The 48,379-nt window shown below is 50.8% G+C and carries 44 protein-coding genes and 2 tRNA genes; 12 read left to right on the top strand and 34 right to left on the bottom strand.

Going from position 1 to position 48,379, the window contains the following annotated elements; translation table 11 throughout:
* Nucleotides 1-495: 495 nt before the first annotated feature.
* The 9 genes from GX135_07030 to GX135_06990 form a co-directional block, all read right to left on the bottom strand.
* On the bottom strand, nucleotides 496-897 hold the full coding sequence (locus GX135_07030) for a DUF2752 domain-containing protein (protein NLN85836.1): 402 nt from the start codon (nucleotides 895-897) through the stop codon (nucleotides 496-498).
* Between the two features lie 12 nt (nucleotides 898-909).
* The gene (locus GX135_07025; GenBank protein ID NLN85835.1) at nucleotides 910-1,263 is read right to left on the bottom strand and encodes a DUF4190 domain-containing protein; all 354 of its coding nucleotides are present in this window, start codon (nucleotides 1,261-1,263) and stop codon (nucleotides 910-912) included.
* A gap of 72 nt (nucleotides 1,264-1,335) precedes the next feature.
* Nucleotides 1,336-1,839, bottom strand: a complete 504-nt coding sequence (locus GX135_07020; protein ID NLN85834.1) for a V-type ATP synthase subunit K — start codon at nucleotides 1,837-1,839, stop codon at nucleotides 1,336-1,338.
* Between the two features lie 12 nt (nucleotides 1,840-1,851).
* Nucleotides 1,852-3,642, bottom strand: a complete 1,791-nt coding sequence (locus GX135_07015) for a hypothetical protein (GenBank protein NLN85833.1) — start codon at nucleotides 3,640-3,642, stop codon at nucleotides 1,852-1,854.
* The gene (locus tag GX135_07010; protein NLN85832.1) at nucleotides 3,639-4,238 is read right to left on the bottom strand and encodes a V-type ATP synthase subunit D; all 600 of its coding nucleotides are present in this window, start codon (nucleotides 4,236-4,238) and stop codon (nucleotides 3,639-3,641) included. Before GX135_07010 ends, GX135_07015 begins: the two co-directional genes overlap by 4 nt.
* On the bottom strand, nucleotides 4,235-5,557 hold the full coding sequence (locus GX135_07005) for a V-type ATP synthase subunit B (protein NLN85831.1): 1,323 nt from the start codon (nucleotides 5,555-5,557) through the stop codon (nucleotides 4,235-4,237). Before GX135_07005 ends, GX135_07010 begins: the two co-directional genes overlap by 4 nt.
* Entirely contained in the window at nucleotides 5,557-7,311 is a 1,755-nt protein-coding gene (locus GX135_07000) for a V-type ATP synthase subunit A (GenBank protein NLN85830.1), read from the bottom strand. Before GX135_07000 ends, GX135_07005 begins: the two co-directional genes overlap by 1 nt.
* Before the next feature lie 3 nt (nucleotides 7,312-7,314).
* The gene (locus GX135_06995) at nucleotides 7,315-8,220 is read right to left on the bottom strand and encodes a DUF2764 family protein (GenBank protein ID NLN85829.1); all 906 of its coding nucleotides are present in this window, start codon (nucleotides 8,218-8,220) and stop codon (nucleotides 7,315-7,317) included.
* 6 nt (nucleotides 8,221-8,226) lie between these two features.
* The gene (locus GX135_06990) at nucleotides 8,227-8,826 is read right to left on the bottom strand and encodes a hypothetical protein (protein NLN85828.1); all 600 of its coding nucleotides are present in this window, start codon (nucleotides 8,824-8,826) and stop codon (nucleotides 8,227-8,229) included.
* Nucleotides 8,827-9,104: 278 nt separating this feature from the next.
* On the opposite strand from GX135_06990, the gene GX135_06985 reads away from it, so the two are divergent.
* On the top strand, nucleotides 9,105-10,103 hold the full coding sequence (locus GX135_06985; protein ID NLN85827.1) for a hypothetical protein: 999 nt from the start codon (nucleotides 9,105-9,107) through the stop codon (nucleotides 10,101-10,103).
* Between the two features lie 9 nt (nucleotides 10,104-10,112).
* Here the strand turns inward: GX135_06985 and alr are convergent, their stop codons facing one another.
* The 8 genes from alr to maf form a co-directional block, all read right to left on the bottom strand.
* Entirely contained in the window at nucleotides 10,113-12,008 is a 1,896-nt protein-coding gene (gene alr, locus GX135_06980) for an alanine racemase (GenBank protein ID NLN85826.1), read from the bottom strand.
* A gap of 12 nt (nucleotides 12,009-12,020) precedes the next feature.
* Nucleotides 12,021-13,361, bottom strand: coding sequence for a PhoH family protein (locus tag GX135_06975; GenBank protein ID NLN85825.1), 1,341 nt, complete (start codon nucleotides 13,359-13,361; stop codon nucleotides 12,021-12,023).
* A gap of 203 nt (nucleotides 13,362-13,564) precedes the next feature.
* Nucleotides 13,565-13,652, bottom strand: a tRNA-Leu gene (locus tag GX135_06970).
* Between the two features lie 247 nt (nucleotides 13,653-13,899).
* Nucleotides 13,900-14,859 carry an Omp28-related outer membrane protein gene (locus tag GX135_06965; protein ID NLN85824.1) on the bottom strand — a complete coding sequence of 320 codons (960 nt, stop codon included), beginning with the start codon at nucleotides 14,857-14,859 and terminating at the stop codon, nucleotides 13,900-13,902.
* Complete coding sequence (locus GX135_06960; protein ID NLN85823.1) at nucleotides 14,859-16,292, bottom strand: glutamate--tRNA ligase; 1,434 nt, start codon at nucleotides 16,290-16,292, stop codon at nucleotides 14,859-14,861. Before GX135_06960 ends, GX135_06965 begins: the two co-directional genes overlap by 1 nt.
* Before the next feature lie 9 nt (nucleotides 16,293-16,301).
* Nucleotides 16,302-16,913 carry a hypothetical protein gene (locus GX135_06955; GenBank protein NLN85822.1) on the bottom strand — a complete coding sequence of 204 codons (612 nt, stop codon included), beginning with the start codon at nucleotides 16,911-16,913 and terminating at the stop codon, nucleotides 16,302-16,304.
* The gene (locus GX135_06950) at nucleotides 16,903-18,369 is read right to left on the bottom strand and encodes an amidohydrolase family protein (protein NLN85821.1); all 1,467 of its coding nucleotides are present in this window, start codon (nucleotides 18,367-18,369) and stop codon (nucleotides 16,903-16,905) included. Before GX135_06950 ends, GX135_06955 begins: the two co-directional genes overlap by 11 nt.
* A 15-nt stretch (nucleotides 18,370-18,384) precedes the next feature.
* A complete protein-coding gene (gene maf / locus GX135_06945) occupies nucleotides 18,385-18,984 on the bottom strand; it encodes a septum formation protein Maf (protein NLN85820.1) in 600 nt (199 codons plus the stop codon).
* 141 nt (nucleotides 18,985-19,125) lie between these two features.
* On the opposite strand from maf, the gene serC reads away from it, so the two are divergent.
* The 7 genes from serC to GX135_06910 all read left to right on the top strand — a co-directional run bounded on the left by serC (nucleotide 19,126) and on the right by GX135_06910 (nucleotide 24,228).
* Nucleotides 19,126-20,211, top strand: coding sequence for a 3-phosphoserine/phosphohydroxythreonine transaminase (gene serC / locus GX135_06940; GenBank protein NLN85819.1), 1,086 nt, complete (start codon nucleotides 19,126-19,128; stop codon nucleotides 20,209-20,211).
* Nucleotides 20,212-20,335: 124 nt separating this feature from the next.
* A complete protein-coding gene (locus tag GX135_06935; GenBank protein NLN85818.1) occupies nucleotides 20,336-20,926 on the top strand; it encodes a MotA/TolQ/ExbB proton channel family protein in 591 nt (196 codons plus the stop codon).
* Nucleotides 20,923-21,324, top strand: a complete 402-nt coding sequence (locus GX135_06930) for a biopolymer transporter ExbD (GenBank protein NLN85817.1) — start codon at nucleotides 20,923-20,925, stop codon at nucleotides 21,322-21,324. The genes GX135_06935 and GX135_06930 overlap by 4 nt, the downstream gene beginning before the upstream one ends.
* Entirely contained in the window at nucleotides 21,321-22,028 is a 708-nt protein-coding gene (locus tag GX135_06925; protein ID NLN85816.1) for a hypothetical protein, read from the top strand. Before GX135_06930 ends, GX135_06925 begins: the two co-directional genes overlap by 4 nt.
* Nucleotides 22,025-22,861: a dihydropteroate synthase gene (folP, locus tag GX135_06920; protein ID NLN85815.1), complete on the top strand. Its 837-nt coding sequence runs from the start codon at nucleotides 22,025-22,027 to the stop codon at nucleotides 22,859-22,861. The genes GX135_06925 and folP overlap by 4 nt, the downstream gene beginning before the upstream one ends.
* Nucleotides 22,861-23,607, top strand: coding sequence for a TIGR00159 family protein (locus tag GX135_06915; protein NLN85814.1), 747 nt, complete (start codon nucleotides 22,861-22,863; stop codon nucleotides 23,605-23,607). Before folP ends, GX135_06915 begins: the two co-directional genes overlap by 1 nt.
* 6 nt (nucleotides 23,608-23,613) lie before the next feature.
* Entirely contained in the window at nucleotides 23,614-24,228 is a 615-nt protein-coding gene (locus GX135_06910) for a dephospho-CoA kinase (GenBank protein NLN85813.1), read from the top strand.
* Nucleotides 24,229-24,349: 121 nt separating this feature from the next.
* Here the strand turns inward: GX135_06910 and GX135_06905 are convergent, their stop codons facing one another.
* The 5 genes from GX135_06905 to hrcA form a co-directional block, all read right to left on the bottom strand.
* Nucleotides 24,350-25,069 (bottom strand): RsmE family RNA methyltransferase, encoded by a 720-nt coding sequence (locus GX135_06905; GenBank protein NLN85812.1) that lies wholly within the window; start codon nucleotides 25,067-25,069, stop codon nucleotides 24,350-24,352.
* Nucleotides 25,070-25,072: 3 nt separating this feature from the next.
* On the bottom strand, nucleotides 25,073-26,230 hold the full coding sequence (dnaJ, locus tag GX135_06900; GenBank protein NLN85811.1) for a molecular chaperone DnaJ: 1,158 nt from the start codon (nucleotides 26,228-26,230) through the stop codon (nucleotides 25,073-25,075).
* Between the two features lie 72 nt (nucleotides 26,231-26,302).
* The gene (dnaK, locus tag GX135_06895; protein ID NLN85810.1) at nucleotides 26,303-28,228 is read right to left on the bottom strand and encodes a molecular chaperone DnaK; all 1,926 of its coding nucleotides are present in this window, start codon (nucleotides 28,226-28,228) and stop codon (nucleotides 26,303-26,305) included.
* 18 nt (nucleotides 28,229-28,246) lie between these two features.
* On the bottom strand, nucleotides 28,247-28,849 hold the full coding sequence (locus GX135_06890) for a nucleotide exchange factor GrpE (GenBank protein ID NLN85809.1): 603 nt from the start codon (nucleotides 28,847-28,849) through the stop codon (nucleotides 28,247-28,249).
* On the bottom strand, nucleotides 28,849-29,907 hold the full coding sequence (gene hrcA / locus GX135_06885; GenBank protein NLN85808.1) for a heat-inducible transcription repressor HrcA: 1,059 nt from the start codon (nucleotides 29,905-29,907) through the stop codon (nucleotides 28,849-28,851). Before hrcA ends, GX135_06890 begins: the two co-directional genes overlap by 1 nt.
* A gap of 1,123 nt (nucleotides 29,908-31,030) precedes the next feature.
* Here hrcA and GX135_06880 point away from each other — a divergent pair.
* A complete protein-coding gene (locus GX135_06880) occupies nucleotides 31,031-32,485 on the top strand; it encodes a catalase (GenBank protein ID NLN85807.1) in 1,455 nt (484 codons plus the stop codon).
* Nucleotides 32,486-32,551: 66 nt separating this feature from the next.
* On the opposite strand, the gene GX135_06875 is transcribed toward GX135_06880, so the two are convergent.
* The 4 genes from GX135_06875 to GX135_06860 form a co-directional block, all read right to left on the bottom strand.
* On the bottom strand, nucleotides 32,552-33,346 hold the full coding sequence (locus GX135_06875; GenBank protein NLN85806.1) for a TSUP family transporter: 795 nt from the start codon (nucleotides 33,344-33,346) through the stop codon (nucleotides 32,552-32,554).
* On the bottom strand, nucleotides 33,328-36,576 hold the full coding sequence (locus tag GX135_06870; GenBank protein NLN85805.1) for a hypothetical protein: 3,249 nt from the start codon (nucleotides 36,574-36,576) through the stop codon (nucleotides 33,328-33,330). The genes GX135_06875 and GX135_06870 overlap by 19 nt, the downstream gene beginning before the upstream one ends.
* Before the next feature lie 4 nt (nucleotides 36,577-36,580).
* On the bottom strand, nucleotides 36,581-37,033 hold the full coding sequence (gene umuD / locus GX135_06865) for a translesion error-prone DNA polymerase V autoproteolytic subunit (protein NLN85804.1): 453 nt from the start codon (nucleotides 37,031-37,033) through the stop codon (nucleotides 36,581-36,583).
* Between the two features lie 67 nt (nucleotides 37,034-37,100).
* Nucleotides 37,101-38,282 (bottom strand): tetratricopeptide repeat protein, encoded by a 1,182-nt coding sequence (locus GX135_06860; protein NLN85803.1) that lies wholly within the window; start codon nucleotides 38,280-38,282, stop codon nucleotides 37,101-37,103.
* Between the two features lie 297 nt (nucleotides 38,283-38,579).
* On the opposite strand from GX135_06860, the gene GX135_06855 reads away from it, so the two are divergent.
* Nucleotides 38,580-38,873 carry an HU family DNA-binding protein gene (locus GX135_06855; protein NLN85802.1) on the top strand — a complete coding sequence of 98 codons (294 nt, stop codon included), beginning with the start codon at nucleotides 38,580-38,582 and terminating at the stop codon, nucleotides 38,871-38,873.
* Between the two features lie 367 nt (nucleotides 38,874-39,240).
* Here GX135_06855 and GX135_06850 read toward each other — a convergent pair whose 3' ends face one another.
* Nucleotides 39,241-39,714, bottom strand: a complete 474-nt coding sequence (locus GX135_06850; GenBank protein NLN85801.1) for a hypothetical protein — start codon at nucleotides 39,712-39,714, stop codon at nucleotides 39,241-39,243.
* A 411-nt stretch (nucleotides 39,715-40,125) separates the two neighbouring features.
* Here GX135_06850 and GX135_06845 point away from each other — a divergent pair, with 411 nt between their 5' ends.
* Nucleotides 40,126-41,019: a hypothetical protein gene (locus tag GX135_06845; protein ID NLN85800.1), complete on the top strand. Its 894-nt coding sequence runs from the start codon at nucleotides 40,126-40,128 to the stop codon at nucleotides 41,017-41,019.
* Nucleotides 41,020-41,238: 219 nt separating this feature from the next.
* Nucleotides 41,239-41,673, top strand: coding sequence for a hypothetical protein (locus GX135_06840; GenBank protein ID NLN85799.1), 435 nt, complete (start codon nucleotides 41,239-41,241; stop codon nucleotides 41,671-41,673).
* A gap of 49 nt (nucleotides 41,674-41,722) precedes the next feature.
* Here the strand turns inward: GX135_06840 and GX135_06835 are convergent.
* From GX135_06835 to GX135_06805, 7 genes are all read right to left on the bottom strand, one after another.
* Nucleotides 41,723-41,798: transfer RNA gene (locus GX135_06835), tRNA-Phe, on the bottom strand.
* A 115-nt stretch (nucleotides 41,799-41,913) separates the two neighbouring features.
* Nucleotides 41,914-43,200: a tRNA (N(6)-L-threonylcarbamoyladenosine(37)-C(2))-methylthiotransferase MtaB gene (gene mtaB / locus GX135_06830; protein NLN85798.1), complete on the bottom strand. Its 1,287-nt coding sequence runs from the start codon at nucleotides 43,198-43,200 to the stop codon at nucleotides 41,914-41,916.
* A complete protein-coding gene (locus tag GX135_06825; protein NLN85797.1) occupies nucleotides 43,197-43,805 on the bottom strand; it encodes a phosphoribosylglycinamide formyltransferase in 609 nt (202 codons plus the stop codon). The genes mtaB and GX135_06825 overlap by 4 nt, the downstream gene beginning before the upstream one ends.
* Nucleotides 43,772-45,553, bottom strand: coding sequence for an aspartate--tRNA ligase (aspS, locus tag GX135_06820; protein NLN85796.1), 1,782 nt, complete (start codon nucleotides 45,551-45,553; stop codon nucleotides 43,772-43,774). The genes GX135_06825 and aspS overlap by 34 nt, the downstream gene beginning before the upstream one ends.
* A 22-nt stretch (nucleotides 45,554-45,575) precedes the next feature.
* Nucleotides 45,576-46,811, bottom strand: coding sequence for an MFS transporter (locus tag GX135_06815; protein NLN85795.1), 1,236 nt, complete (start codon nucleotides 46,809-46,811; stop codon nucleotides 45,576-45,578).
* A complete protein-coding gene (gene recF, locus GX135_06810) occupies nucleotides 46,808-47,884 on the bottom strand; it encodes a DNA replication and repair protein RecF (GenBank protein ID NLN85794.1) in 1,077 nt (358 codons plus the stop codon). The genes GX135_06815 and recF overlap by 4 nt, the downstream gene beginning before the upstream one ends.
* Nucleotides 47,885-47,887: 3 nt before the next feature.
* Nucleotides 47,888-48,379, bottom strand: a 492-nt coding sequence (locus GX135_06805; protein NLN85793.1) for a DNA polymerase III subunit beta, incomplete at its 5' end; no start/stop codon positions are given.

Raw genomic sequence — 48,379 nt, 5'->3', positions numbered from 1 at the left:
GCCTGTGGGAACACCGGTTTCAACCGGTCGGACCGCCGGATTTATCCGGTGGAAAAAGGTGGCGTGTTTTCCTCTTTGTGCCGAATGAATTCGGCACCTACGACCGGATGAATCCGGTGCTCCGGCACGGGCTGGATTCCTCGTTTCACTCGGAATGACGCGTCTGGCCTGGGTTTGGGTGGTCGTGGGCGGAGTTTGGGTGGTTGAAAGAACATTGTGCCAGATGAATCTGGCACCTACGACCGGATGAATCCGGTGTTCCTCCAAGCTCGGGGTTTGGGTGGTGGTGGGCGGAGTTGGGTGGTCGAAAGGACATTGTGCCGAATGAATTCGGCACCTACGACCGGATGAATCCGGTGTTCCAACTCGCTATTCCGCAGTTAGTTAGCAAGCTATTTGAACTCTAAAACGTTAAAACGATAAAACGATAAAACGCCACATCCTTTTCATCATCATTTTCCTGTGTATTCCCAAGCTATTCAAATGAAATCCGCATCAGGGAAGAAAAATGAGTAAGTAGAGCCAGTTGAGCAAAAAGAGAATGCCGAGGATGAGATAAAGTGTATGGCGTTGTATGCGTGTGGCATGCAGTGTAAGGCGTCTTTTGAAAAGAGCCTGCAGGAAAAACTGGAACAAAACGCCGAGGCTAAAAAGCAGCATGAAGGGGTTGTATTTTAGAGCTTGGAGGGGACGGCCGGAAAAGAGGGTGAAAAAAGCGCGGGAAATGCCGCAACTGGGGCAGTTATAACCGGTGAGAGCCTTGAAGCAGCATAGCTGCAGAGAGCCTTCCAAAAGCAGATGGAGATAGAGATAGCCAGCCAAAAAGGCAGCGTAGAGCAAAATTGGCAGGCTTCCACCCGGAAAACGGGCGGAGCTTTTTTCAACGCGCAGGCGCATCAGGAGAAGGATTTAGAAATCGTAAATATCCGGGACCTGGCCTCCGAAAGTCATTCCCAAAACGAAAACAAAATAGATGATGGAAGGCAGGACAACCAAAACATTCATGATTACGCCAACAATGCCCAAGATTCTGCCAGCCTTGGTGTTTTCGCGTCCGGCTGGGTCCATGAGGCCTTCATCCATTTTTTTGAGGTCTTGGTTTCCGAAAACCCAAGCCAGAATGGAAAAGACGGCACAACTGAAAAGCCCGACGATGCCAAAGATGAGAATCATCATGCCGCGGTGTGGCTCCGGGACCCACTGGGGCGGACCTTGAGAATATGAAAAACCGGAACCTTGCTGATTGTGGGGTTGATTTGTCATATTAAACTCTCTTTGAAAAAGTGGGGGACAGGGAGACGCGCTCCCCGTCCCGTTGGTTAATTCATAGATTTTTTACAGCATGCCACTAATCAGGAAGCAAGCGGCAAAGGCAATAATGGCATAGAGTTCAGGATACACGCCCAGGATGAGGGTGTTTGTGAAGACATTGTTGCCATTACCCATACTTTCGATTCCGTTTGCCACGATACGAGCTTGGAAATAGGCTGAAATCAGGTTTGTGACGCCTGAAATGAGCCCGGCACCGAAGATGGCTGCGGCCGTGAGCATGGTTATCTCGGGTGTGATGTGGTCTTTGAGGATGAAAAAGGCGCCGAATCCATACAAGCCCTGCGTTCCAGGCAGAGCGGACAGAATCATGCTGTTGGCAAAGATATCGTCGCGTTTTTTCATTGCCGCAACCGTGGCGCTGCCACCAATCACGGTTCCCCAGGCGCTTCCCACGCCGGAAAGGGCCACCATCAGGAAAATCCCGAGCCAGGCCAGGATGTAAGCCGGGCTGCCTCCGCCCAAGGCCTTGACAGCGTCAGTTCCGGCTTGTAAGAGAATGTACGGCATATAACCTCCAGGTTATGTCTTTATTTTTGTGTTTCCAAAAGGTTTGTAGGCAACGCCGGGTCCGTTGAAGCCGGCATTTTGGAAAAATTCCACGAAAGTGAGACGCAAGGGATGCACAACACCGCTGAGGGCGCCCAGGGCGAGATTCAGGGAGTGTCCAAACACCATAAAAATGAAGAAGATAAGGGGTCCGAAGATTTTTATCCCCAGGAATTGCTGGCCGATGGAATTGATTACAAAGCCCAGAATGGAACTGGAAACTCCCAGGGCAAAGAGGCGGATGTAGGACAAAATGTCGCCAAAGAATCCAGTGATGACGTTGTAGAGCAGCCAAAGCCCGCTCAACACATTTTTGATGGGGTTTTTGCCGGGAGAATTGAAGAGCATCAGCAATGCCAGGCCAGACCAAAGGAGATATTTGGTGTAGGGCGCCAGGGCGGAAATGTCTGTGCCCAGCAAGCCGGCTCCCAAAATGGTAAGCCCCAGCAGGAATAAAAATGTGCCAAAAGGCGCCACGAAGTGCATAAAACCGCTTTGGCAAGCCTGTTTGACTCCGTTGACGATGGTGCCAAAAAGAATCTGGATGGCGCCTATAAGGAGGGCGATATTGAAAATCTGGTCGTTGTTTTTAATCAGGATATATTTTGACAAGGGGGTTTCCGTGAGGTCGAAGCTCAGCACCGAGCCCATAACCCAACCCATGATAATTGAGGAAATCCCAAACAGCATCACCAGGAACATCATGCTCTTTACGGCGGGGTTTTTGCTTTTTGCGCGCAGGAACAGCGCCAGCAGGACAAAGATGATGCCATAGGCGATGTCCGCGTTGCAAAAACCGAAGAACAGCATGAAGAAGGGCGCGAAGAAGGGGGTGAGGTCGAACTCATTGTAAAATGGTAACATATACATTTTGGTGATGGGCTCGAACTGGCGGGCGAACCAGTTGTTTCTCAGGCTCACGGGCGGGTCGTCCTCAACCTTGGCATCGGTGGCAAAGTAAATCACACCATGGGAATCCAGGAAGCTTTTGAGGTCTGGTTCCAGCCTGAGGGGGATGTAGCCACCCAAAACGCGGATGTTGTCTTCGGCTTCGCTGATTCCCTGCAGAGTGGCGTCCTCATATTCGCATTGGCGGCTGAGGCGCAAAATCTCTTCCTCAAATATCTGGGAGGCATCAGAAGCCACGCCGGAAAAATAGGCATCGATGTCTTCAATCTTTTTGCGGGTGTTCTTGAGTTCGGTTTCCAATTCCCGGATATCGTGGTCTGGGAAATTGAAGGTATCGGCATCCAAAACCGGCTTTTCACCCGTGTGGAAAACCACAAAATAGATGATGCCATTGGTTTCTGCCAACACCTGCAGGGCGAATTCTTCTTTCCATTCGGGTTTGAAATGATTTTTGAGGCAGGTGTGGAAATCAACCTGGATGCCGCCGCGTCTGACCTTTTCGACCATTTCGCGGTCGAAATGACCCCAGGGTTCCAAATCCCGGATTTGTTTGAGCAAGGTATCTTCCTGCCGGGTGAGCAGTTCCTTTTCGTCACGGGCGGAATTTATCTTGTTAAGCAGGTTTGCGGGACTGAGACCGGGGGCAATCTTTTCCTCAGCGGGTTCCAGCTTTCCGATGAAACGCAGAGCCTGGGCATAATCATCAATCAAGTCCAGCTTTTCCGCCAGGGCGGGGGTTTTGTCTTCCGTGTTGCGGGTGAGGTGGAGCACGCCCAGTTTTTGCAGTTCTTTCAGGAAGGCTTCATAATCGGCGTGGTGAAGCACGAAGGTGTATTTACGCATCTTTTCAATCATGCCAAAGCCTCCTCTTCCACGCGGCCTTTCAGAATTTTCTGCGCCGCTTTGGACAGGTTTTCCTCGTCTTCCAAAAAACGTTTGATTTTCAGGATTGCCTCTTCGTAGGCGGGAATTTGCACCTTTTCATAGAGGTTCACTTTTTGGGTGGTTTTTTTGCGAACCTGCTCCAGGATATTCATTTTGCGCAGGAAGAAATCCCGTTCGATTTTGAGCGTGGCGAGGGCTTTAACCAGTTCCATGCCATCCAAAAACCATGTTGGCGCCTGGAAAAGGTCATATTCCTGCAGTTCAAAATCAATCTCGCCCAAAACGGGGACTTGCACTCCCGCGATTTTTTGGGTGTGGATGGTCACGTCGCGGATGGAGAGAAGGCTGGGGTCGAATTCAGCCCAAAGCTTCATAAACTCATCCAGTTGGCGGCTTTCCTCATCCAAACGGGTTTCCAGCTCGCGAGCTTTGTCCCGGGCGCGTTTCACTTCCATGCGCAGCGCCGATTCCTTGTTCTTCAGCGTGGGCAGGGCTTTTTCCCTGATTTGCAGTTGTTTTTCCATCTGCAATTGGGAAATCTTGTTGTATTGGAATTTAAAGCTCATGCCTCTTTCCAGTAAAGTTGCATAAGTTCATCCCTGATGGCAACTTCTTCGGGGGTGAAATATTTATGGAAGAGAGCCCAGGTGGTGTCCAGCATTTGGTCGGTATCGATGTTTACGTCGATGGCAAGAATCTGTTCGGCATATTCACGGGCAAAATCGATGGCGCGCTGGTCGTAATCCGAAAGGTCAAAGCCGTTTTCCATCTTGGTTCTGGCGTTTGAGGCATCCGCGTTGAGGCGGACGGAAGCGCTCATCACGTGGGGATGGTCTTCGCGGGTGCGTTTTCCCATCACTTTGGTTTTGAGGCGGGAAAGGCTGCGGGCGGGGTCGATAATCACTTTGCCGATATCGGTGTCGCGGCGCAGGTAGAGCTGGCCTTCCGTGATGTAGCCTGTGTTGTCTGGGATGGCGTGGGTGATGTCGCCGCCGGAAATGGTGGTGACAGCGATGATGGTGATGGAACCGCCTTCCGGGAACTGCACGGCTTTTTCATAGATTTTGGCAAGGTCGGAATAGAGCGAGCCGGGCATGGAGTCTTTCGAGGGAATTTCATCCATGCGGTTGCTGACGATGGAAAGCGCGTCGCAATATAGGGTTAGGTCGGTCAACAGCACCAGCACCGCCTCGTTTTTTTCGATGGCGAAATATTCTGCCGCGGTGAGAGCCATGTCCGGCACCAGGAGACGCTCCACTGGCGGGTCGTCTGTGGTGTTCACAAAAGAAATAATTTTGTCAATCACACCGGCGTTTTCGAAGGTGTTCTTATAATATAGATAGTCGTCGTTGGAAAGTCCCATGCCGCCGAGGATGATTTTATCCGCTTTGGCACGCAGCGCCACGGTTGCCATCACCTGGTTATAGGGCTGGTCGGGGTCGGCAAAGAAGGGGATTTTCTGGCCGGTGACGAGGGTGTTGTTCAGGTCGATGCCGGCGATGCCAGTGGCGATGAGTTCTGAAGGGTCTTCGCGGCGGACAGGGTTCACGGAGGGTCCGCCAATTTCAACTTCCTTGCCTTCAATCTGGGGTCCGCCATCGATGGGTTCGCCATAGGCGTTAAAGAACCTGCCAGCAAGCTGTTCGCTCACTCTCAGGGAGGGCGGCCGTCCAAAGAAAACCACTTCGGCGTCGGTTCCGATGCCTTCGGTGCCAGAGAAAATCTGCAGGGTGACGGTGTCGCCCATGATTTTCACCACCTGTGCCAGCCTGCCTCCAACGGTGGCAAGTTCTTCATAACCCACGTTGGTGGCTTTCACGGCGCAAGTGGCCTTGGTAATCTGGGTCAGTTTGGTATAAATCTTTTGAAATGCCATGGTGGACATCAGTTTACCCTCCTTTCCTCGACTATTTTGTTGATTTGGTCTTCGTAGGCTTTGAATTCTTCGTTTTCAAAGGGTTGATAGTTCATCTGGGTGAGGGCGTTAATCAGCCGGTTGTAATAGGGTTGCAGTTCTTCGAAGTTGTCGAAGGAAAATTCGGTGTTGCAGAGGTCCAAGACGAAGTTCAACATATAGGCTTGGCGCTTCATGGGACTGGATTTATCCACGACGTCAAAGCCATCCTGAACCAGAATGATGCGGTCCAAAAGCTCGCTTTTCCAAAAACGGCTGTGGTAATCCAGGGGAACGCCGTCGTCGCCCAAAATGTTAATCTGGTCTTTGGCTTCCTTGCCACGCAGGAGGATGTCCTTGGCTTTGGTGACGCTGTCCACCCAGCCGGGGGCGATGTTTTCATCAAGATATTCCCTAACCTCATCATATTCCAGATATTTGGAATAGGAATCGATGGGGTCAACCGCGGGATAGCGTTTGCTGTCCGCTCTGTCTTGAGAAAGAGAATAGAAACAGCGGGCGGCTTTTTTTGTGGATTCCGTGACGGGTTCCTTGAGGTTTCCACCGGCGGGAGAAACAGCCCCAATGAATGTGATGGAGCCGGGGGTGCCGTTATTGAGATACACGTAACCCGCGCGGGAATAGAAGTTTGAGATGATGGCGGGCAGGTCCATGGGATAGGCGTCCGGACCGGGCAGCTCTTCCATCCTGTTGCTCATTTCACGCAGAGCCTGAGCCCAGCGGGAAGTGGAGTCTGCCAAAAGCAAAACTTTGAGCCCCATGCCGCGATAATATTCCGCGATGGACATGGCGGTGTAAACCGAAGCTTCACGCGCTGCCACGGGCATGTTTGAGGTGTTACAAACAATGATGGTGCGTTCCATCAGTTTGCGCCCGGTGCGGGGGTCATCCAATTCGGGAAATTCCGTGAAAAGCTCCACCACCTCGTTGGCGCGTTCGCCGCAGGCAGCAACAATGATGAGGTCTGCCTCTGCGTTTTGAGAAATATTGTGCTGGAGCACTGTTTTTCCCGTTCCAAAAGGTCCGGGAGTGAAACCTGTGCCGCCTTCAGCGATGGGGTTGAGAGTGTCGATGGTGCGGATGCCGGTTTCCATCATTTTGAAGGGACGCGGTTTGGCTTTGTAGGAGCGGATGGGCAGTTTTACCGGCCAATATTGAATCATGTTCAATGCCAATTCCTGGCCTTCGGAGTCGATGACGGTGGCGATGGTGTCTGTGATTTTGTAGGAACCTTTTGCCGCCACGCTTTTCACCTTGAATTTTCCTTCCAAACTGAAGGGAACCATGATTTTATGGTCAATCCAGTTTTCCTGCACGCTGCCAAGCCAATCGCCAGGGATAAGCTCATCTCCGGCTTTCACAAGCGGTTCAAACTCCCAAACGCTGTCTTCATCCAGCGGGTCGGTGTAGTCGCCACGCTCCAGGTAGAGCCCTCTCATTTTGTTGAGGTCGTCCTGGAGGCCGTCGTAGTTTTTGGAAAGCATTCCGGGGCCGAGCTTTACCTCCAGCATGCGCTGGGTAAACTCGACAGGGTCGCCAACTCTCAGGCCACGAGTGCTTTCAAACACCTGGGTGGAGGCGATGTTTCCGGACACTTTAATCACTTCGGCCATCAGTTTGGTGCCCTTTAAATCGATGTAGCAAATCTCGTTTTGGAAAACGGGACCGTCCACCTCGACCTGGACCATGTTGCTGATGATACCTTTAACAGTGCCTTTGGTCATTGTTTAACCTTCTATGTTTTCTATTTTTTTAAATTTTGATTTCAGCTTGAAAACCTCTGGGAAGCTGAAGCTTTTGCCCAGGGTGTCCATCACGCTGTCGAAAGTTTGTTTGCCCTGCTCGGGTTCGAGGAGCAGCCAGCGCTCCAGAATGCGCAACTGCGCGTAATAGCCCAAAACGCGGTCGATGTTGAAATAGTTGAAAAAGTTAAAATCTTCAACCCAGTTCCAGCGGAGAACATCGTAGCCACGTTCGCGCTGGACAACATTGTCTTGGTCCCAGACGCGGAAGATTTTTTCAAACAGCTCGTGAGTTTTTCCCAAGCCAAAATCCGCGGATTTATTTTGGGAAAGATGTTCTGTCAGCTCATCGGAACCAACCAGCCAGCGGGTGAAATCCACTTCAAAGCGTCGTCCGTTGAGGGCGGTGAGGATGTTTTGCAGGTCGCGGTTAAAACTGTACCACTGTTTCAGAAAGCTGTTTTTGTGGCGTCCACAATGTTCGTGGGAAGCTGCCAGAAGGCGGTGACGAAAATCCTGGAAGCCGGGCATTTCCTCGGCGCTGAAAGCTTCCAAAACGATTTGGTGCCAAAAATCCGGCCAGGCTTTGTATTCTTTTTCCAGAGGTTCGCCAGTTCCCGCCGCACGCGCTTTCATGAGGGTCACATAGTTTTTCCAAGAGGTTTGGGTTTCCTCAGGAATGGGGCGTCCATCATTTTCCTTGCCATATATCACACGAGCGAGGTCATCAGCATCGTCTGGCAGGCAAAGCAGCCTCAAAAGCTTGAAGTCTGCCGCGTTGAGCTGTGTTTCAGCCTGTTCGGCAAACTGCCCGGTGGTAATCTGGCTTTTTGTGTCGTCCAGCGACAGGGCGGGCAAGCCTGCCACAAAGTAGTAATATTGCGCGCGCATGGACTTTTACTGTTTGAAAAGGATGCTGTTGCTGCGAGGCCTCAGGTAGGATTTGAAGAGATTGGCAAAATCCTCATCCGTAAAGCTGAGTTTATAGCTGCCATCGGCGGGCGCAATGGAAAAGCCGTTTTTCAGGGTGGGGGAAAATTTTACCTTTAAACCCTGGGCAGCGGCTTGGGGAAGGGCTTGTTTGAGAATGTTTTCCAGCTTTGCTTCCAAGCTTTTGCTCACGGTGACGGTGCCACCGGATTCCTTCCAAGCGGAAACAACTTCCAAAATCAGGGTTTTAACCAGTTCCGGGTCCGAGGCGCCAGCTTTCAGGCCGGAATCAAAAGCTTGGTCCAGCAGAGCTTCGGTGAGCTCCTGCTTCACAGCACTGAGTGTGCTTTGCGCTGCGGCGCGGAGGTCGGATTCGCTGTTTTTTTTCAGGTTTTGGGCTTCCACCTTGGCGCTTTCAATGGTTTTTTCCGCCACTTGTTTGGCGTTGGCGACAATGCCATCGGCATCGTTTTGCGCTTTTGCCAAGATTTCTTCTGCTTCAGCCTTGGCTTTATTCACGCCTTCGTCGTAAACTCTTTGCAACAGGTCGTTTAACTGATCGCTCATTTCTACTCCCATGCGTTTATGTCATTTTATTTCCAAAATCCTATGACGTGATATTTGTCAATGATAAAGTCTCCCCAAAACGGGCATATTCTGCTCAAAAATGAAAAGCAGGGTTCCCAAAGGCTCAAAACGCCGGCTGGAACGTGGTTTTTTCTCTTAAAACAAAATGGGGAAAAGCTTTTTTGCAGGGTTTCCCAAGCAGGAGGGTAAGATTTTTGTGGACATCATTTGTGGGTCTGGATAATTTGTAAAAAATGATACTGGCGAAGGAGAAAGCAATGAAAACAAGGACGATACTTGTTACGATATCAGCGCTGTTGCTGCTGGCAGGTTGTGCCAGTCAAAACCTGAAAATGACGGTTTTACGTCCGGCGGAAGTGAATCTGGGTGAATACCATCAGATTGCCATTGGTGATATTTGGGGTCATCCCTACCAATATGTGCAAGCCCAGGATATTCGCGAAGCCTTCACTGCCAGGCTGGTGCAAAGTGAATATTTTGAATTCGTGCTGGACCGCCAATATCTGGAACGGATTCTGCAGGAACACTATCTGGGCTGGGCTGGATATTTGGATGCCGACACCGCTCCCCAACTGGGAAAAATCATCGGCGCGGGAGCCTTCGTTTTTGGTCGCATCACGCGGGATGAATATAAGGAAGAAATCACCACCCAGAAAGAAACCCAAAAAGACAAGGCCGGCGAAGAACATGAGGTGTTAAAATACACTCGAACCGGAACCCATCATCTGGGCGTGACATTTCAAGTTATCGACATTGAAAGCACCAAGATTATCGCCATGAAGGAATTGCGCACCCAGTTCTCAAGTTCCCGCACATCAGAGGATTCCAGACCGCCCAGTATCGATAAGAGTTTTGTTTACGACATGTGTGTGCAAGACCTTTCCCACCAATTCATCCGCACCCTCGCACCCTATTATGAAACGGTTTCCACTCCTTTTGAAACCGATAAGAAAAACCTGCCCGAGCTTTTAAACGCCTATCGCATGGCGAGTGTGGGAGAATATCAGAGTGCCATCCGGATTCTGCAGGGTGCCACACGCAAAACAGGAGTGCCAGCGGCTTCTCTGGCCAAAGCTCACTACGATTTGGGTCTGTTGCAAATGTATGTGGGCGATTTTAACGCGGCTTTAGACAGTTTTGTGCGGGCGTCGAATTTGGTGCCCAAGAACAGCCGCTATAAAAATGCCATCGTCAAATGTCGGGATGAACGTTCAATGGCAGACCAGGTTCGCCGCCAGATGGAAGGGCCAAATTAACTTTTTGCGCTAATAGGCAAAAACGACCCCGCTTTGGGGGAAAACCCATTCCTCGTCTTTGGTGGAAACGCTGATGCTGCCTTGGGTGTGGGAAACTTGGGGATATTTATTCTGCCCCGCGAAGATGGGCACGCACTCCACTTTTCCCAGGCTTTGAGGGTGGTCGAAGCGGATTTTTACCCCGTGGGTCAGCTCGGTGATGAAGACACCCAACTGGTGTGAACTTTTTGGATAGAGCGCCAAAGCACCGATTTCGAAGCTGACTTCACGACCCAGCAGCTCTTTCAGGCGGGGGTGGGAACAGCGGATTTCCATGCTTGAATTTTGGAAGCTGAGCTGGGTTTCCAGCTTGATTCCATCCACCTTCACGCTCACAAGCTGGAATGCTTGGGGATTCAACTGAAAATTCCCGTCCGTGAGCCAGCGATATTCAACATCCCGCCGTTTGAAATAGCTTTTTAACGCGGCTTCGCTGTTGGCACAAGCGACTGTGAAATAGTCGTTTTGCAAAACCTTGTGGAAGCTGAGGTTGTTTTTTGCCTGCCAATGGTCGGGTTCCCCGGAATCGGAAAACTGGATGTGGTAGCGGAAATCGTGGCGGTACTGGATATCCCTGTCCTTGGCAAAGAAAAACTCGCGCAGAATCTCGCGGGAGATGAGTTCACCCAGTTCATGGCTGTTAACGCGTTGAGAGATAGCGGCTTGGATGATGCGGTTAAGCTGTGAATCCTGATAGTCGCTGCTCACAAAATCCCGCCGTGAAAGCGGTGATGACGCCACCTGAATTCCACCTTCCAGATAGTGCCTTCTGGCGCGACGCCCCACCTGGCAGAGCAGTTCGTAGGAAGAGCCTTGATAGCTTTGAGCCAGGTTTTCGGCTCTCAATTCATCCAACTTGCCGCCCAAAAGCACGGCTTCATCGCCAATTTTAAGCTCTCCGGCATCTGTGATATCCACGCAAATCATGTCCATGCTCACGCGTCCTATCACGGGGCAGGCTTTTCCGTTCAAAGCCACATTTCCGCGGTTGGAAAGCAAAAAATCGTAACCATCAGCATAGCCAACCGGAATCACGGCATAGCTGGTGTCTCTGGAGGCTGTCCAACTGCGGTTGTAGCCAACACTGGCGCCGGCTGGGATGCGCTTGATTTGCGCCACGGCGGATTTGAAGCTCATCACCGGTTTCAATTTAATCTTTTCCCTCTGGTCCGGATGCGTGTAAACTCCATAACTCATGATGCCCAAACGCGTGGGGGAATAGCTTTTACCCAGCCCGTTCACCAGCGCGGAGCTGTTTGCCAGATGCAGCCAGGGCGCTTGAACCTTGTATTTTTCGAGCATAGCGGTAAAAGCTTTTTCCTGCTTCTGGCTGAAGGGCAGGTCGCTTTCCGCGGAGGCGAGATGGGAAAACACGTTTTGCAGCACCAGATGGGGAAGTTTTTGGAGTCCATTCCACAGCCCACCAAATTCTTCTTCCAAAGCTCCGCTGCGGTGCATGCCGCTATCAACTTTCAAGCCCACCTGCAGGCGAACACCCTTTTCCGCGCAGGCGGCATCCAGCTTTTTGGCAAAATCCAGGTCGTTAAGGGTGGGCCAAAGCTCATATTCCAAAATTCCGGGGATTTCACGAGCCAAACAGGGTGAAAGAATGAGGATGGGCGCCTTGACACCCTGGATGCGTAAAAGCTTGCCTTCTTCAGGATTGGCAACACCCAGTCCCAGCGCGCCTTCGCTGAGGGCAACCTGTGAAATTTGGAGCGCGCCATGCCCGTAGGCGTCCGCTTTCACAATCTGGATGAATCCCTGCCCTGGTTCCATAAACGCTTTCAGGGCTTGCAGATTGGCGCGGAAAGCGTCCAAATCAATTTCCACCCAGCTACGTTCGTAAAAGTTGGCGCTGCTCACTTTTTTGGCCTTTTAGAAATATTTCGCGGCGAGGTCTGCCAGTTGGGAGCGTTCGCCTTTATCCAGGGTCATGTGTCCCACAATGTCTTCATGTTTCAGCTTTTCCACCGCCACGGAAAGCCCGTTGGAAGCGGAATCCAGATAGGGAATATCAATCTGGTAGGGGTCTCCGGTCAAAACCAGCTTGGTGTTTTTCCCCGCGCGGGTGATGATGGTTTTCATCTCGTGGGGAGTGAGGTTTTGGGCTTCATCGATAATGATGAATTGTCCCGGCAGGCTGCGACCACGAATGTAGGTGAGCGGTTCCAGCTCCAAAAAACCGTAATCGATAAAATCTTCCAAACTGGTTTTGCGTTTAATTTTTTGGTCGTCTTTTCGGCTTTCCTCGTGTGACGCCAGCAGGATATCCATATTATCATAGATGGGCTGCATCCAGGGGTTGAATTTGTCGCTTTTTGTGCCTGGCAGATAGCCCAAATCCTTGCCCAGAGGGGAAATGGGACGTGAAATCACCAGCCGGGTATAGCTTTGGTCTTCCACAACTTTTTGCAAACCCGCCGCCATTGCCAGCAGGGTTTTGCCTGTTCCAGCCTTGCCGGAAAGGCTCACCATTTGCACCGTGTCGTCCAAAAGCAGGTCCAGCGCCATTTCCTGTTCAAAATTGCGCGCGGTGATGCCGTAAACTGGCTGTCCCCGATAGTGTTGCAAAGTGTATAAAGTATTGTTTGATTTCAGGTAACGCATGGTGACGAAGCTCTCCGGGTCGCTCTTTTTGCGCAGGCGGAGAAACTGGTTTGGGCAAAGCTCACCAAAACTGTTGGGGATATATTTTTGGCCGTTGAGGCTTTCAAAAACGTCGTCTTCCAAATCCCTCACATCCCAGCCGGTATAGAGTTCTTCAAACACGATGTTGTCCGTCTCATAGTTTTCCGCGTTGATGCCAACGCTATCCGCTTTAATGCGCACGTTCGCGTCTTTGGAAACCAGTGTCACCCGGGAATTTGGATATTTCTGTTGGAACCAGAGCGCGGTTCCGATGATGAGGTTGTCGATGCGGTCCAAAAACAACAGCTTGGAAGCGGTGTTTGTCACGTCTTTATTCACCGAAACCTGAAGGATGCCGCCGTTATCCATTATCACGCCTTCCTGAAGGCTGCCCCGCGAGCGCAGGGCATCCAAATATCTTCCGATTTGGCGCGCGTTGCGGCTCTTTTCGTCCACGCCTTTTTTAAATTGGTCGATTTCCTCTATGGCAACAATGGGAATTACCACGCGGTTGTCCGCAAAAGAAAAAAGCGACTGCGGATTGTGGATGAGGACGTTGGTGTCCAAAACGTAAATCTTCTGTGTCATTGCCATACTCCTTGGAGCTTGCTCCCGCTGCTCCCTGTGTTTTTATTTCGTGTTTTGCTCGATGTTTTATACATTTGAACAAAAATTTGGGGCTTTGGTGATTGCGTCAATCTTTATTTTTTATCCAAGTGGAAAAAGAGGCGGAAATACAGTCCAAAATTGAAGGGAGAGATGGAGTTTTTAAAAAAGAGGGGATAAAAAAATGGTGCTGAAGGGGGGACTCGAACCCCCATGAGCTCATTGCTCACTAGTCCCTGAAACTAGCGTGTATACCAATTTCACCACTTCAGCACTTACGTGTTTGAACCAAATCCCAAAAGGGGCGTTGCCTGTCAAGCACTATTTTTGACGGGATGGAAGCTCGGATATTCCACCATTTTTGCCGTTCTTCTTGGTCGCCGCCTTATGTCACCCTTATGTTTTAAAAGCAAAGTTAAGCGACACAAAGGTTTAAGGCTTTGGGACTCAAAAAACAACAGACTCGTTCTATATAAGGAAGGGTTTTTCAAACGGGAATCCTGTTTCCCAAACCTGAAATTTAATTATCTGGTTCGTCGCGAAGTGCCTGAATACGAAAGAATTTGCGGGGAAAATCGCCCATCCGTTCTCCATAGATGGGGTCGGTCACCCAAATGGAATTTGTGAAGGGTCCTTCCGGGTTATCGCTTTGCCAGATGGCGTAGGATGTGGCAAAAGGCACGGGAGCCCAGTGGAGCCGCAGCTCTCCATTTTGCAGGCTGGCAGTGGGTTTTGGGGTCTTGAGCTGGGAAAGTTCATTCAAGGTGAATCTGGCTCCTTGGAGAATCTCTTTTGTATCAACGTTTTGCAGCCAAACGACCACCGCCATGTTTTCCTGGTTCCATTCCTCTTTCAATTCAATGGAATAATGTTTTTGCATGCTTTCACCCACAGCGAGGTTTTCCACCGCGACCGGGGTGCCCTGATGGCCTGGAACCATCATGCGGCTCACAAAATTGACCTCGGTTTGGTCTGGCCCCCAATAGAAGGGAATTGCTGTTTCCGTCAGCGAAAGATGGAGCACAACGTTGGAATTGACATCGGGCTCTTCCTTTACAATCTGGACGCTGAAGCTGCAAATATTGTCTTCAACCTCGCCTAAAGCGGCGAGACTGTAATGTGAAGGAACCAACAGGCGGGAATTAACATTGTAGAGAAATTCCGGATAGAGGGAAATCCCTGAAGACGATATGTTGATTGGATTGAGACCGTCGAAAAAGGCGGTGGGAGTTCCAGAAACTTCATAATAGTCGTAACGTTCATCGTTTGTGGGGCTTTGAAAACCATCGCGCACATGAAGTTTCACCGGTGCCACAGGATGTCCGTTTTCCATGAGGTCATCCACTGCCCAGGCCGCACCGGGACAGCCAGTGCAGCTTGTGGCGGTGAAAAGCTCCACAACCACGTGTTGGCGGGGAAAGGCGTTCAGAAACGGCGCTGCAAAGAGAATCAGGAACAGGGTGAAGAGGCGGGTTTTCATCAATTCTCCAGGGCGTTTTTAAGACGCTTGCGAGCTTCCTCCAACCCAAGGATGGCAAAGGTTGTGGGAAGGTCGGGTCCATGTTTTTGATGAATGAGCGCCAGGCGCAGAGGCGTGTAGTATGCCTTGCCTTTCAAGCCCAGTTTTTCCATGCCCAATTTCACGATACTGTTAAGCTCATCTTCAGCCAGAGTGTCGCTTTCGGGCAGATTTGCGAGAAACCAGTCCAGAACGCGTTTGGAATCCTCAGTTTTCAGGATTTCAAGGTCTTCAGCAGGCAGAGGCTGAGGTGAAACGAACATTTTTGCGTATTCCGGGATTTCGGGAAGCAGGGTGCAGCGTTCCCGCGCTGCCGCCACAATGAGGAAAAGTTTGGCGCGTTCGATATCGGGCATTCCCGCTTTTTCAAACCAGGGTAAACAGCGGGTCACCAGCTCTGTGAGCGGCATGTTGCGCAGATACCAGGCATTCATCCAATCGAGTTTGGTGAGGTCGAACACCGCGCCGGATTTGCTGACCCGCTCCAGGGTGAATTCGCGGGAAAGCTCCTGGAGGCTGTAAGTTTCACGGTCGTCCGCGCTGTGCCAGCCCAGCAGGGCAACAAAATTGAGCAGAGCTTCCTTGAGGTAACCTTTTTGGAGGTAGCTTTCCACGGAAACATCGTTCATGCGCTTCGAAAGCTTGCTGCGGTCAGGGTTCAAAATGAGCGGAAGATGCACCCAGAGCGGAGCTTCCCAGCCCAGACATTCATAAAGCCAGATGTGTTTTGGGGTGCTGGAAAGCCATTCCTCGCCGCGGATGACGTGGGAGATTTTCATATAGTGGTCATCCACAACAGCAGCGAGATGATAGGTTGGGAATCCATCGGATTTCAGCAAAACCTGGTCGTCGGACTGGGAGGCGTCCATTTCAACGTCTCCGCGGATGATGTCATTGAAGCGAAAAACGTGGTTGTCCGGCATTTTAAGGCGAACCACGTGAGGCAGTCCCAGCCGGAGTTTTTCATCCACTTCCTCTTTGGAAAGAGCGAGGCAGCGGCGGTCATATTTCACGAATTCGCCTCTTTTTTGTTGTTCCTCCCGCATTTGGGCCAAAGTTTCAGAGGAGCAAAAGCAATGGTAGGCATGGCCAGAATCCAACAGACGTGTGATTTCACGCTGATAGAGTTCCAAACGCTCACTTTGCACGTAGGGGCCAAAATCACCGCCAATTCCGGGTCCTTCATCAATTTGAAGGTCCAGGCTGCGCAAGGAATCGATGAGGTTTTCCACCGCGCCTTCCACATATCGGGAGCGGTCGGTGTCTTCGATGCGAAGAATGAAGCTGCCACCGTTGTGGCGGGCAAAAAGAAAATCGTAAAGGGCGGTGCGCAAGCCGCCGATGTGGAGATAGCCGGTGGGGCTGGGCGCGAAACGTACTCTGATGGGGTTCATGGGCTGTCCTCAGGCTTTGAATTTGGGGCGATTTTTAATGTGAATCACCCGGTAATGGGGTTTATAAAGGTATTTGTAATCCTCGCTGTGGGAAGGTAAAGTTCCGCTGGCGAGGCAATAATCAACACGGGCGCGTTCAGAAAGGGTGGGGAAAATGAAACTCATAACAATGGGCACGGCTGTTTTCCAGATGTCAAGCCATTCTTCGGGGTCGATGGGTTCTGGCAAACGGGAAGCGTGAACGGCCTGGGCGAAAAGTTTTACATAGCTTGGGTTTACACGGGTCAGCGCGTCGCGTACAAGCTGGTCCCGCAGGGTGTTCGTTTGGCTGATATCCAACGACGGCAACCTGGAAAGCGCGAAAAAGTTCAGACGCATGAAACCCCTGCCCAAACCTATGTCCTGATGTGTTTTCCCGGCACAGCTTCGCACTGTTTTAAGCTCGTCCCAAATTCCGGCTTCGATGGCTTCCAGGCTGTCTTCCAAGTGGCTGGGCCCGAAACTGGCTTGGTGGATTAGCTTGTAAATGTCTGTGTAATGGGTTTTTGGGTGTTCCGCAAGTTCAGCGGCAATGATGCGCTGAAGCTGTTTGGGATTGAAAAGTGGAGCTTTAATCTTCATAAACTGTATTTCCAGAGCGTATAACATGGGTGACGCGAGCCTGTTGCCAATCAAAAGGCTGGGTGAAATCCGTGTCTGTAACGCTGATATCGGCAATCATTCCTTCGCGCAGGCTTCCGCGGAGTTTTTCCTCGTGGGAAAGCCAGGCGTTGTTTTCAGTGTAGCTGCGGATGGCCTGTTGCGGTGAAAGCCTTTCGGTAGGTTCATGGTGATTGATGAGCGCGTGTAAAGACATGGCGATGTTCAAATCTGTGACATACCAATCGCTTGAAGAACATGTCTTTACGCCTCTCTGCGCAAAGCTTACAAAGCGGTTCATGAGGCGGTGGCGCTCTCCCAGACGTTGTTCGTAAAGACCAGCCGGGCCGCCCCAAAGGAGGTCAAAAGCAGGCTGCATCACGGGGACAGCCCCGGAGGCGGCAATTGCATCCAAAAGCGGGTCGGGGCAAAGTTCGCAGTGGATTAGTTGGTGGCGCAATTCACGCACTTCACTGCTTTCGAGAGCGGCGTAGGCGGAGTTTATCTGATTGATGGCAGCGTCGCCAATGCAATGAACACAGATTTGGAGCCCTTTTTGGTGGGCTTTGAAGATGAAATCCTGCCAGAATTTGTCGCTCTGATAAAGCCTTCCATGGGTGGGTGAATCCGCGTAAGGCTGGCTGAGAGCCGCGCTGCGGGAACCGATGGAACCGTCAGCCAAAATGCAGCCTCCAATTCTGGTGGCGCCCAATTCCAGCGCGGAATCGATGTTAAAGCTTTGTGGATAAAGCACGAAACCGATGTCAAATTCCGAAAGCCTGTCGCGAATGACGGCGTAATGCTGGTTGCTCATATCCGCGTCGCCAATCATGGTGTGAAGGGTCACAAAACCACCTTGCAAAGCCTTTTGAGCGGCGTTGTGGTAGGCTTTGAGGATGGTTTCCTCGCTGCAGTTATCCTGGAGCCAGTTTACAGCAAGGTCGTTTTCGGGTCCTGTGAGCACCTCGTCCTGGCTGTTTAGGCCGGGGATGGCAGCGCGGGCTTTTGAATTCAATACGCAACTGTGGCCATCCACGCGGCGTAAAAGCAGCCTGGAATTGGGGCAAACGGCGTCCAATTCTTTCAGTGTGGGAAAGCGTTTTTCGGGGATGAGGGTTTCGTCGAAACGCCAGCCTATCACCAGTTCGGAATCCTTTTTCGAGGCGGCAAAAATCAGGGACAGAACTTCGTCGATGCCAGAGCATTGGGAAAGGTCGATTCCGTCTTCGTAAAGTCCGCCGGAAAAGCTGTGTGTGTGGGCGTCAATGAATCCCGGCCAGGCGAATCCAGCCTTGAGGTCAATCTTTTCCCACGCGGAATCGATTTTATCCCCTTCGCGAACTATACGCGCGATTTTTCCCTCAGCCACAAGCAGGCCAATCACATCTGGGTCAAAAGCGTTCTCAAGATAGAATTTGGCATTGTGAAAGTATTTCATATCAATCCAATAAGCTTATTTATCCAAAGCGTTTCCTTCGAAAATATCTTTTAACATATTGTAAAACAGATGGATGGGAAAACCCATCACATTAAAATAGCAGCCGTTGATGCGTTTGATGAATTGGGAGCCGAAGCCTTGGATACCGTAAGCGCCGGCTTTATCCATCGGTTCTTTGGTTTCCACGTAAGCTTCAATCTCGGTTTCCGAAAGAGGGGCAAACTCCACCAAACTGCGCTCATAACCGCTCACACACTGCTTTGAACGGCAGAGACAGAGCCCTGTGTAAACGGCATGGGTCTGGCCGGAAAGCTGTGCGAGATATTGTTTTGCCTGCGCAGGTCCGGAAGGTTTTCCCAAAACTTGACCATCCAAAACCACGATGGTATCCGCGCCGATAATCAGGCTGTCGGAATCCATGTGATTTGCCACGTGGAGAGCCTTGTTTTTCGCGTTGCGCATCGCTTGCAGATGCGGGCGTTTCCGATTCAGGCTTTCATCCACATCAGCGGGAAAAACCAGCGGGTTCAAGCCCAGCATATTCAGCAGGCTTTTGCGTCTGGGGCTGGCAGACGCCAGAACTATTTTAGTGTTGTGTAAGAGATTATGTATCATAGGGTTTCACCGGAGATTCAAATTGTGAACAGGCACTAAACAGTCAATAGATTTCTTGGGCATCAAAAAAAAGCTTGCCTAAAAACCGGGGTTCAGAAAGCATAGCATTTAACAAAAAATATCTGTTCCAGGAGGAAAAATATGGAACGCGTTCATATATTCAACGCTGGCCCCACCGTGCTTCCCGAGGAAGTGCTCCGAGAAGCGCAAGCCGACCTGTTTAATTACAAAGGCATGGGCCTTTCAGTGATGGAAATGAGCCATCGCAGCAAGGAATATCAAGCCATCATCGATGAAACCATCGCAAGCGCAAAGCGCATCTACAATCTTGGCGACGAATACGAAATCCTGTTTCTGCAGGGCGGCGCCAGCATGCAGTTTTTGATGGTGCCCATGAACTTCGGTTTTGAAGGAAAAGAAATCAACATCATTAACACCGGCGTGTGGTCCAAAAAAGCCATCGCGGAAGCCAAAAACATCGGCAAAACCGTGCACGTGGCTGCCACCAGTGAAGACCGCAATTTTGCCTACATTCCCAAAACCTGGGAACTTTCGGCAAATCCTGCCTACCTGCATATCACCCCCAACAACACCATTTATGGAACCGAATGGAAAACCGACCCGGATGTTCCCGCTGGCATTCCGCTTATCGCGGACATGAGCTCAAACTTTATGAGCAAACCCATCGACGTGCAAAAGTATGACATGATTTATGCCGGCGCCCAGAAAAACGTTGGTCCCGCTGGAACCGCTGTCATCCTCATCAAGAAAAGCCTGCTGGAACAAGCCCTGCCGGGCATGCCTTCAATGCTGGATTACAAACTGATGGCCAAAAATGGCTCCATGTTCAACACTCCCGCCACTTTCACCATCTACATGATTGGTCTGGTGATGAAATGGATTGAAGACTTTGGCGGCTTGGAAAAAATCCACGAAAACAACAAGGTGAAGGCTGCCTACATCTATGACGCAATCGACGCCTCCGGTGGATTCTACAAAGGCACCGTGGACAAGGAAGACCGCTCATTGATGAACGTCACTTTCCGCCTCGGCACTGAAGAACAGGAAGCCCTCTTCATCTCTGAAGCCAAAAAGAACGGCATGATTGGATTGAAGGGACACCGCAACGTTGGCGGCTGCAGAGCCAGCATCTACAACGCGCTGCCTCTTCCCGCTGCGCACGCTTTGGGCGAATTCATGCGTGAATTCCAGAAGCAGCACGGTTAATCCGAAAAAGGAAATAAAACAACCCATTATGCAAGGCGGGAGAAAACAAGCCTCCCGCCTTGTTAAAATTTGAAACGGGGGTCGAATGTCGATAATGAACCTTCTTCTTCGTGGCGGCATGCTAATGTATGTGCTGGTGATTATTTCCATCGCTGTGGTGGCAATCGTGGTGGAAAAATACCGCCAGGTTACCCGGGTGAAAAAAGCCAATGAAAAGCTGCAATATTATCTTTCCCAACAGGAAAAACTGGATAATATCCGTGCCGTGCTTCGCATCCACGGGCTCAACAGCCCTCTGGGCATGATGTTGGATAAACTCTACAACGCCCAAACCGATGACGCTCGCATGATTGAAAACAGCATGGAATCCACTGCGAACATGGAACTGGGCAAGCTGGAAAAAGGCATGGGCTGGCTGGCGACTCTTTCCGCCATCGCGCCGCTGGTGGGCTTTTTGGGAACCGTCACCGGCATGGTCAGCGTTTTCATGAACATTCAGGGTCAGGGTCAAAACAGCGTGGACATCAACATCCTGGCAGGAGGCATCTGGCAGGCGCTTTTGACAACTGTGGGCGGTCTGGTTGTGGGCATTCCCGCCATCATTTTCCATAACGACCTCATCCAACACATGGAAAACATCGCCAAAGATATGCAGCATCAGGGCATTGAACACCAAATCCGCTTCCAAAAAGCGCGCGAGGCAGAGGAAAAATGAAACTGGGCATCTCCGGCAAAAAGATAAGCAGCACGGTGCTCATCTCCATGACAGACGTGATTTTCCTGCTTTTAATCTTTTTGTTGATAGCCTCAAATTTCGCCGCCCAAACCGGGCTGCCTTTCAAGCTGCCGGGCTCCACTTCCCAGCAAAGACAAACCCCGCAAGTCCTTCATGTGCAATATCAAAACGATAACCGCATCGACTTTATGGATGGCAGCTACACGATTCAAACCCTGGGTGAAGCTCTCAAAAACCAGTTTAAGAGCAGCGACCAAGTTGTGCGACTTTCCGCTCAGAAGGATACTCCTCTACAGAACATCGTCAGTTTGATGGACATCATTCGAGAAGCTGGGTTTGAACGCATTTTCGTGGCAACGGAGCCAGTTAACAAATGATTTCCAAAATCCGCAGCGGCCGCTATCAATCCCTGGTGATTTCACTGGGTTTGCATGCGCTGCTGTTGATTTTTATGATTTTTTATGTAATCCGACCCATGGTGGCGCCTCGCTGGCATGAAATCATGTTGGGCGACCCTCTCACGGAATTTGAACCCGTCAGCGATGATATTGGCCCTGGCGCCATTCAACCCGTTCCCCAAGGCATCCAAACCCAGGCTCAACCTGAAAAAGCCAAAACTTCAACCACTGCCAAAACAAGCCCGGCTGAAAAATCAAACAGTAAAGCCATTCCTCAAACCACGGGGCAAAGTGACCTCATCGACCTTCCCCAGCCCAAGGACGGCCAAACAAAAGCCCAGGCCTCACTTCCCACAAATCCGCTCAACCCTCTCAAGGGCATACCTTTTGGCAAACCCAACACCAGCCCCGGTGGCAGGCTGAACTATTCCATCAGCGGCGGAAGCGTGAAATTCACCCCCAACAAAAACACCCACAATCTGGGCGAACCCGGAAAAGCCATCATCACATTCAGGCTGGACAACAACGCGCGGCTCATCCCAATCAGCATCGACGCGGGTGAAAACAGCGGACCAAGATTTTTTGACGAAGCGAAAAGGATTCTGGAACAAGGGCGCTTTGAATTTACCGGCACTCCAAATCCCGGCGCGGAATACACCATCACCATCACTTTTTCGATATGAAAACGCAGCTCAAAAAACCTCTGCCAGCCAGACCCAAATTCATCGGCATCCTGAACTTAACACAGGATTCATTTTCCGATGGCGGGGATTTTTATGACTTTGAAAACGCCTTGCGTCACGCCAAAAAGCTCCACGCTGAAGGCGCCGACATTTTGGATATTGGTGGGGAATCCACCCGCCCCGGCGCTCAACCCATTTCCCAGGAAGCTGAAGCGAAGGCGGTTTTGCCGGTGTTGGAAGTCGTCCGCCAGCAAATCCCGGAATTGGAAATATCCATCGACACCCGCAACGCTTCCACAGCGCGTGAAGCCATCAAACTGGGTGCCCACATCGTGAACGACATCAGCGCCCTGCGCCACGACCCCGAAATGGCTCCGCTTTTGGCTTCAAAACCCGATGTGAAGGTGATTTTGATGCATATGCAGGGAATCCCTCAAACCATGCAAAATGACCCCCATTATGATGATGTGGTGGCGGAAGTGGACGCTTTTTTTGCCGAACGTATCGATTTTGCCCTCTCAAACGATATTCTCAGGGAAAACATTTTACTTGACCCAGGCATCGGCTTTGGAAAAACTGCGGAACATAACTATACAATCCTGGGCGCTTTAAGCCACTTCAAACATCATGGACTGCCCCTGGTTTTGGGTGCTTCCCGCAAGCGTTTTTTGGAAGCCGAAACCGGCGCTGGACCTAAGGAACGGCTGGGGGGAAGCTTGGCAGCGGCGTGGTTGGCATTCAGCCAGGGAGTCGAATATCTCAGGATACACGACGTTTTGGCGCACAGACAATTCTTTAATGTCCTGGAAAAAACTTTGGAAGGAATGAACTGATGGAAATACTGATACCCGGACTTCCAGACCTCATCGATATTTTCATCGTTGCCTTTTTGCTCTATCAGGGAATGGTTGTCCTCAGGCGTGGCGGTGGCTGGCAGGTTTTGGCGGCGATTCTGTTTCTGGTGGTGCTTTCCACCGTGGCGGAAGCGCTGAACCTCAAGATTGTCAGTTCGCTGTTGACGGGCATTCGCAGCTATGGAATTCTGGCGTTGGTGGTGATTTTCCAGCCCGAATTGCGGGCGCTGCTTTCCCGGATAAACATCACGCGGGAACTGAATTTGAGCCTGCGCAAAAAGGAAAGCAATTCCATCTACATGCCTCTGATAGACGCGATTTCATCGATGTCGTTCCGCAAAACAGGCGCGCTCATCGTCATCGAAAACCGCCGCCGGCTCACAGAATATATCCAAAGCGGGGAAGAGTTGGATGCCAGCCTCTCCCTGCGGCTCATTCTCACCATTTTCAACCCACGTTCCGCGCTTCACGATGGCGCTGTCATCATTCGTGGAGACCGCATCATGGCTGCCAAGGTGGTTCTGCCGCTTTCCAAAAAACCGGAATATGCCAGGAAATTTGGCACCAGACACCTGGCGGGCATTGGCATCACCGAGCTCACGGACGCCATTGCCATCATTGTTTCGGAACAAAACTCCCAGATTTCGGTGGCGCAAAATGGGGAAATAAACGTGAACGTGGCTTACGAAGAGCTTTTGCGCATCATCGCGGACGCGTTTGCCTAAACAGCGATGACGCTCCTAATTGGTATCACAGGCAACATCGGCAGCGGGAAAAGCGCCTTTTGCCGCATCCTCGAACAACATGGCGAGCGGGTGATTTATGCCGATGAAGTGGCGCAAAAACAGCTTGATAAACCTGAAATACTACAAAAATTAAGTGAGCGCTGGGGAAAAGATTTTATCTCAGATGGCAGAGCGGACAGACAAAAAATCGCTTCCATCGTGTTTGGAAACCCTGATGAATTGGCATTTTTGAACAGTGTGGTGCATCCTAAAACCCTCCAGGAATTCCAGGGAATCGTTGAGGAATGCCAAGCCGAACACCTCTTTTTCGAGGTTCCCCTGCTTTTTGAAGCGGATTTGGCAGCCTGCTTTGACCATCTGGTCATCATCACAGCCACACGTGAAATCCGTCTGCAAAGGCTTTTAAAAAGGGACAGCCAGAGCCGTCAACAGATTGAAACGCGGATGGATGCGCAGATGGATGACAGCTTAAAAATCCCGCTTTGCGACCTGGTGGTGGAAAACAACGGAAACTGGGAAGACCTCAGCCAGGCTGCCCAAAAACTGATTTCCGACCTGCCCAACATCAAACCAAAGGAAAAACGAGCTTTTTATCCCTGACATTTACGCCGAGTATTCAACCATCTGATAATCGTTTACAATAATGTATGGATGGTGTCTCTTGCTTGCCGCCTTATGTATCCCTTATGTTTGAAAAGGCAATTATAAGGTAGACAAAGGTTTAGGGCTTTGATGGATTAATATTCATCAAACCCTGCCATTGCGCCGCCGCTGTGATTGCCGCTGTTTCCGCTCTGGTCACCAAGTTTGCCAACTTGAGCCGGGGCAGAGCTTCCATCAGGGAAAATTCCGCATCATCCCAACCGCCTTCGGGACCAATCAGAAAACAGGGTTTAAGCTGGGGTTCAAATTCCGCCAGCCAGCGTCCATCCCTGCGTTCGGAACACAAAATGGGGCTGTATCCCGCTTCGTGGATGGCTTTTAACGCTTCCTCCAAAGCCAAAATCCCATGTAATCTTGGCAGCCAGGGGTTGTCACATTGTTTGATGGCAGCCAGGCTGACACGGGAAAAACGTGTCAGTTCCGCTGAACGCCTCACCGACCTTTCCGCTATTAAAGGAAACAAATCCGTCACGCCCAGTTCACTGCATTTTTCCACCAAAAGCTCATCGTGCCTGTTTTTTAGCAGGGCGAAGCCAATGGCGAACGGGCGTTCTGATGGAGGTGTTTTTTCCAGACTTTGGATGTGTAACAGGGCGTGTTTTGCCGCCAGATTTTCCACCAGAGCCCAAGCCAGGGTTCCCTGTCCTGAATTGAGCAGGATGGGCGCTTCGATACGGCGTTTGGTGACGTGGGCAAGGTGGTGGAATTCCTCTCCTTCCAGCCGAAATTTATCGCCGGAAGCCAGCTCCTCCAGTTCTGGAACGTATAGTGATGGCATCGTTTAGCTGAAAAACTCCCGTATTTTATCCCGGAAGCTTCTGCCGGGTTTGAGTTCTTTTTTCAGGTTCATTTCCGCCAGGCGTTTGTAAATATCGGTTTCCTCACGGCTGAGGCGGGTTGGCGTCACAACGTTCACGCGCACAATGAGGTCGCCGCGAACATTGCTGTGCAAGCCTTGAATGCCCTGTCCTTTAAGGCGGAATTCGCTTCCACTCTGGGTTCCGGTGGGGATTTTCATTTTGGCTTTGCCGGTGAGGGTGGGAACCGTAATCTCATCTCCCAAAACGGCTTGGCTGAAGTGGACGGGGAAATCCAGAATGATATTGTTTCCAACCCTTTCAAAAAGGTCGTCCTGGCGTTCATGAATTTGCACCAAAAGGTCACCGCGTGGGCCGTTGCGGGGTCCGATGTGACCCTGTTCGCGCACGCGCAAAACCTGTCCTTCCTCCATTCCGGAGGGTATTTTCAGCTTGATTTCACGGGTTTTTGCGGCTCTGCCTTCACCGTGGCATTTGGTGCATTTGTTTTTGATGATGCGCCCCTCGCCCCGGCAGGATGGACATTCCGTAATCTGCTGCATCTGTCCGAAAAGGGATTGGCGCACGGTGCGAACCTGTCCCGAACCACGGCATTGGGTGCAGGTTTCAGAGCTTTGGTCTGCGCTGCCGCTGCCATTGCAAAGGTCACAGGCATCCTTCACGTTGATTTTCACCTTTTTTTCGGTTCCCAGGGCAATTTCCTTCAGGCTGAGCGAAAGCTCAATCATGAAGTCGTTGCCTCGGTTTGAGCGGCGCTGAGCGCTCCCTCCGCCGCCTCCCATGCCTCCAAAAAGGGTTTCAAAGATGGAACCAAAACCTCCGCCTCCGAATAGGTCGCTGATGTCTTCAAAGCGGCTGAAATCGCCCCATTGGAAACCACCCTGGCCAAATTGGGGGTCGATTCCGGCATGGCCGTATTGGTCGTAGATTTGACGTTTTTCCTTGTCTGAAAGCACCTCATAAGCTTCGGAGGCTTCCTTGAATTTTTCCTCGGCTTCCTTGTTATCCGGGTTTTTATCCGGGTGAAATTGCATTGCCAGCTTGCGGTAGGATTGTTTTATCTCGGCTTCGCTGGCGGTTTTGGGAACTCCCAGAACTTCGTAGTAATCGCGTTTGGACACTGCTTTTCCTTATTGAATCAAAATTTTTAAAAGCTAAAGGGCGGGGTTGTTGCAGCCCCCGCCCCTGGGGTTTTATTTATCGTCAACCACCTCGAAATCGGCGTCGATGGGGCCGTCTTCGGATGGCGCTTCATTTGTTTGTTCCGGGCTGGGTCCGGCTTGGGAATCCGCGGCTTGCTCCTGTTGGGCTTGCGCGTAGATGATTTCGCCCAAGCGCTGAGCTTTTTGGGTCAGGTTTTGTTTCAGGGTTTCCAGTTCGGAAGGCTCGGTGGCTTTTTCCATGCCTTCACGAGCGGCTTTCACCTCTGCTTCCAGCTCGGATTTTTCGGTGTCGGAAAGCTTGTCGCCATGTTCGCTCAAACCTTTTTCGGTGCTGAAGATGATGCTATCCAGCTCGTTGCGGGCGGCAACGAATTCCTGGCGCTTTTTATCTTCCTCGGCGTGGAGTTCGGCTTCGCGAATCATGCGGTCGATATCGTCCTTGCTCATGTCTCCGGCGCGGTCGATGTGGATGGATTGTTCCTTTCCGGTTCCCAGGTCTTTTGCGGAAACGTGGAGGATACCGTTGGCGTCGATGTCGAAGGTGACTTCAATCTGGGGAATACCGCGTGGAGCGGGTGGAATCCCAACGAGGTCGAAGCGTCCCAAATCCTTGTTGTCGCGTGCCATGGGTCTTTCTCCCTGCAGAACGCGGATGGTCACTGCGTTTTGGTTGTCCGCGGCGGTGGAGAAAACCTGGCTTTTCTTGGTGGGAATGGTGGTGTTGCGCGGGATGAGCGGGGTCATCACCTCGCCCAGGGTTTCGATGCCCAGGGTGAGCGGTGTGACGTCCAAAAGCAGGACATCGCTCACTTTCTCGTCGCCGCTCAGGATTGCGCCCTGGATTCCGGCGCCGATGGACACCACTTCATCCGGGTTCAGGCTGCGGTTTGGCTTTTTGCCAAAGAATTTTTCCACGGCTTCCTGAACAGCTGGGATGCGTGTGCTGCCGCCCACCAGGAGGACTTCCTGGATGTCGCCGGCTTTCAGTTTGGCATCGTCCAAAGCCTTTTTACAGGGGGCAAGTGTGCGCTGCACAAGGTCTTCGGTCAGACGGTTGAATTCCGCCAGGCTGAGGGTCAAATCCAGATGTTTGGGGCCGCCTGCATCTGCGGTGATGAAGGGCAGGTTGATGGTCGTGGTTTGCGTTCCGGAGAGCTCCACCTTCGCCTTTTCCGCCGCTTCACGCAGGCGTTGCATGGCAATCGGGTCTTTGGAAAGGTCGATTCCTTCCAGTTTTTTGAATTCTGCCAAAATCCAATCGATGATTCGTTTGTCAAAATCATCACCACCCAAGTGGGTATCTCCATTTGTGGAAAGAACTTCCACCACTCCCTGGCTGATGTCCAGGATGGAAATATCGAAGGTTCCGCCGCCCAGGTCATAGACGGCAACTTTCTGTTCCTTTTTATTTTCCATGCCATAGGCGAGGGCCGCGGCTGTGGGTTCGTTGATGATGCGTTTAACTTCCAATCCGGCGATGCGTCCGGCGTCTTTGGTGGCTTGGCGCTGGTCGTCGTTGAAATATGCCGGAACGGTGATGACCGCTTCGGTAACCGTTTGTCCCAGATAGGCTTCCGCGGTTTCCTTCATTTTGCTCAAAACCATCGCGGAGATTTCCTGAGGGGTATAATCCTTGTTTTCAGAATCGACGTGCACGGCAGCCTGGCCTTTCACGCCGCTTTTCACCTTGAAGGGAACCTGTTCCTTTTCCGAGCCGACTTCGTTGAAAGAGCGGCCCATAAAGCGTTTGATGGACGACACGGTGTTTGTGGGATTTGTAACCGCCTGTCGTTTGGCAAGTTGACCAATCAATCGCTGTCCGTCTTTGGTGAATCCAACCACGGACGGTGTGGTGCGACCACCCTCCGCGTTCGCGATTACGACGGGTTTTCCGCCTTCAACAACGGCCACGCAGGAGTTGGTGGTCCCAAGATCTATTCCAATTATTTTTCCCATTTTATTCCTCCATGGTACTTATTTTATTTCTATATTGATGGGGCCTTTAGCGGTCCCTTTTTCTTCTTTTTCGGGTTCATCCGGCTCTTCCTGAATATCTTCGCAGGGACCGGATGAGACTGCCACTCTGGCGGCGCGAATCACTTTATCGTGCATTGTGTAGCCATTTTGGATGATGGCGGCAACTGTGTTTTCATCGTGGTCGCTGGGGATATGCGCCAAAGCGTCATGGAAAGCGGGGTCAAAAGCTTCGCCCAGCGCTTCGATTTTCTTCACGCCTTCACGCTCCAAAACCCCGCGCAATTGCTGGTCGATTTGAACCATGCCTTTCACGAAGGGGTCTTCAAGATTTTCAACGTGTTCCAGGGCGCGTTCAAAATTATCCGCCACATCGCAGATTTTCAGCGCCAAATCCTGGGTTGCCATCTTAATCCAATCGCTTTTTTCGGCGATACTGCGGCGGCGAAAGTTCTCAAATTCCGCCATCACGCGCAGATATTTATCGTTCATTTCGGCGATTTCAATCTCCAAATCCGCCAGCTTTTCCTCGGCGGTCTTATCCACTTCCACTTCAGGTGTTTGCACTTCTTTTTCCTGACTGTCTTTCGTCTTTTTCGTCATCAAAAATCCTTCCTTTTGGGAACCACCATGCCCTCGCGCGTGGTTTGGGTGATGGTTTGGGTAATATCCCGGATGAGCGGGATAAGCTTGCGATAGTTTGTGCGCAGCGGGGCTGCCACACCCAGATAACCAGGGATGCCAAAAACTTCGTAGCGGCTGAAAATGAGGCAAAAATCCTCCCATTGGGAAACATTGAAATCCTCTCCCATCAACACTTTCACCCCACCGCCGGAGCCGTGGGAACGCATCAGGTTCAGGATGGTGTCCTGCCTCTGCAACAGGTTCATGAAATTGAGGATATTGGTTTTGCTGTCAAATTCGGGCTGTTCCAAAAAGTTGATGCTCCCGTCATAATTTATGTAAAACCCACTCAGGTCAACAAATGCGCGGTGCAGCTCTCTTAAAAAAGCGCTCACCATGGGGTTGTCCCGGTGCATGTTTTCGCGCATTTCAATCAAAACGCGGTTCGCGATGTCATAGATGCGCAGTCCGGCAAGTTCATCGTTCAAATAGCGCACCAAACTGCGCAATTGGGCGTCCGTGAAGCTTTGTTCCAGCTTCATCACCACGGTTTTGTCCAAACCTGAATCCAGGCTCATCACAAAGATGTATTTTCCGTTGCCGATGGCAAACACCTCCAGCTTGGAAAGATAGCCGCCGGAGACCTCTGGCTCTGCCACAAAGCTCAGTTGGTCGGTTTCTTTTGCCAGCATTAACATGATATAGTGCAAAGCGAGCGGTGTATCGCGATAGTTTTGGATGAGCAAGTCGCGCAAACGGTCCATGTTCTCAAAGCTGGTTTTGGCGTGGTCAGCTTCGATGAGACGCAGGTAGCAACGATAGCCCTGTATGGTGGGAACCCGCCCGGCGGAAGTGTGTGGCTGGCGGATTAAATTCTGTTTTTCCAGCTTCATCAAATCCAGGCGCAGGGTTGCGGAGCTGACATCCTGCAGATATTTTTCGTTCAAAGCTCGGGACGACACCGGCTCATTATGCTCGATATATTCATCGATGAGGGCAGTCAAAGCAGCATCCATCCTCATCTTTATTTTGCTCATGCTATTTGTGGTCTCCTTTTATTTTAGCAATCGGGCAACCGAACTGCTAATTTATGGACAAGCTAATCGAAAGCCGATAATTGTCAATCGAAAAGTGAGACTGCTAAGTTTCGCGGCGGGGTGGCTCCCGCAGATGGTCGGGGATTTTGGTTCACGCAGATTGCGCTGATAAAGTGTCACGCCGATTACGCCGATTTTTTATTTGAATAGATTAGGGATGCACAGGATGATGAGGATGAAAAAGGGATTATTCTTGGGTTGTAGCGTTTTAACGTTTTATCGTTTTGGGGTGTCACGCAGATTATGCCGATAACGCTGATTTTAGGGTTGTGGGGTTTTATCGTTCCGCTGCGCGTCATTCTGAGCGTCAGCGAAGAATCCAGCCCGTGATTCTTAATAGATTAGGGATGCACAGGATGATGAAGATGAAAAAGGGATTACGTTTTAGGGTTTTGCGTCTTAACGTTTTAGGGTTCAAAAAGGTTGCTAACTAACTGCGGAATAGCGAGTTGGAACACCGGATTCATCCGGTCGTAGGTGCCAGATTCATCTGGCACAATGTTCTACCAACCGCCCACCTCCGCCAACCAGCATATAACCCCGAACAAGTCCGTCATTCTGAGCGTAGCGAAGAATCCAGGCCAAGGCAATAAAAATGTGCCTCCGACCACCCAAGTTATGTAAATACACACCCAAACCCGAGCCGACCCGTCATTCCTCGTTTCTCGGATTGACGCGTCGGGACAGGATTTCAGCCTAAGGGGCGTTTTAACGTTCCCCCGCGCAAGACGCTGAAAACACTGGCAACTCATCACTGAAAACCGAACACTATCCCAGTCCCCCAGTCATCTTTTTTTAGGAAAATCCGGAGCAGCGACCACCGCCGCCTGGTCAACGTATCCGTTTGTCTGGATGGCTGTTTGGGTTATGTTATCTGAAAAATAGTTCAGAATGGGATTTAAGTGAAGCGAGTGATAAAGCGAATCAGGCGCGTGATATAACCTTTTTGGAACCCCGGAAAGACTGTTGGAATCGGTTTGCATTGCGCTGTCTGCGGATGCTTAATCTGATGGCTTCGCACCCCAAGTAGGACAAAAAAATTGACATCTAAAGGAGCGACAAAATGTCTAAAAAGAAGAAACTGACAACCGTTTCCGGAATGCCGGTGGTTGATAACCAAAACGTTTTAACCGCTGGAAAACGAGGCCCCATCCTGTTGCAGGATATTTGGCTGGTTGAAAAACTGGCTCATTTCGACCGGGAAGTGATTCCCGAAAGGCGTATGCACGCAAAGGGTTCCGGTGCTTTTGGAACCTTCACCGTGACCCACGACATCACCAAATATACCAAGGCAAAACTTTTTGAGAAAATCGGCAAGAAAACGGATATTTTCGCCCGGTTTTCCACCGTCGCGGGTGAAAGAGGCGCGGCAGACGCCGAAAGGGATATTCGCGGTTTTGCCGTGAAATTTTATACCGAGGAAGGTAACTGGGACCTCGTTGGCAACAACACTCCGGTCTTTTTCATGAGAGACCCGCTGAAGTTTCCAGACCTGAATCACGCCGTGAAACGCGACCCCAAAACCAACCTCCGCAGCGCCACAAACAACTGGGACTATTGGACGGGACTGCCGGAAGCGATTCATCAGATAACCATCACCATGAGCGACAGGGGAATCCCATATTCCTACAGGCATATGCACGGTTTCGGAAGCCATACTTTCGCCATGTTCAACGCCGAAAACACAAAAACCTGGGTGAAATTTCACTGGGTTTGCCAGCAGGGAATCAAAACCCTGACGGATGAGGAATCCGAGGCCATCATCGCCAAGGACAGAGAAAGCCACCAGCGCGATTTATTTGACAATATCGAAAAGGGAAATTTCCCAAAATGGAAGCTTTTTATCCAGGTCATGACGGAGGAAGAGGCGGAAAAGCTGCCCTATAACCCCTTCGACATCACCAAAGTGTGGTATAAAAAGGATTTCCCGCTGATTGAAGTGGGCGAGATGGAATTGAACCGCAACCCCGAAAACTATTTCCAAGATGTGGAACAGGCGGCTTTCGCGCCGGCGAACATCGTTCCGGGAATTGGATTTTCACCCGACAGACTGTTGCAGGCAAGGCTTTTCTCCTATGGCGACGCCCAACGCTATCGCCTGGGAATCAATCACCACCAGATTCCGGTGAATAAACCCAAAAACGATGCCCACAGCTATCATCGTGACGGCGCCATGAGAGTGGATGGAAATCACGGCGGCTTATTGCATTACAATCCAAACAGCTTTGGCGAATGGGATGAACAGCCGGAATTCAAGGAACCGCCCATGGCGATTGAAAGCCCCGCTGACCATTGGGACCACCGCGAGGATGAGGACTATTACACCCAGCCCCGCAAACTGTTTCAACTGATGAGCAAAGAACAGCAAAAGGTTTTGTTTGAAAATACCGCCAGACACATGGGAGACACTCCCAGGGAGATTAAAATCAAACATATCCAGAGCTGCCTGAAGGTTGACCCGGAATATGGAAAAGGCATGGCGGAGGTTTTGAACATCCCCATGAGTGAAGTGGAATAAACCTCAGTTAATGAGTCAGATAGCCCGGATTAAGCCCCGGGCTTTTTCTATGGTTTGGGGATGGATTCAGGTTTTCAGCAGGTCCCAGACGATTCTGCCCAAAAGCAGCAGCAGCGCAAGGATGAAAAAAGGACGGACGACGCGGTTTCCATTTTTTATGACCAGCTTTGAACCCAACAGGTTTCCGGCGATTCCAAAAAGGGCGGCGGGGATGGCAAGCGTTAGCCAAACTTTTCCCGCCCAGAGGAAGGTGGCGAGCGCGGCGAGGTTGGAAGCGAGGTTCACGACTTTGGCGTTGGCGTTGGCAGTCACGAGGTCATATCTGAGCATCAGGGTGAAGGCGAGAATGAGGAAGATTCCCTTTCCCGGTCCGAAAAAGCCGTCCCAAAAGCCGATTAACAGCCCGGCAAGAGCGCCCAAACCGAGTTTTACCCCCGTTTTCAGCTCGTCGGAACGGTTTTGAACGCCGAAATCTTTTTTGATGAGGGTGAGGATGGCGATGAGGGGAATCGCCGCCAAAAGCAGTTTTTGCAAAAAAAGCGGGGAACTGCGCAGGGCGACAGAGCTGCCAAGATGGGAACCCAGCAGCGCCAGAGCCGCGCCGGTGAGCGCCAAAGGGAGGTCAATCATCCCCGCGCGCCTGTAGCGAACAACGCTGAAAACGGTTCCGAAGCTGGAAGAAAACTTGTTTGTGGCGAGCGCGGAGTGCATGGGCAGACCCGCCGCAACATAGGCTGGGAGCGAAATTAAGCCGCCACCGCCGGCAATGGCATCCACCAGCCCCGCCAAAAAAATGAAGGGCAGGATGAAGGCGAAATTTTGCCAGGCTATCCCAAGCGGGGTCATAATTCCGCTTTGAATTCCAGCTTGAGCGTGTGTTTCAGGCCTTGCTGGGGGTAGAGGTTTCCGCGGTATTCAAAGCTGGCGGAGCTGAAGCTGTTGAGCCGGTAAACCGCTGAGAGCGTCCAATTCAGCAGAATTCCGCCTCTTTTTTCGGGCAGGAAGGTGAGGAAATCGCTGCCTTCACGGCGGTTGTGACGAAAACCGAAGGAAGCGGAGGCGCGGGCGGTTTTTCCCCAAATTCCCCGGTAGCCGGGTTCAATTCCGAAGCTTTGCAGGCGATACTCATCCCCGCTTTGGAGCGCGAAACCCTGTTCCAAGCTGCCGCCGAGGGTCAAAAGCCCGGTGTTGTGGCTGCCGAAATTTCTTTGGGTGTAAATTTGGAAATCGTTTTTGTTCACCAGGGATTGATAGCGGGAATCCTCTTCGCGGCTGTTGGCATAGCTGAGCTTGAAGTTGTTGCCCGCCATGTTTTTAAGGTCGGTTTCCGCCGAGAGCAGCCTTTCCGAGGTGTGGGCCTGGCTTTGATAGCGGTTGTCTTGATTGCGGTTGAATTGCGCGCTCAGACTGCCCACAACCCTGCCGGGAAGGATGTCCAGCCAGAGGGTTTGGGAGGCGCGGCGATTGGCGTAGATGGCGCTGGGGCTTTCAAACATCGCCTGGGGCGTGAGGAGCCAGGGTTGCCAGCCCATCATCAGCGAATCCTGAAGCGAAGCCTGGAGGATGGTGTCCGCGCGCAGGCGTTTGAGCTTTGGAAAGTAGTTTCCGGGTTTGAGGTAGAGGCTGAGCTGGCCGTTGACTTCGGAGCTGAGGGTTCCTTTTTCGCTGGTGATGTAGGTCCAATCCCAATCGCCATCAGGGGTGTAAACTCCTGTGCTGTCGTAAAGTCCCAGACCGTGACCGATGTATTCCAGTTCGCGGATGCGGGGGAAGAATTCGGTTTGGTTCAGTTGGTAATTTCCCATCAGCATCACGGCTTGTTTCCAAAAGTAGTGGGAATTTCGCAGGGAAGCGAGGTTGTAGCTGTTTTTGATGCCATCGGAGCTGGTGTGTCTGTGGGTGAAATCGACATTTAAATTGTGGTCGAGGGTGGAACTGCTGTGTTTTAAAGCATAGGTTTGGGAGGATGTGGAAGGTGTCCAACCTTGGTTCCAGCGGCTGGAGGCATCAACGGTGTAGCTGAACTGAGAGACATGGTTTTTTTTGGGACTGCTGAAGCTGAATTGGGGATTGAGACGCTGATAGCGGCTGTCCGAGCTTTGGGGCAGGGAGTGTTTGAGGCTGTTGTGGTTCAAAAGCAGCTTGGCTTTAAACTGTCCCAGTTCCCAGCCGGCGCCGAGGTCGTGATATTGCATCAAGCTGGAAGGGCTTTCAGCGACGGGATTTTGCCAAGCCAGGGTGGAACGCAGGTCAAGAAAGGGAAGCAGGCTTTTTCCCTTGCTTTGAGAGGCCAGACGCAGCATTTTCTGGGTTTGAACGCCGGGAATATGGCTGTAACGAGCCAGGAGCCGGGGTTTCCACCAATTCAGGGCTTGGGAACCCAGACTGAAATCCAGCCGCCACTGGTCCAGAGAATCAGCCGGAGCAAGCAGGGAGAGGTCATATTCCTCCTCATATCCGGCTTCCTGACCAAAGAGGAAAAGGTCGGTCCAGCGTTTTTCAAAATCCAATCCCAGCCAGCTTTCCGAGCCTGTTTCCCCGGTTTTCAGTTTGGCGTGGGCATTGAGGATTCCGCTGAGGTTGTCCGCGTCGTCCAGGGTGGAAAGTGTGTTTTTGTCGTTGGCGCTGAAAAGGCCTTCCAAACCCAGTTCCAGCAAGCCTTTTTCATAGTCCAAAGCGAGGTCGATATTGGAACGCTGGAGGGGTGGAACCAGTCTCTTTTGGGGCAGCCAGGAGCCCATTTCGGTGCCCACATAGCGGAATTTCCCGCTGGAAAACTCCTCATAATCGCCGTTTCCGAGACCCACGAAGCTGAAAGTGAGGTTGTAGGCGGCGTCGGGAGCTCCGGGATTGTATTCAAAAAACTGGACGCCATCGATGCCTTCCTTCAAAATGTATTCGCCAAAGCCGGGTTCCACCTCGTTTATACCGCTGCCCCAAACCACACGGTCTCCTGCCAGGCTGAGAGAATCGAGGTCGGCAGGGCTGAAATCGTGGAGCAGGGGGTTGTTTTTGGCGTCGGCCTGCCAGATGAAGTGGTGGGAAAGCTGGAGGCCGGGCAAAATCTGGAAGCTGGAGGAATTGAACAGGGTGGATTGGCGGTAGTATTCATCTGAATATTGATACCAGGCGTTGATGAGGTCTGTGGAAACCACGAGGGTTCTGAACATGACGGAGCCATCGGAATAGTCGATGTAATAGTCCGTTCCGCGTTCCAAAAGCTTTCCATTTTGGTAGATGCTTTCGCTGCCGGCGATGACCAGGCAACTGCTTTGAAAGCCTGTGGGATTCAGGCGGTAGGGGCCTTGTTTGCCTTCAATGACCCGAATTTGCTGGCTGGCGGGTTTTCCAGAGGAGGCGGTGTAACCGGCTTGAACGAAGTGGTTTTGGCGCCACCAGGCGTTCAGGCCTTCGATATTGGCGTGGAAATTGATGTAGCGGGTTCCTATGAAATCCCAATCCAAATCACCCATGGCGATTTCATATTGGCGTCCGTAAACCCGGATAAAAACCTTGTCCAGGCTGCTCAGTTCCTTGGAATCGCCTTCGGGAGCGAGTTTTGATTGGCTGTCGGAGAGCCTGGCGGCGATATTGACATTTTTTCCCAGTTCGCCATCCAGATTCACGAACAGGGATTGTTTGAGGTCGAAGGAGCTTTCGTCTGAAAAGGAAATGGCAAAGGTTTTGGCGCCGGAGATGAGCAGTTTTCCATCATCGGGAATGAAGCTGCCGGAGCGGGGTTTTATGCTTTGGAAAAGGCTGTCCACAGGCTCGAATTCCTGATAGGTAAACCTGGGTGTGGTGAGTTCTGGAGGAACCAAAAGAGCGCTGATTTTCAGGTATTCAGTTTCGGGGAAACGCAGCAGGATGAGTTTTCCGGCGCGGTAATCCATCCTATAATCAAGACTTGGACGCAGAGCGAGGCTATCAGCGAAAACCAGCTCCGAGCCAACAATCAGCGGATGGTTCGCAATTTCATATTCAAATTGGTCGGGAAAAAGCGTCAGGGTTTGCTCCACCAACAAATCCAAACCAGCCAACGCGGCCAGGGGCAGGATTAGCAGAGCCAGGAAAAGGGCAAAACGGCGCACGCGTTCAAAGCTTGCGGATGACGGCAGTCACAACGCCCCACACGCTGAAATCCAGTTTGTCATCGATGTGGATGGGCGGATAGGCTTCGTTTTCGGAGAGCAGCCAAAATTCCCCATTTTCCACGTGTAGCCTTTTGATGGTGAATTCTCCGTCGTAAATTGCCAGAACCACCTTGTTGTTCGTGCCTTCCACAGCCCTGTCCACGATTACAATATCGTCTGGATAGATGCCGATTCCTTCCATGGAATCCCCTCCCACCCGCGCGAAAAAGGTGGCGGAAGGGTGTTTTATCAGGTATTCGTTCAAATCCATCGTCCCTTCCAGAAAGTCTGAAGCCGGGGAGGGAAAACCCGCTGGAACCTTGAGTCCGATTAGGGGTCGCTCCAGCGGTTCGCCCGGTGTGTAGCGGTAGATGGCTTTCACCGAGCCGTCGGATTTTATCTTTTTCTGCGCCATGGAATCTCTTTATAAAAATGGGCAGCCAACCGCCTCGCAAGACGGCTGACTGCCTTTTATGGAAATGTTATTTTATCTTTTTGAGGAGTTCAGTCGCGCTTTTGCCGTAATTGGGGTCGTTTTGGATGCGTTGGAGGTCGGTTTTAGCGGCGGCGTTGTTCTTTTTCATCAAATAGGCATTGCCGCGCAGAAGGAAGGCGGCGGCTTTGGATGAATCAATGTTGATGACTTTGGTGGCGTAGGTTATCACCTTGTCCCAGCTTTTGTTTTGGTTCCAGTGGTTCGCCAGAATCAGCGCCACGTCGGCATTTGGCTCAAGGTTCAAAGCTTTGTCGTAGAATTCAACCTTTTTGCTGTTGTTTTTCAGCTTGTCATAGTTGTCTGCCATAATCCGGTAGGCGAGGGCTTTGCTGGCGTTGTCCGGAGCAATGTCCACCAGTTTGTTCAGGATTTCGTTTGATTTGGTGTAGTTCTTGATGTTACGATAAAAATCCGCCGCGCGGGTGTAAACATCGACGTTTTTGCCCAAATTCATGGCCTGTTCATAATAGACGGCGGCGGTGTTGTTGTCACCATCATCCTGGTAGGCGTTTGCCAAAACGATGTAGGCGTTGGGGTCTTGGGAAGCTTCGGCATAGTCTGCCAAAACCTTGTAGGCTCGAACCTGGTCGTGGATGTCGTTTTTCAGGATGCTGTATTTTGACATCAGGACGTCGGCGTTTCCAGGCTCATAATGCAAAACGTTGTCGTAATAGCCCAGAGCCTGTTCGAAGTGGGAGGCGTTTTGGGCGGTCACGGCGAGGTTTTGATAGAGGTAAGAGACGAATTCATCGCGTTCCTGCGCGGTCATCGTGAGCGGTGTGAGGCTTTTATAGATGTTTGCCGCGCTTTCAAATTCGTCGATGGCGTCGGAATGGAATTCCGCCTGCACGCTTTCATTTGCCATGCGCATGTAGGTTACAGCGATGTTAATCTGGGTTTTTTCGATTTTTACGTCCACAGAATCAGTGGGCACCGCAAGGGGTTGAGCCTGTATGTAGTAATCCTTGGCTTGGTTAAAGAGCTCGAGCGCGCCATGAAAATCCTCATCTTCGAAAGCGTCTGACGCTTCCAGGGATGCCATGTCCGCCAGCTCCAAAGCCGTGGGTTCTGGTTCTTCGGGAATCTCGATCTTTTTGTTTGCGCTGCAGGCAGCCATTGCCAAAAACAGTGCCAGCAACAAGACCGACAGATAAGCTGTTTTTTTCATGATTTCTCCTTATAAATTTTAGAGAAATCCATAACTCAAAGCGGCTTATTTTGTCAATGTAAAAAGCAGCAGGGCATGGAAAAGGGGGTTTTTATTGATTTTTTTCGATATTTTAAGTCAAATGTCTTATTCTATATATACCAATGGCTTAGCCATATTCGCTGTTCAGGGCTGTGAAAAAAAAGTAGCTAAGTCACTGTAAAATCGACATTTTTTTGTTGACAGAATATCCAACCCGTGAATTTATAAGCCTTGTATTATCTCTTACTCTTCAAATTCAAAACCTAAGGAGGTAACATGAGCAGAGATGATTTGATCAAAAAGATCGCAGAAGATGCCGGAATTTCCCAAAAGACAGCCGGCATTGCACTCAAATCCATGATTGAGGGCATCACCCTCGCTCTCCAGAAAGGCGAAAAAGTGTCGCTGGTTGGTTTTGGTTCCTTCAGCGTTGTACATCGTAAAGCCCGTAATGGAATCAACCCCAAGAACCAAACACCTCTCAAGATCGCGGCTCGCAATGTCCCTGTTTTCAAAGCAGGCAAAAACCTCAAAGAAGCTGTGATGAAACCCAAGAAAAAGAAAAAATAACACTTAACATTCTAAAAAGAGGCGGGAAAACATCCCGCCTTTTTTGTTTGGCTGGAATTTTGGAGGATGTATTCAGGGTGACGTGAAAGGCTGAGATTAGCTGGGTTAATCAGACCTTGCCCTCTTGCCCCCTTATGTCTTCCTTATGTTTGAAAAGGTAATTATAAGTTAGACAAAGCTTTGGGACTAAGCGGGTTTTTTATTATTCTGTGATACCAAGACTTTGTGACAAGTCGGTAAAAACCCAGGAGGCAACAGTTTATGGGCTTAAAAAAACTGGACCCCGCCGATTTCCTTGGTCTCGAGCAGCGGGGTCCAAATTATAGACTATGGCTCAAAATATTAGTTAATTGAACCGTATCTCTTTCTATTCCAATGGCGATAATTCAGCAGAATTGGTGGCTATAAGATTGTTATCCTGATACATATTCACATGCGCAACAGCACCGTTGTCAACTTCGACAACTGCCACTTCCAACGTGACATTAACGGCTCTTGGGAACAAATGAAATAGCCCGCCTGTGAGATAATCAATACCCCAAAATAAAACATTTCCAAAATTCAATATACTGGCTGGATTGAATTCTTGAACAATTGGCAAAGTTTTTGTCTGATAACCTTCCAGTTTTATCTCAATAACGTAGCTATCATTTCTTTTTAAGACCAAGGTATCTGGTGTTTTACCGGTGGCAATCGGAAGGCCACTTCTGTTTTTGACAGTATAAGAGGCGCTGGGTGTACTGTCGATTAGGACAGTATCTGTCGAGCCTGTGAACATGGTGGCGCATCCAGTCAGCAACAACATTGCTGTCAACATTCCCAATACGAGTATTTTTTTCATAACTCACTCCTTTGTGAATCATTTAATTATTATAAAAGATATATCCTTCTGAAAAATCGGTTTTGCGTTCGATTTTCGTTCACGAAGACGCGGAAAGTCTCAAGATTATCAAGCACTTGTCCAGTTTTTATCTTTGAAGCATTGTATTATTCAAATCATCAAAAGAGCACCCTGCATTTTGTCAAGAGGATTGACGGTTTTAGGTTTTGTTTTGACCAGCAAGCTGTCGGGACTGACGTCTACATCGCAGGATTTGAGCTTGACATTATCCGGCACTCATTCCCAATAGGAACAAATATATGTTTGCCATCGTTTTAATAATTCAGACAGGCCGCTCCAGACGGAAGCGGGATGTTTGTATGGTAAATCTTGAATCGATGGATGACAAAACCACCAGAAACTGGAGGAACCATGAAAACATGGATTTTGGTTTTTAGTTTTTGCATTGTGCTGGGCATTAGTTTTGCCCAGTTTGCGGGTGGTTCGGGCACCGAGTCCGACCCCTGGCAGGTGTCTACCGCAAAACAGTTGGACAAAGTACGGAATTATTTGGGCGAATCCCATGAAGATAAACATTTCATCCAAACTGCGGACATCGATTTAGGTGTGGCACCTTGGAACCAGAGAGAGGGCTGGGCGCCAATAGGATATTGCGGCTATGATGAAAGAGACAGTTATCCCAATAATTATAAGTTTTATGGTCAATACAACGGAGACGGGAAGGTCATTTCCAACCTGTTTATAAACAGACCGGATAAAAGTTTTCAGGGATTATTTGGATATTCCGAAGGACAAATCAAGAATCTGGGACTCAAAGATGTCAATGTTAGTGGGGAAGTATATATAGGTGGCTTGGTGGGAGAAAATTTCGGTGCCATCAGCAATTGCTACATCACAGGCAGTGTTTTTGGAAGAAGTGCTACCGGTGGTTTGGTGGGAGATAATGACGGCACCATGAACAATTGCTACAGCACTTGCAGTGTCAGTGGAAAAGAATTTACCGGTGGCGTGGTCGGGTGGAATCGGGACAGCATTAGTAACTGTTATAGCACTGGCAATGTGAAGGGGGAATGGGCTATTGGCGGCTTGGCCGGGAATAATTGGGAAAGCATTAGCAACTGTTACAGCACTGGCAATGTGAACGGGAAATGGTTTGTCGGCGGCTTGGTGGGAGAAAATGGCGGAACTATTCACAACTGCTTCAGCAGTGGAAATGTGGATGGTGAAGACTATTGCGGGAGCTTGGTGGGAACCAGTGATGGCACCATCATCAACTGCTTCAGCACTGGCAGTGTAGGAGAATAGGATTGTACCTGCGGCTTGTTGGGAGAAAACGAACATGGCCGCGCTGAGAATTGTTTTTGGGATAAACAGAAACCAGTTCCGTCCAGCAGCAAAGGTGGAGCGGGCAGAACGACAAAAGAGATGGTTTATCCTCATGCGGCAAACACATACAGGGGATGGGATTTCCGGAATGTCTGGGTAGAGGATTCAACAGGGAAGATAAATGGAGGTTTGATTAAAATGAAAAATACAGGAAGATGGCAATCACTTTCACGGATTTGGCTCACATTTGGTCTTTGGGCGGCGGGTTTCACCAATACTGTTTTGGCGGCAAAAACTCCCGAAGCGCAAACAGCGGAGGAAGGCATGCCCATCTGGTTGCAGATTCTGCTCCCCATCGGGATTGCCCTGCTCATCTATTTTATTATCCAAGGGTTGGCTCGCAGAAGGAACATGAAAAAGGAAGAAATTGTGTTCCACAAGGAAGTCAGCGGGATGCCGGAATCCTCAAGGAGCGCGCCGCCGCCAGCCCCGAAGCCTGAAAAAGAGGAATGGACTTTTCCCGAGCGGGATGAAAAAACAGGCGAGTCCATCAAACTGCCCAAAGGCGCAAGCTGGGGGATGGTTGTTTTCGCGCTGGCAATCCTCAAAGCCCTCAGTCGCTGTTTACAATAGCTGAACTTTCCACATACAAAAAAAGCGCCTTGAACAAGCGCTAAAATACTGGTGGCGAGACCCAGAATCGAACTGGGGACACAAGGCTTTTCAGGCCTCTGCTCTACCGGCTGAGCTATCTCGCCACAAGCGAAGGCATAAACTTTCGAAGCCGGGATTTTGTCAAGATTTTTATCCGTCAGGTCAGCCGGAAACGGCTTAAAAACGGGGTTTTCATTGGTTTGAATTTTGGATATTGCCTTAAAGTGAGCCTGGTTCCAGCAAGATTCCCTCATCCTGTGTTTGAAGCGCCCTGCCGCGAATCAGCTCCCCCGGAGCCACCGTAGCTGGTGAAAACACACGGATATAATGGTCTGAAAGCCCGCTTGCCAAGCCGTCTGACAGGGTTTCACACACGGCGCGGAGCTCAATCCGCTTTTGGACCAATTTTTGGATATAGCCCTGCTTTTTTTGTTCGCTGAGTTCGGTGAGCAGATTCACGCGGCGGTTTTTTTCGTGATTCGAGATTTGACCCGGCAGTGAAAAAGCGGCTGTGCCTGGTCGACGGGAAAATGTAAAGGCGTGCAAGTATGCCAGTTCCAAGCTTTCAAGCAGACGCAGGGTGGCTTCAAATTCGGCTTCACTTTCGCCGGGAAATCCAGCAATCACATCCAGCCCAATCGCCGCGTTGGGAAAGCTTTGCAAAATTCTATGGATGAGGTTTTGGAATGCCGCCACGTCATAGGATCTGCCCATGCGTTTCAGAACGCTGTCAGAGCCGGATTGGAGCGGTATGTGGAAATGGGGGCAGAGCTTTTCACAGCGGCTGACACGGCGCAAAATATCGGGATGAAATAGCTCCGGCTCGATGGAACTGAGGCGGATAAACTCCAGCCCATCAATCTCTTGCAGGGCTTCCACCACGTCTGCCAAATTGCGGTTTCCATCCTTGTAAAGCCCCAGGTTCACACCGCCCAACACGATTTCACGATAGCCGTTTTGCGCAAAAATCCGGGCTTGTCCCACCACGTCTTCATAGCTGGCGGAGCGGCTGTTTCCACGTCCCAAAGGCACTGCGCAGTAGGCACAGCGAAAGTCGCAGCCATCTTGAATTTTCTGGAAGGCGCGGCTGCGTTCCAACATTCCTTTCACGGGACGGTGATGATAGTTTTCGCAAGCCATGATATCTTGGAAAACATAATCCGCATCTTCCAGCAGGACAGCAATATCCGCTTTATTTTGGTTGTCGGCGATGAGGTCGATGTCTCCCAACTCGCGGATTTCATGGGGAACACGCTGGGCAAAACAGCCGGTCACGACCACTTTCACCCTGGGGTCTTTCTCTTTGTGTGCCAAAGCCTTACGGATGAGATTGCGGCTTTTGAAATCGGTGCGTCCGGTCACAGTGCAGGTGTTAATCACATAAATATCCGCTTCCGAATTGAAGGGCACAAGCTGAACTTTTTCCTGTTCAAAACCCGCGGCAATGGCGGCAGATTCGTAGGCGTTGGTTTTGCAGCCGAGGGTGGCGATGGCAATCCGCTTCATTTTGAAAGCCGGCTCAAAAAAGTGTATATCGCCTGCGCGTAAAGACGGTGTTCCACCTCCAAAACCCGCGCCGCAACTTCATCTGGACAGGCGCAGGCGGAAATATCGGTCTCGTCCTGCAACACGATTTCTCCGTGGTCGTAAATGGGGTCAACCAAATGCACAGTGGCGCCGGAATGTTTTTCCCCGGCCTCAAAAACAGCCTCATGCACCCGCGAGCCATACATACCCTTGCCTCCAAAAGCCGGAAGCAGCGCTGGATGGATGTTCAAAACCGGCACCCCGACGCTCTCCAAAAAAGAGCGGGAAAGCAGCTTCAAATATCCCGCCAGGGCAATCAAATCAATCTTTTCCTGCAGACAAAGCTCCAACAAAGCCTTTTCCCGGGCAGCGGATTCTTTTTGAGCCAAAACGTGGCAGGGGATACCCAGTTCGGCGCAAAGCCGCACCACCGGCGCTTCGGGATGGCAAGCCACTGCAAAGGCTATCTTTATGGGCCAGCCTTCTTCTTCAAAAACCCGGTGCAGGGCGCGCAGATTTGAGCCGCGGCCTTTTCCACCGGTCAAAACCGCTATTTGCCAGGTTTTAGGCGCAGTTCGTTCCATTGCAAATCCGAGATTTCGGATGGCGCGCCGCTCATCAGGTCTGCCGCTTTCAAGCTTTTTGGGAAGGCAATCACATCCCGGATGGATTGGGCGCCAGTCATCAGCATCACCAGTCTGTCGATTCCAGGAGCGATTCCTCCATGTGGCGGTGTGCCATATTTCAAGGCTTCCAAAAAGAAGCCGAAACGCTCCTGAAGCTCTTCCTCACTGAATCCCAGGATGTCGAAAATCTTTTTCTGCAGGTCAAAGCGATGACAGCGGATGCTGCCGGAGGAAAGCTCCATACCGTTGCAAACCAAATCGTAGAGCTGGCCAATGATTTGACCATATTTTTCAGGCTCGTCCAGCCAGGGGATGTGTTCCTCGCGTGGCAGGGAAAACATGTGGTGAGCGGGTTCCCAGCGCTGTTCTTCCTCGTTGTATTCAAAAAGCGGGAAATCCGTAATCCAGGCGAAGGCATAGCTGTCTTTGGGGATAAGTCCCTGCCAGATAGCCACTTCGTTGCGGATGGCAGCCAAAACTTTGGAAGCCATGTTATATGAATCCGCCACGATGGCAAGCAGGTCGCCGGGCTGGGCTTGGCTGAGTTCGATGATTTGTTGGGCTTCCTCATCGCTGAGGAACTTGCTGATGCCTGCTTCCAAGCCGTTTTCAGCAACTTTGGCAAATGCGACACCCTTGCCGCCGTTATGTTTTGCCAGTTCCACCAATTCATCCTGCTGTTTGCGGCTGAATGCGGCTCCGCCGGGGATGGCAACGGCCTTCACCACGCCTTTTTGGTCCAGAGCGCCACGGAAAACTTGGAACTGCGAATCTTTGAGGCTCTCGCTCAGGTCACAGAGTTCCATCCCAAAACGCAGGTCTGGCTTGTCACAGCCAAAGCGTTCCATCGCTTCACGATATGTCAAACGCGGGAAGGGAAGCTGCAGCTCAATCTCCAAAACTTCCTGGAAAAGTGTGGCAAACATGCGCTCCAAAAGCTCGTAAATCTGCTCCTGGGTGGCAAAGCTCATTTCCACATCCAACTGGGTGAATTCCGGCTGCCGGTCTGCGCGCAGGTCTTCGTCACGAAAACATCTGGCAATTTGGAAATAGCGGTCGAAACCGCCAATCATCAGAAGCTGTTTAAACATTTGCGGGGATTGCGGCAAAGCGTAAAATTTACCCGGCTGAACCCGGCTGGGTACGAGATAGTCCCGCGCTCCTTCCGGTGTGCTTTTCATCAGGATGGGCGTTTCGATTTCGTAAAAACCCTCCGCGCAGAGGAAATCCCGGATGGATTTGATAATCCGATGCCGCATCAGGATAATCTTTTGCAGGGCGGGGCGCCGTAAATCCAGATAGCGATATTCCAGGCGCAAATCCTCATCCGCCATGGCCAATTCCGTTGTTTGGATGGGCAGCGGCTGGCTGTCATTTAAGATAACCAGCTCTGTGGCAATGATTTCAATGGCGCCGGTCGCCATGTTTGGGTTCAGGTTATGAGCATCACGCGGTGCCACGGTTCCTCTGAACGCTGCCACATATTCATTGCGCAGCTTTTCCGCTTTGGCAAAAACGTCCGCTGTTTCAGGACGCACCACCACCTGCACCAATCCGCTCACGTCGCGCAGGTCGATGAAAATCAGGCCGCCCAAATCACGACGTTTGTTCACCCAACCCATCACCGTGACGGATTTTCCGGCATCAGGCGCGGCAAGCTGGCCGCAAAGGTGGGTTCTTTGTAAGTTTCCCAGGTTGTCCAACATATTCTTTATACCTTGATTTGATTCATTTGAAAACGTATGATTTTCCCAGAGCTTTGCCACGTTCGAGGTTCACCCGGTGCAGCAAAACCCAGCCCAAAACGAAGAAAATACCCAGTGAAATGATGGCGTAGCTTTGGTTTCCGCTCATCAGGGTAACCTGCCCATAAACGAAGGGGCCGATGACAGAAGAAATCCTTCCCACCAGGGTGTAAAAGCCAAAAAACTCAGCCTGACGGTCCAGCGGAGTAAGGATGGAAAGCATGGTGCGGCTGTTTGCCTGGCTGCTTCCGATGGCAAGTCCTGCCAAAAATCCCAGCGCGTAATATTCCTTGGCGCTGCCGCAGAAAAACGCCCAGACAACCACGCCAATCCACACCAGCAGGGAAAAACTCAGCGAAAAACGCACATTGAATTTGTCCGAAATCCAGCCGAACACCACCGCGCCCAGCGTGGATGTCAGTTGCGCCAGGATGAAAAAGATAATCAGGCTCTGCTCGCCCATCTGGAAACGGCTTTCACCATAGATGGCGGCAAACGCGATAACTGTATAGATGCCAATGTTATAGAAAAAATAGCTCAAGAGGTAGCCCAAAAGGTCGGGCATATTTTTCAAATGCTTCATGGTGAAGGCGATACGCTCGAAAGCCACCTTGAAATAGTTGGTTTTGGGAACCTCGCCCTTCTTTTCTTTCAGCATAAAAAATGTGAGCAGGGAAAAGATGAACATATGCGCCCCAATCATCGGCCAGACCCAGCGGATATTGTTTTTCACCAGCGGAAGCGACACCGCCAACGACACCAAACCGCCGATGTAGCCGAGTCCCCAGCCATATCCAGAGATTTTTCCAATCGTTTCCGGCGTGCTCACTTCCGGCAAAAATGCATCGTAGAAAACCAGCGCGCTGTTGAAGGAGGTGTTGGCGATGATGAAAAGCACCATTCCCAAAATAAAATCACCCGTGCCGGCAAAATAGAGCAGAGCGGTGGCGGCAACAGTGAGCCAGGTGAAACCAAACAGGAATTTCTTTTTGGAACGGGAATAATCCGCCATCGCGCCCAAAATGGGAGCGGCGATTGCAGCCAAAGTCATGGAGATGGAAATCGCCAAAGACCAGTAGTATTCACCACCCTGGGGACGTCCCGCAGCGATGCTTTTGGAAAAAAACACGCTGAAAACCACCGTGACCATCACGGTTACGAAAGATGAATTGGCAAAGTCGTAGAACATCCAGCCAACTGCTGACTTGGATGGTTTCATGAAGCTGTCTCCTCAAAATTTAGGGGTTCCAAGCCAGGCCACTGCGCGGAAAGTTCCTCACGTGGGCTGGCGATGAAAATCTGGTAGCGCTGGTCAACGAAATCCGCAATCCGGCGCGCGTTGGGGGCATCCAATTCCGCTAAAACATCGTCAAAAAGCAGGATGGGGCGGATGCCGGTGAGATTCTCAATCAGGGCTGCCTGGATGAGCCTTAAAACAATGACTGTAATCCGTTTTTGTCCCTGTGAGCCGAAAGTTTTCAGGTTGTATCCATTCAGGCAAAATTCATAATCATCGATGTGGGCGCCGCAAAGCCCGCGCTGGGCGTTTTTTTCCATGGGTTCCAGGCTTGCCACCAGTTCTTCCATCTTTTCCAAGCTGTCGGGATAGCCCTGCTGAGTTTGAGGCCGATAAACAAGCTGGAGGCTTTTAACCGGCTCCAAAACCTCGGGATAGCTCTGCGCCAAAGCTTTGTTCACCTCTGCCAAATAGCGATTTCGATAGTCCAACACTTCCAACAGCAATTCACAAAAACGTCTGTCCCAGCTTTTTTTCACCAGGGGGGCAAAACTGTTTTTCAGGAGGCTGTTTCGCTGTTGAACCACGTGCAGATAATCCCGCAATAATCCAACGTAAGCGGGATAAATTTGAGAAACACAGAGGTCAAAATATTTGCGTCTGGAGCTGGGTGAACCATCCACCAGCATGGTATCATCCGGCGCGGCATACACAACTTTCACGCGTTCATAAAGCTTGCTGAGCTGACGTATGGGGTCACCATCGATTTTGAGAAACTTCCTGCGCTCTCTCCAGGCAATCTGGATTTTCAGTTCCAAGCCGGAATCGTTCAGAAAATCTCCGTTCACCCCAAATTCATCGCTGCCTTTTTTCAAAACTTCATCGTCGCGATGGAAGCGCACGGATTTTCCCAATCCGCAATAGGCAATCGCTTCCAGCAGATTGGTTTTACCAAATCCGTTGGGCGCGATAACCAGGTTTCCCGCCGGATTCAGGCAAAAACTGGCTGTGGCGTAGTTGCGGAAATTCGCCAGATGAAGCTGTTTCAGAACCAATCGTTAAGACCGCAGCGGCATCAAAAGGAAGGTGATTTTTTGATTTTCCGGCTGGGGCTCGTTGTAAATCATCAACGGTTCCTTGGGGCTGCCCAGCTTGATGCAAACCTTTTCTGTATCAATCACATCCAAAATGGAAACCATGAAGCGATAGTTGAAGGAAACCGCTGTTTCCGCGCCCGTGTATTGATATTCTTCCACAAATTCCTTGGCGTCGCCGGTGTCGCGGTTGCTGGTGTTAATCTCAAAATTTTCGGCGCTAATCTCGAAGCGGATGCGGTTGTTATCTTCGGGAGCCACCAAAGCCACACGGCGGATGGATTCCAGCAAACGCTTGCGGGAAACAATCACCTGGTTCGGCAGGTCTGCCATGAAAGCTTTTTGATATTCCGGATATTTTTGGTCGATGATGTTGGAAATAATGGTGAAAGAACCGTAGCTCAACACAATCTTGCTGCGTTCCATCAACACTTTCAGTTCCTTGATGGAGGGGTC

Source organism: Candidatus Cloacimonadota bacterium (genome assembly GCA_012522635.1).
Lineage (GTDB): Bacteria > Cloacimonadota > Cloacimonadia > Cloacimonadales > Cloacimonadaceae > Syntrophosphaera.
Note: the sequence above shows the minus strand (reverse complement) of the source record. Positions and strands in the feature narration are given on the sequence as shown.

Coding starts and splice junctions, on each gene's coding strand:
- GX135_07030 (NLN85836.1), bottom strand. CDS start 897: ATGCGCCTGCGCGTTGAAAAAAGCTCCGCCCGTTTTCCGGGTGGAAGC.
- GX135_07025 (NLN85835.1), bottom strand. CDS start 1,263: ATGACAAATCAACCCCACAATCAGCAAGGTTCCGGTTTTTCATATTCT.
- GX135_07020 (NLN85834.1), bottom strand. CDS start 1,839: ATGCCGTACATTCTCTTACAAGCCGGAACTGACGCTGTCAAGGCCTTG.
- GX135_07015 (NLN85833.1), bottom strand. CDS start 3,642: ATGATTGAAAAGATGCGTAAATACACCTTCGTGCTTCACCACGCCGAT.
- GX135_07010 (NLN85832.1), bottom strand. CDS start 4,238: ATGAGCTTTAAATTCCAATACAACAAGATTTCCCAATTGCAGATGGAA.
- GX135_07005 (NLN85831.1), bottom strand. CDS start 5,557: ATGTCCACCATGGCATTTCAAAAGATTTATACCAAACTGACCCAGATT.
- GX135_07000 (NLN85830.1), bottom strand. CDS start 7,311: ATGACCAAAGGCACTGTTAAAGGTATCATCAGCAACATGGTCCAGGTC.
- GX135_06995 (NLN85829.1), bottom strand. CDS start 8,220: ATGCGCGCGCAATATTACTACTTTGTGGCAGGCTTGCCCGCCCTGTCG.
- GX135_06990 (NLN85828.1), bottom strand. CDS start 8,826: ATGAGCGATCAGTTAAACGACCTGTTGCAAAGAGTTTACGACGAAGGC.
- GX135_06985 (NLN85827.1), top strand. CDS start 9,105: ATGAAAACAAGGACGATACTTGTTACGATATCAGCGCTGTTGCTGCTG.
- GX135_06975 (NLN85825.1), bottom strand. CDS start 13,361: ATGACACAGAAGATTTACGTTTTGGACACCAACGTCCTCATCCACAAT.
- GX135_06965 (NLN85824.1), bottom strand. CDS start 14,859: ATGAAAACCCGCCTCTTCACCCTGTTCCTGATTCTCTTTGCAGCGCCG.
- GX135_06960 (NLN85823.1), bottom strand. CDS start 16,292: ATGAACCCCATCAGAGTACGTTTCGCGCCCAGCCCCACCGGCTATCTC.
- GX135_06955 (NLN85822.1), bottom strand. CDS start 16,913: ATGAAGATTAAAGCTCCACTTTTCAATCCCAAACAGCTTCAGCGCATC.
- GX135_06950 (NLN85821.1), bottom strand. CDS start 18,369: ATGAAATACTTTCACAATGCCAAATTCTATCTTGAGAACGCTTTTGAC.
- maf (NLN85820.1), bottom strand. CDS start 18,984: ATGATACATAATCTCTTACACAACACTAAAATAGTTCTGGCGTCTGCC.
- serC (NLN85819.1), top strand. CDS start 19,126: ATGGAACGCGTTCATATATTCAACGCTGGCCCCACCGTGCTTCCCGAG.
- GX135_06935 (NLN85818.1), top strand. CDS start 20,336: ATGTATGTGCTGGTGATTATTTCCATCGCTGTGGTGGCAATCGTGGTG.
- GX135_06930 (NLN85817.1), top strand. CDS start 20,923: ATGAAACTGGGCATCTCCGGCAAAAAGATAAGCAGCACGGTGCTCATC.
- GX135_06925 (NLN85816.1), top strand. CDS start 21,321: ATGATTTCCAAAATCCGCAGCGGCCGCTATCAATCCCTGGTGATTTCA.
- folP (NLN85815.1), top strand. CDS start 22,025: ATGAAAACGCAGCTCAAAAAACCTCTGCCAGCCAGACCCAAATTCATC.
- GX135_06915 (NLN85814.1), top strand. CDS start 22,861: ATGGAAATACTGATACCCGGACTTCCAGACCTCATCGATATTTTCATC.
- GX135_06910 (NLN85813.1), top strand. CDS start 23,614: ATGACGCTCCTAATTGGTATCACAGGCAACATCGGCAGCGGGAAAAGC.
- GX135_06905 (NLN85812.1), bottom strand. CDS start 25,069: ATGCCATCACTATACGTTCCAGAACTGGAGGAGCTGGCTTCCGGCGAT.
- dnaK (NLN85810.1), bottom strand. CDS start 28,228: ATGGGAAAAATAATTGGAATAGATCTTGGGACCACCAACTCCTGCGTG.
- GX135_06890 (NLN85809.1), bottom strand. CDS start 28,849: ATGACGAAAAAGACGAAAGACAGTCAGGAAAAAGAAGTGCAAACACCT.
- hrcA (NLN85808.1), bottom strand. CDS start 29,907: ATGAGCAAAATAAAGATGAGGATGGATGCTGCTTTGACTGCCCTCATC.
- GX135_06880 (NLN85807.1), top strand. CDS start 31,031: ATGTCTAAAAAGAAGAAACTGACAACCGTTTCCGGAATGCCGGTGGTT.
- umuD (NLN85804.1), bottom strand. CDS start 37,033: ATGGCGCAGAAAAAGATAAAATCCGACGGCTCGGTGAAAGCCATCTAC.
- GX135_06860 (NLN85803.1), bottom strand. CDS start 38,282: ATGAAAAAAACAGCTTATCTGTCGGTCTTGTTGCTGGCACTGTTTTTG.
- GX135_06855 (NLN85802.1), top strand. CDS start 38,580: ATGAGCAGAGATGATTTGATCAAAAAGATCGCAGAAGATGCCGGAATT.
- GX135_06850 (NLN85801.1), bottom strand. CDS start 39,714: ATGAAAAAAATACTCGTATTGGGAATGTTGACAGCAATGTTGTTGCTG.
- GX135_06845 (NLN85800.1), top strand. CDS start 40,126: ATGAAAACATGGATTTTGGTTTTTAGTTTTTGCATTGTGCTGGGCATT.
- GX135_06840 (NLN85799.1), top strand. CDS start 41,239: ATGAAAAATACAGGAAGATGGCAATCACTTTCACGGATTTGGCTCACA.
- mtaB (NLN85798.1), bottom strand. CDS start 43,200: ATGAAGCGGATTGCCATCGCCACCCTCGGCTGCAAAACCAACGCCTAC.
- GX135_06825 (NLN85797.1), bottom strand. CDS start 43,805: ATGGAACGAACTGCGCCTAAAACCTGGCAAATAGCGGTTTTGACCGGT.
- aspS (NLN85796.1), bottom strand. CDS start 45,553: ATGTTGGACAACCTGGGAAACTTACAAAGAACCCACCTTTGCGGCCAG.
- GX135_06815 (NLN85795.1), bottom strand. CDS start 46,811: ATGAAACCATCCAAGTCAGCAGTTGGCTGGATGTTCTACGACTTTGCC.